Annotated in this window: 47 protein-coding genes and 1 tRNA gene (1 of these 48 running past the window's edge); 19 read left to right on the top strand and 29 right to left on the bottom strand. The window is 47.0% G+C overall.

Going from position 1 to position 57,671, the window contains the following annotated elements; all coding sequences use genetic code 11:
* Positions 1 to 674 carry the 3' end of a SulP family inorganic anion transporter gene (locus CLC91_RS14290; protein ID WP_095499228.1) on the top strand. The gene continues 883 nt to the left of window position 1, outside the view, so 674 of the gene's 1,557 nt are visible here — the last part of the coding sequence; its start codon lies beyond the left edge, outside the window; it ends in the stop codon at positions 672 to 674.
* Between the two features lie 88 nt (positions 675 to 762).
* Here the strand turns inward: CLC91_RS14290 and CLC91_RS14285 are convergent, their stop codons facing one another.
* The 3 genes from CLC91_RS14285 to CLC91_RS14275 all read right to left on the bottom strand — a co-directional run bounded on the left by CLC91_RS14285 (position 763) and on the right by CLC91_RS14275 (position 4,686).
* Positions 763 to 2,718: a BCCT family transporter gene (locus CLC91_RS14285; protein WP_095500581.1), complete on the bottom strand. Its 1,956-nt coding sequence runs from the start codon at positions 2,716 to 2,718 to the stop codon at positions 763 to 765.
* A gap of 105 nt (positions 2,719 to 2,823) precedes the next feature.
* Positions 2,824 to 3,756, bottom strand: coding sequence for a pyridoxal-phosphate dependent enzyme (locus CLC91_RS14280; RefSeq protein ID WP_095500580.1), 933 nt, complete (start codon positions 3,754 to 3,756; stop codon positions 2,824 to 2,826).
* A gap of 39 nt (positions 3,757 to 3,795) precedes the next feature.
* Positions 3,796 to 4,686 (bottom strand): bifunctional methionine sulfoxide reductase B/A protein, encoded by an 891-nt coding sequence (locus CLC91_RS14275; RefSeq protein ID WP_095499225.1) that lies wholly within the window; start codon positions 4,684 to 4,686, stop codon positions 3,796 to 3,798.
* Between the two features lie 98 nt (positions 4,687 to 4,784).
* Here CLC91_RS14275 and CLC91_RS14270 point away from each other — a divergent pair, with 98 nt between their 5' ends.
* From CLC91_RS14270 to CLC91_RS14260, 3 genes are read left to right on the top strand one after another with little or no spacing between them, the layout of a single operon-like run.
* The gene (locus tag CLC91_RS14270) at positions 4,785 to 5,624 is read left to right on the top strand and encodes a 2OG-Fe(II) oxygenase family protein (protein ID WP_095499224.1); all 840 of its coding nucleotides are present in this window, start codon (positions 4,785 to 4,787) and stop codon (positions 5,622 to 5,624) included.
* Between the two features lie 59 nt (positions 5,625 to 5,683).
* Positions 5,684 to 6,610 carry a ribosome biogenesis GTPase YlqF gene (gene ylqF, locus CLC91_RS14265; RefSeq protein WP_095499223.1) on the top strand — a complete coding sequence of 309 codons (927 nt, stop codon included), beginning with the start codon at positions 5,684 to 5,686 and terminating at the stop codon, positions 6,608 to 6,610.
* A gap of 11 nt (positions 6,611 to 6,621) precedes the next feature.
* A complete protein-coding gene (locus CLC91_RS14260) occupies positions 6,622 to 7,755 on the top strand; it encodes a DUF1624 domain-containing protein (protein ID WP_269844436.1) in 1,134 nt (377 codons plus the stop codon).
* Between the two features lie 306 nt (positions 7,756 to 8,061).
* On the opposite strand, the gene CLC91_RS14250 is transcribed toward CLC91_RS14260, so the two are convergent.
* The 6 genes from CLC91_RS14250 to pdsO all read right to left on the bottom strand — a co-directional run bounded on the left by CLC91_RS14250 (position 8,062) and on the right by pdsO (position 16,089).
* Positions 8,062 to 8,586, bottom strand: coding sequence for a hypothetical protein (locus CLC91_RS14250; protein WP_095500579.1), 525 nt, complete (start codon positions 8,584 to 8,586; stop codon positions 8,062 to 8,064).
* Complete coding sequence (locus CLC91_RS14245) at positions 8,586 to 9,896, bottom strand: hypothetical protein (RefSeq protein WP_095500578.1); 1,311 nt, start codon at positions 9,894 to 9,896, stop codon at positions 8,586 to 8,588. The genes CLC91_RS14250 and CLC91_RS14245 overlap by 1 nt, the downstream gene beginning before the upstream one ends.
* Before the next feature lie 193 nt (positions 9,897 to 10,089).
* On the bottom strand, positions 10,090 to 12,570 hold the full coding sequence (locus CLC91_RS14240; RefSeq protein ID WP_095500577.1) for an alpha/beta hydrolase family protein: 2,481 nt from the start codon (positions 12,568 to 12,570) through the stop codon (positions 10,090 to 10,092).
* A gap of 163 nt (positions 12,571 to 12,733) precedes the next feature.
* Positions 12,734 to 13,354: a class GN sortase gene (locus tag CLC91_RS14235; RefSeq protein ID WP_095499218.1), complete on the bottom strand. Its 621-nt coding sequence runs from the start codon at positions 13,352 to 13,354 to the stop codon at positions 12,734 to 12,736.
* Entirely contained in the window at positions 13,338 to 15,374 is a 2,037-nt protein-coding gene (locus tag CLC91_RS14230) for a marine proteobacterial sortase target protein (RefSeq protein ID WP_095500576.1), read from the bottom strand. Before CLC91_RS14230 ends, CLC91_RS14235 begins: the two co-directional genes overlap by 17 nt.
* Positions 15,375 to 15,384: 10 nt before the next feature.
* Positions 15,385 to 16,089 carry a sortase-associated OmpA-like protein PdsO gene (pdsO, locus tag CLC91_RS14225; protein ID WP_158220752.1) on the bottom strand — a complete coding sequence of 235 codons (705 nt, stop codon included), beginning with the start codon at positions 16,087 to 16,089 and terminating at the stop codon, positions 15,385 to 15,387.
* Positions 16,090 to 16,305: 216 nt separating this feature from the next.
* On the opposite strand from pdsO, the gene CLC91_RS14220 reads away from it, so the two are divergent.
* Entirely contained in the window at positions 16,306 to 16,998 is a 693-nt protein-coding gene (locus CLC91_RS14220) for a response regulator (protein WP_095500575.1), read from the top strand.
* A complete protein-coding gene (gene pdsS / locus CLC91_RS14215) occupies positions 16,999 to 19,179 on the top strand; it encodes a proteobacterial dedicated sortase system histidine kinase (RefSeq protein ID WP_095500574.1) in 2,181 nt (726 codons plus the stop codon).
* 19 nt (positions 19,180 to 19,198) lie between these two features.
* Here pdsS and CLC91_RS14210 read toward each other — a convergent pair whose 3' ends face one another.
* Entirely contained in the window at positions 19,199 to 19,543 is a 345-nt protein-coding gene (locus CLC91_RS14210) for a YajD family HNH nuclease (RefSeq protein ID WP_095499213.1), read from the bottom strand.
* 120 nt (positions 19,544 to 19,663) lie between these two features.
* The gene (locus tag CLC91_RS14205) at positions 19,664 to 21,079 is read right to left on the bottom strand and encodes a glutaredoxin family protein (RefSeq protein WP_095499212.1); all 1,416 of its coding nucleotides are present in this window, start codon (positions 21,077 to 21,079) and stop codon (positions 19,664 to 19,666) included.
* A gap of 184 nt (positions 21,080 to 21,263) precedes the next feature.
* Between CLC91_RS14205 and CLC91_RS14200 the strand changes: the two genes are divergently transcribed.
* From CLC91_RS14200 to CLC91_RS14185, 4 genes are all read left to right on the top strand, one after another.
* Positions 21,264 to 21,887 carry a LysE family translocator gene (locus CLC91_RS14200; RefSeq protein WP_233132637.1) on the top strand — a complete coding sequence of 208 codons (624 nt, stop codon included), beginning with the start codon at positions 21,264 to 21,266 and terminating at the stop codon, positions 21,885 to 21,887.
* A 205-nt stretch (positions 21,888 to 22,092) separates the two neighbouring features.
* Positions 22,093 to 23,811 (top strand): acetolactate synthase 3 large subunit, encoded by a 1,719-nt coding sequence (locus CLC91_RS14195; RefSeq protein WP_095500573.1) that lies wholly within the window; start codon positions 22,093 to 22,095, stop codon positions 23,809 to 23,811.
* Complete coding sequence (gene ilvN, locus CLC91_RS14190) at positions 23,811 to 24,308, top strand: acetolactate synthase small subunit (RefSeq protein ID WP_095500572.1); 498 nt, start codon at positions 23,811 to 23,813, stop codon at positions 24,306 to 24,308. Before CLC91_RS14195 ends, ilvN begins: the two co-directional genes overlap by 1 nt.
* 15 nt (positions 24,309 to 24,323) lie before the next feature.
* Complete coding sequence (locus tag CLC91_RS14185; protein WP_095499209.1) at positions 24,324 to 25,646, top strand: MFS transporter; 1,323 nt, start codon at positions 24,324 to 24,326, stop codon at positions 25,644 to 25,646.
* Here the strand turns inward: CLC91_RS14185 and CLC91_RS14180 are convergent.
* Complete coding sequence (locus CLC91_RS14180; protein ID WP_095499208.1) at positions 25,627 to 26,523, bottom strand: LysR family transcriptional regulator; 897 nt, start codon at positions 26,521 to 26,523, stop codon at positions 25,627 to 25,629. The two genes, CLC91_RS14185 and CLC91_RS14180, sit on opposite strands and share 20 nt — an antisense overlap.
* A gap of 115 nt (positions 26,524 to 26,638) precedes the next feature.
* Between CLC91_RS14180 and hppD the strand changes: the two genes are divergently transcribed.
* On the top strand, positions 26,639 to 27,670 hold the full coding sequence (gene hppD, locus CLC91_RS14175; RefSeq protein ID WP_095499207.1) for a 4-hydroxyphenylpyruvate dioxygenase: 1,032 nt from the start codon (positions 26,639 to 26,641) through the stop codon (positions 27,668 to 27,670).
* 188 nt (positions 27,671 to 27,858) lie between these two features.
* Positions 27,859 to 28,950, top strand: coding sequence for a ketoacyl-ACP synthase III (locus tag CLC91_RS14170; RefSeq protein ID WP_095499206.1), 1,092 nt, complete (start codon positions 27,859 to 27,861; stop codon positions 28,948 to 28,950).
* 40 nt (positions 28,951 to 28,990) lie between these two features.
* Here CLC91_RS14170 and CLC91_RS14165 read toward each other — a convergent pair whose 3' ends face one another.
* Together CLC91_RS14165 and CLC91_RS14160 are read right to left on the bottom strand one after the other, a co-directional pair.
* The gene (locus CLC91_RS14165) at positions 28,991 to 29,566 is read right to left on the bottom strand and encodes a C40 family peptidase (protein ID WP_095499205.1); all 576 of its coding nucleotides are present in this window, start codon (positions 29,564 to 29,566) and stop codon (positions 28,991 to 28,993) included.
* A gap of 85 nt (positions 29,567 to 29,651) precedes the next feature.
* Positions 29,652 to 31,673: an oxidoreductase gene (locus tag CLC91_RS14160; protein WP_095500571.1), complete on the bottom strand. Its 2,022-nt coding sequence runs from the start codon at positions 31,671 to 31,673 to the stop codon at positions 29,652 to 29,654.
* A 169-nt stretch (positions 31,674 to 31,842) separates the two neighbouring features.
* On the opposite strand from CLC91_RS14160, the gene sppA reads away from it, so the two are divergent.
* On the top strand, positions 31,843 to 33,690 hold the full coding sequence (gene sppA / locus CLC91_RS14155; protein WP_095499203.1) for a signal peptide peptidase SppA: 1,848 nt from the start codon (positions 31,843 to 31,845) through the stop codon (positions 33,688 to 33,690).
* A gap of 83 nt (positions 33,691 to 33,773) precedes the next feature.
* Entirely contained in the window at positions 33,774 to 34,787 is a 1,014-nt protein-coding gene (gene ansA / locus CLC91_RS14150; RefSeq protein ID WP_095499202.1) for an asparaginase, read from the top strand.
* 5 nt (positions 34,788 to 34,792) lie between these two features.
* Here ansA and CLC91_RS14145 read toward each other — a convergent pair whose 3' ends face one another.
* The 5 genes from CLC91_RS14145 to CLC91_RS14125 all read right to left on the bottom strand — a co-directional run bounded on the left by CLC91_RS14145 (position 34,793) and on the right by CLC91_RS14125 (position 40,003).
* The gene (locus CLC91_RS14145; protein ID WP_095499201.1) at positions 34,793 to 35,074 is read right to left on the bottom strand and encodes a YeaC family protein; all 282 of its coding nucleotides are present in this window, start codon (positions 35,072 to 35,074) and stop codon (positions 34,793 to 34,795) included.
* Entirely contained in the window at positions 35,071 to 35,397 is a 327-nt protein-coding gene (locus tag CLC91_RS14140; RefSeq protein WP_095500570.1) for a zinc ribbon domain-containing protein, read from the bottom strand. The genes CLC91_RS14145 and CLC91_RS14140 overlap by 4 nt, the downstream gene beginning before the upstream one ends.
* Positions 35,397 to 37,052: an alanine/glycine:cation symporter family protein gene (locus CLC91_RS14135; protein ID WP_095499199.1), complete on the bottom strand. Its 1,656-nt coding sequence runs from the start codon at positions 37,050 to 37,052 to the stop codon at positions 35,397 to 35,399. Before CLC91_RS14135 ends, CLC91_RS14140 begins: the two co-directional genes overlap by 1 nt.
* 158 nt (positions 37,053 to 37,210) lie before the next feature.
* Positions 37,211 to 38,356: a M14 family metallopeptidase gene (locus tag CLC91_RS14130; RefSeq protein WP_095499198.1), complete on the bottom strand. Its 1,146-nt coding sequence runs from the start codon at positions 38,354 to 38,356 to the stop codon at positions 37,211 to 37,213.
* A gap of 213 nt (positions 38,357 to 38,569) precedes the next feature.
* Positions 38,570 to 40,003: a glyceraldehyde-3-phosphate dehydrogenase gene (locus CLC91_RS14125; RefSeq protein ID WP_095500569.1), complete on the bottom strand. Its 1,434-nt coding sequence runs from the start codon at positions 40,001 to 40,003 to the stop codon at positions 38,570 to 38,572.
* Positions 40,004 to 40,505: 502 nt separating this feature from the next.
* On the opposite strand from CLC91_RS14125, the gene gap reads away from it, so the two are divergent.
* Complete coding sequence (gene gap / locus CLC91_RS14120) at positions 40,506 to 41,513, top strand: type I glyceraldehyde-3-phosphate dehydrogenase (protein ID WP_095499196.1); 1,008 nt, start codon at positions 40,506 to 40,508, stop codon at positions 41,511 to 41,513.
* 73 nt (positions 41,514 to 41,586) lie between these two features.
* Here the strand turns inward: gap and CLC91_RS14115 are convergent, their stop codons facing one another.
* The 6 genes from CLC91_RS14115 to zwf all read right to left on the bottom strand — a co-directional run bounded on the left by CLC91_RS14115 (position 41,587) and on the right by zwf (position 48,043).
* Entirely contained in the window at positions 41,587 to 42,054 is a 468-nt protein-coding gene (locus CLC91_RS14115) for an RDD family protein (RefSeq protein WP_179287574.1), read from the bottom strand.
* Positions 42,041 to 43,261, bottom strand: a complete 1,221-nt coding sequence (locus CLC91_RS14110) for an esterase/lipase family protein (protein WP_158220751.1) — start codon at positions 43,259 to 43,261, stop codon at positions 42,041 to 42,043. Before CLC91_RS14110 ends, CLC91_RS14115 begins: the two co-directional genes overlap by 14 nt.
* A 117-nt stretch (positions 43,262 to 43,378) precedes the next feature.
* The gene (locus CLC91_RS14105) at positions 43,379 to 44,017 is read right to left on the bottom strand and encodes a bifunctional 4-hydroxy-2-oxoglutarate aldolase/2-dehydro-3-deoxy-phosphogluconate aldolase (protein WP_408634236.1); all 639 of its coding nucleotides are present in this window, start codon (positions 44,015 to 44,017) and stop codon (positions 43,379 to 43,381) included.
* A gap of 8 nt (positions 44,018 to 44,025) precedes the next feature.
* Positions 44,026 to 45,864, bottom strand: a complete 1,839-nt coding sequence (edd, locus tag CLC91_RS14100; RefSeq protein ID WP_095499194.1) for a phosphogluconate dehydratase — start codon at positions 45,862 to 45,864, stop codon at positions 44,026 to 44,028.
* A gap of 1 nt (position 45,865) precedes the next feature.
* The gene (pgl, locus tag CLC91_RS14095) at positions 45,866 to 46,564 is read right to left on the bottom strand and encodes a 6-phosphogluconolactonase (protein WP_095499193.1); all 699 of its coding nucleotides are present in this window, start codon (positions 46,562 to 46,564) and stop codon (positions 45,866 to 45,868) included.
* Between the two features lie 9 nt (positions 46,565 to 46,573).
* A complete protein-coding gene (gene zwf, locus CLC91_RS14090) occupies positions 46,574 to 48,043 on the bottom strand; it encodes a glucose-6-phosphate dehydrogenase (protein ID WP_095500567.1) in 1,470 nt (489 codons plus the stop codon).
* 255 nt (positions 48,044 to 48,298) lie between these two features.
* On the opposite strand from zwf, the gene CLC91_RS14085 reads away from it, so the two are divergent.
* Both CLC91_RS14085 and pyk read left to right on the top strand, forming a co-directional pair.
* Positions 48,299 to 49,147: a MurR/RpiR family transcriptional regulator gene (locus CLC91_RS14085; RefSeq protein WP_095499191.1), complete on the top strand. Its 849-nt coding sequence runs from the start codon at positions 48,299 to 48,301 to the stop codon at positions 49,145 to 49,147.
* Positions 49,148 to 49,413: 266 nt separating this feature from the next.
* A complete protein-coding gene (pyk, locus tag CLC91_RS14080) occupies positions 49,414 to 50,850 on the top strand; it encodes a pyruvate kinase (RefSeq protein WP_095500566.1) in 1,437 nt (478 codons plus the stop codon).
* 83 nt (positions 50,851 to 50,933) lie between these two features.
* On the opposite strand, the gene CLC91_RS14075 is transcribed toward pyk, so the two are convergent.
* A complete protein-coding gene (locus tag CLC91_RS14075; protein WP_095500565.1) occupies positions 50,934 to 53,213 on the bottom strand; it encodes an acyl-CoA dehydrogenase in 2,280 nt (759 codons plus the stop codon).
* Between the two features lie 3 nt (positions 53,214 to 53,216).
* Positions 53,217 to 53,870, bottom strand: a complete 654-nt coding sequence (locus tag CLC91_RS14070) for a TetR/AcrR family transcriptional regulator (protein WP_095500564.1) — start codon at positions 53,868 to 53,870, stop codon at positions 53,217 to 53,219.
* Between the two features lie 144 nt (positions 53,871 to 54,014).
* Between CLC91_RS14070 and CLC91_RS14065 the strand changes: the two genes are divergently transcribed.
* Together CLC91_RS14065 and CLC91_RS14060 are read left to right on the top strand one after the other, a co-directional pair.
* Complete coding sequence (locus tag CLC91_RS14065; RefSeq protein ID WP_095499187.1) at positions 54,015 to 55,787, top strand: DEAD/DEAH box helicase; 1,773 nt, start codon at positions 54,015 to 54,017, stop codon at positions 55,785 to 55,787.
* Positions 55,788 to 55,871: 84 nt separating this feature from the next.
* The gene (locus tag CLC91_RS14060; RefSeq protein WP_095499186.1) at positions 55,872 to 56,135 is read left to right on the top strand and encodes a GrxA family glutaredoxin; all 264 of its coding nucleotides are present in this window, start codon (positions 55,872 to 55,874) and stop codon (positions 56,133 to 56,135) included.
* A 69-nt stretch (positions 56,136 to 56,204) separates the two neighbouring features.
* Here CLC91_RS14060 and CLC91_RS14055 read toward each other — a convergent pair whose 3' ends face one another.
* Both CLC91_RS14055 and CLC91_RS14050 read right to left on the bottom strand, forming a co-directional pair.
* Positions 56,205 to 57,353, bottom strand: coding sequence for a DcaP family trimeric outer membrane transporter (locus tag CLC91_RS14055; RefSeq protein ID WP_095500563.1), 1,149 nt, complete (start codon positions 57,351 to 57,353; stop codon positions 56,205 to 56,207).
* 242 nt (positions 57,354 to 57,595) lie between these two features.
* Positions 57,596 to 57,671, bottom strand: a tRNA-Lys gene (locus CLC91_RS14050).

Below are 57,671 nucleotides of genomic sequence, written 5' to 3'. Positions count from 1 at the left end.
GTGCCATGATCGGTCAATCCATGATCAACATTAATTCCGGTGGACGTGGCCGCTTGTCTGGCATTACCGCAGCCCTAGCCTTACTCGCCTTTATTCTGTTCGCAGCCCCCTTTATTGAGCTCATACCGCTTGCGGCGTTAGTGGGCGTTATGTTTATGGTGGTGTTGGGTACATTCGAGTGGGCTAGTTTTCGCATCATTAATAAAGTGCCGCGCCAAGACATGTTTGTCATCGTCTTGGTTACCGTAGTAACCGTATTTACGGATCTTGCCATTGCCGTGTTAGTGGGTGTTATTGTAAGCGCTGTCGTGTTTGCCTGGGAGCATGCAAAGCACATTGCAATCACCACAGACAAAACCGAAGAAGGTTGGAAGTTGTACCGTTTACACGGACCACTTTTCTTTGGATCAGTCGCTAACTTCCTAGAACTGTTTAATGCCGCAGACGATCCTGAGCATGTTGTCATCGACTTTGAAAATTCTCGAGTCGCTGATCACTCAGCACTTGAAGCGATTGACACCCTTGCCGAGCGCTACCTAAAAGAAGGCAAACAATTGCACTTGCGCCACCTCAGCCCCGAGTGCCGCAAGCTACTCACCAAAGCCGGCGATTTAGTGGAAGTCAACCTCATCGAAGATCCAAGCTACAAAGTCGCCACCGACAGGCTGGCCTAGTCAATAAAAACGGCAACTCCAGCGTATCTAAGATACAGAGTTGCCGTTACTTTTCACGCATTCAATGCGCTGTTTATACGCTTAAGAACTATTCCGATCGTATCAAGTGTAAAAAGTGCATGTGCTTTTTATACTGATCCACCACATCATTGATAATCGCCAGTTCCGACCAACCCATAACGTCATAGTCTTGACCGCCTTCGTTGAGGTGAACCTGAGCGCGGTAGTAACTGTCGTCGTTACTGCTACTCTCTTCTTGAATGAACTCTGGCTGCTGTAACTGCTCTTTGCGAACACCGTAGCTGAAGTCTTGCTCATTACCATGAAACACCATTAAGGTGATCCCTTGCTCCGATTTGCGGATCTCAGTCTCAATATTATTATCTTCAAACTGAGTCGCTAATTTTTTAAACGCCGGCCCCACTCGCAATCGAATGAATCGGTTTACGTTTTTCTTATCCGGGTGGGAAATGGTGTTGTCGAGCTTTTCGCGCCAATCTTCAGCGTTGTCGTAGTTAGTATGTGCGTTAGTCATCACCAAGCTTTCCGCTTTAGCGGCTTCCACTCGCAAGGCTTGCATTAAGCCATACATAGAAATCAACAACACAATCGCAAACGGAAGCGCAGCGGCGATAGTCATGGTTTGCAAAGCACTCAAGCCACCGGCTAACGACAAGCTCGCCGCCACCACACCAACACTACTAGCCCAAAATAAGCGCTGCCACAACGGCGTTTCGTTATTGCCATTGGAGCACAGCATATCAATGACCATAGCACCAGAGTCACAAGACGTCACAAAGAAAATCACGATCATAATGACCGCAAGACCGGTAAGTACTTCTTGCCACGGGAAGTTCGATAGGAATACGAATAACGCCACCGATGAGTTTTCAGAAACCATTTGGGCAATGTTTTCGGCGCCATTTTCAACGATAAGTGAAATGGCGCTGTTGCCAAAGATGGTCATCCACAACAAGGTAAACGCGGTAGGAACTAACATGACCCCTAATACGAATTCTCTAATGGTTCGTCCGCGTGAAATTCGAGCGATAAACAAACCAACGAACGGTGACCAAGCCAGCCACCAGCCCCAATAGAAAATGGTCCAACCGCCAATCCAATCTTTCTTCTCGTAGGCAAAAAGGTTGAAGGTGATGCGCACGATGTCCGACAGGTAGGTACCAACGTTTTGCACGTAGGCTTGCAATAAGAAGACGCTCGGCCCTAATACAAAAATAAGCAATAACAGCATTATGGCTAACAGCATGTTGGTTTGAGACAGAATCTTAATGCCCTTATCCAAACCGGTAGCTACCGATATTGAGGCCAACACAGTAATTGCTATCATGATCCAAATTTGGTTAACCGTCGACACGTCGAAGTCAAACAGGTAGTTAAGTCCTGAGTTCACTTGAGCAGCCCCCAAACCGAGCGAGGTTGCTACACCAAATACGGTACTAATGACCGCAAAAATGTCGATGGCATGGCCGCGCCAACCGTATATTTTGTCACCAATAATAGGAAACAGCGCCGAGCGTAGTGTCAGCGGCAATTTATGTCGGTAACAGAAATAAGCCAATATCAACGCCACGACCGCGTATATGGCCCAGGCATGCAAACCCCAATGGAAAAAGGTGATTTTCATGGCCTCTTTTGCCGCTTCTAGAGTTTGCGGATCGGCTGTCGGCGGGTTGAGGTAATGCATGACTGGCTCTGCAACCCCAAAGAACATCAGCCCAATTCCCATACCTGCTGCAAACAGCATCGACAACCAGGTGCCAAGGGTATAGTCCGGTTTGGCGTGATCCGGCCCCAGCTTGATTTCACTAAAACGAGACAGGCTTAGATACACCACGAACGACAAAATGATGGTCACCGTCAACACATAAAACCAACTGGCATTGGTTACTATGCTGTGCTGAGTCGATGAGAACACGCTGTTAGCGATCTCTGGGTTTAATACAGTGAGCAGCACTATGGCCACGATTAGCACAGCAGAGGTTATAAAAACCGGCTTATTGACGAACTTTAAATTTACAGACATTAGACCTTCAGTCAGGCGATTAAAAACACGATCGATAACCACTAACTATATCAGAAAGCAAGGGGCATTGCCGGAGTACAATGTTACCAACTTCATGTAAATGCATTATTTTTCAGTAAACTGTTGGCGCCAGCGCCACAACTGCTCAATATTTGCCCCCACGCCACCACACACCACCAACAAAACGTTGCTTTCAGGGGGCAGCGTTTTTGCACTGGCGACTAACGCGGCGACGCTGGCACCGCATGCGGGCTCGGTGACAACCCGATTCATCTCGAGCAAGTCAAAGCACCCCCTCAGCGCCGCTTCATCGGATACAGTAACTGGTCGAATCGGCAGCTGTTTGCTGTAGGCGAGCGCTTGTTGAGATACTTGTTTGGCTCCTAGAGAAGTGGCAATGGTATCAATCGCGTCTATAGTGAGCGCCTGATTTGCCTCGATGGCACGACAAAAAGATGCCGCACCTTGGGTTTCCGCGGCAAGAATTGAGCAGCGGTTTAAACCATGTTGCAATAACCCTTGCGCCACACCACACAGCAAGCCGCCACCACCAACAGAGAGCACCACCACCTCGGGTGTGAGTCCGTCTGCGATTACTTCGTCGATTAAGCTGGCATGTCCTTGCCAAAGCAGGGGGTCGTCAAATGGGTGTACATACGCGCATCGAGCGGTTTTAAGCGACAGCGCTTGGCGGTGAGCCTGATCCCAATTATCGCCGTGTATTATCACGCTCGCCTGTTGCTGTTCAATGAGCTTAATGGCTTGAGGCTTAGTCGTCTTTGGAACCACCACGGTCACCGGAACCCGCAATTGCCTGCCGGCATAAGCGACCGCTAAACCGGCGTTGCCGCCACTTGAGGCCAACAGGTGCTCAGCCCCGTTATCCACGTAATGTTGACAGGCATAACCCACACCTCGATTCTTAAAAGAGCCGCTGGGTTGTAGGGCCTCCATTTTAAGCCATACTTGAACCCCTAACTGTTCTGATAAAGCGCTGCTAAACAGCAGTGGCGTAGTAACGTGTAATGGTTGGCTCACCTATTCATCCTTGAAATGAAACGAATTAAGAAGGTTAGACTAGCACGAATCGTCGCTCACTAAATACTGCGCCATCTGCTGTCGAAACTTAGCCAGCTTTGGTGCTATCACGACTTGGCAGTATGCTTGTTCACTGTTGCGCCGAAAATAGTCTTTGTGTTTTGACTCGGCTGGGTAGAACCGACTCAAAGGCTCAATATCGGTTACAACTGGAGAATCAAACCAATCCTGAATGTTGGTAATAACGCTTAATGCGGTTGCGGCTTGTTGGTCCGACTGGGTTAATATAATGGAACGGTACTGGCTACCAACATCGTTACCTTGACGGTTAAGCGTGGTGGGATCATGGCTTGCAAAAAATAATCTCAATAAGGTTTGATAACTGATGATCGACGGATCAAATTCCACCATGACCACTTCAGCGTGACCGGTCTGTCCGCCGCATACCTGCTGGTAACTCGGGTTGTCACTTTCGCCACCAGCGTAGCCAGGCGTCACGCTTAACACGCCTTTGGCCTGTTGCAAGGTAGCTTCGATACACCAAAAGCATCCCCCCCCTAGCACGGCAGATTCAATCGGTTTGAAATCCAAAGACAGCGAATTGACGCAATGGCGGGTATTTTTGTCGGTGAGGCGTTCACCTTCGAACACATGCCCAAGATGCGCATCGCATTGATTGCACACAATCTCGGTACGACGACCATCGGCGTCCCTAAGTCGCTTAACCTGCCCAGGAATTTCATCGTCAAAGGCCGGCCAACCGCAACCGGCGTTAAACTTATCTTGGCCTAGATACAGCGGTGCATCACATCGACCACAGTGATAACGACCCGCCTGATAAAAATCGTCATATTCGCCACTAAACGGAGGCTCAGTACCTTTGTCTTCAATGATGTGCCGCTGTGCCTCTGTAAGCTTTTTATAGGGCATATCGTTTCCTCTGAACTTGCTCGATTAAGTTTAGCTTATTAAACTCTTTGCAAGTTAACATCGATCAATAATCAATAAAAACAAGTTAGGGTTAAGGCATGCAATTAGAAACCATAGATTTTCAAGCCAGCGACGCACCACAGCGCTTCACCCAGTCCCTACGAGATACCGGCTTCGGTGTTCTTAAAAACCATCCCATTAAGGCGGAAACCTTACAGGCCATATACCAACATTGGCAGCAGTTTTTCGATGGGAACGATAAATACAATTACCGTTACAACAGCGACACTCAAGATGGCTTTTTTGGTGCCGACGTGGCCGAGACGGCTAAAGGTTTTAGCCAAAAAGATTTAAAAGAGTACTACCACATCTACCCTTGGGGGCAGATTCCTAAAGAGTTGGCGGATGAAATATTAGCTTACTATAAGGCCACCAGCGACTTTGCTGCACAACTGTTAAGTTGGATTGAAGCGCACACGCCAACGGAAGTCGCGGAGCATTTTTCCATCCCGCTTGCGGATATGATACGTGATAGCCAGCAAACCCTGTTGCGAGTGCTGCATTACCCGCCCTTAACCGGCAATGAGCCTGCTGGAGCGGTAAGAGCCGCCGCCCATGAGGACATTAATCTAATTACCATTTTACCCGCCGCTACCGAAACCGGTTTGCAGGTGTTGAGTAAAGATAACCAATGGATCGACGTGCCCTGCGATTTTGGCAACCTGATCATCAACATTGGTGACATGCTACAAGAAGCGTCAAACGGTTACTATCCGTCCACCACTCACCGAGTCATCAATCCAAGCGGCCCTGCTCGTTTTCAATCCCGAATATCCTTACCCTTGTTTTTGCACCCTAACCCTGAAGTGGTGTTATCCAGTCGACATACTGCTTACAGCTACTTACAAGAAAGATTGAAAGAATTAGGGGTGATATAACCGGCCGCTATCCGTTAGAATAGCGCCCCACTGAACCTGATTTTAGCAACGAGACAACTATGGCAATTCAATGGTATCCAGGGCACATGCACAAAGCCCGCAAGCAGATCGAAGAGGTCATGCCTCAAGTAGACCTGGTCATCGAGGTGCTTGATGCCCGAATTCCTTATTCAAGCGAAAACCCAATGGTAGGCTCTCTGCGAGGTGATACGCCTTGTATAAAATTGCTTAACAAAGCAGATTTAGCGGATCCCGACATCACTCAACTGTGGCTTGAGCACCTTGATGCGCAGCAAGGGGTTAAGGCCATGGCCATTACCACCTCGGATATGTCACAGGTAAACAAGATCCCTGAGTTATGCCGTAAACTAAGCCCCCATCGCGACCAACCGGACAAAGCGATTCGAACCATGATAATGGGTATTCCCAATGTCGGGAAATCAACGCTCATTAATGCGTTGGCTGGGCGCATTATCGCCAAAACTGGAAACGAGCCGGCTGTGACCAAACGACAACAGCGCATTAGCTTGAAAAACGGCATTGTCTTGTCGGACACTCCAGGAATTTTGTGGCCCAAAGTGGAAAACGAACATTCGGGATACCGATTGGCGGTTACCGGGGCCATTCGCGATACGGCCATGGAATACGAAGACGTTGCCATGTATGCCGTAGAATACATGATGCAAGCTTATCCGCAGCGACTTGCAGAGCGTTACGACATCACCGACATGCCATCGCAACCCATCGAAATGCTAGAAGAAATTGGCAGGCGTCGAGGTGCATTAAGAGGCGGTGGACGCATCGACTTACACAAAGCTTCAGAAGTATTACTGCACGAAATTCGTGGTGGTAAACTGGGGTTGGTAACGTTAGAAACTCCCGACATGATAGCCGAAGAAGAAGTTCTGGTTGAGCAACAGCGTGAAGAAAAACGCATAAAAGACGAATTAAGAGCTGAGCAATATAAAAAGAAACGCCGTCGCTAAGAGGGGTTGAGTTGATAGCTAAACGAATACAAAGCATCGACATCATGCGCGGCATCGTGATGCTTATTATGCTGCTCGACCACGTCCGTGAACGATTTTATTACCATCAGCAAGTGTCTGATCCCATGGTCATAGAATCCACTAGCCCTGAGCTGTTCTTCAGTCGTTTTGCGGCGCATTTTTGTGCGCCTATTTTTGTTTTTCTCACCGGCGTTTCCGCGTGGTTATACTGTCATCCCGCCAATGGCCAAAACCGATCAGCCCAGGAATTTTTGCTAAAACGTGGCCTATTTCTGATTGCGCTTGAATGCACTTTGATTACCTTCCAATGGATGGGCAATTACAACACCATTTGGTTACAAGTAATTTGGGCCATAGGCGTTAGCATGTTGGCACTAGCTCTGCTGCTCAAATTACCTAAGTATTGGCTACTGAGCATTGGGTTAATCATAGTCTTTGGTCATAATTTATTAACCCCTATCGAGTTTGAACAAGGTCAATGGGGCTATACCTTGTGGGCTATTTTACACGACAGAGGCTACATTCTGCCTAATGATTTGGTAACCATTAGAGCCAGCTATCCAGTGCTTCCCTGGGTTGGAGTGATTTTGCTCGGCTATTGTCTCGGCCCCGTTTACGCCTCGTCTTACAAGGCTTGTAAACGCCAAAGCGTTTTACTTTGGTTAGGGGTTGCCGCCTTTCTAACCTTTGCGGTTTTGCGTGGTTTTAACATTTATGGCGAAACCCTCGACTGGCAGGTACAGCAATCGTTTACCCTCAGTCTTATGTCGCTACTAAACGTAACCAAATACCCGCCTTCGCTGGCTTTTTTGCTCATTACCCTTTCCGGTATGTTGGTTGGCCTAAGAGCCCTTGAATCGTTAAACCCAAGGTACGGTGCCCTATTGTCTACCTTTGGCTCAGCACCTATGTTTTTTTATATCTTACACTTGTACGTTTTACTGTTTATGTATCACGGTGCTTTGTGGTTGTTCGGGCCGAATTATGGCGACCTCTTTGGATTTACCAACATGGGATATGTATGGCTGGTGACCGTTTTATTAGCGGTGGGATTGTACTTTCCGACCCGAGCTTTTGCTCGCTACAAGCACAGTTCGAAAAGCGCTTGGATCAAATATTTTTAAGGGCTTCAATCGCTAGTTAATTGGCTTTTCAAAGCGTTTGAGTTTGCGGTAAAAGTGAACCACTAACCCAATAATTACGATGAGGAAAAGATAGCGAGCGCTGTTGGGAAACGCTTCATTGTTAGCTAATAGGGTTGCAAACACTATGATTTGCAGCCCGTGCCAAATGAAGGATTGTCTAATTGCATCAGTTGTTTTCAAAACCATTAATGTCCGTTTGCTGAGAAATGGGTAGCTTTCAATGTAGGCTTAAACCAGCAAGCCCGCAACTCAACCTTCTTTATTGCCCAACTTGACCATCTCCCCCTATGAAGGGTCTTCATGGTCACGCCACATACTATCGATATGCTCTAACAACTCGCGATACCCTTGCATATACGCTGATACGCGAACCGACTTCTTACCGTAGAAGCTCAACACATAATGATCGAAACAAGAATTGTGAGTAACATCGATTAAGTCTTCCCAGCGATAATATCGACGACCATGCCAGATGCTTTGAAAATAAAGCCCGCGTTCGTCAAACTCCCCTTTTGTACCGAAGTAATCGAGAATAAGTAACAGGCCTGCTAAACCAATGCACACCGCCAGTGCGAGTATGCTTATGGTTGGATAGTCATATTGCTCAAAACTGACTGCGTTAACTATCGTAAACGTTGCAGCAAAGCAGATGAATGCCAGTACCATGGACGAGAGCCCATAACGCAACTTGCCCTTGATCGTTTTTTGCCACACATGCACTGCGTAGCTTTTAACAAGAATGTACGACAGCCAACTCCCCATAACGCTGAACGTCACTTTAACAACCAGTGCAAATGATGTTTCGTCCACTAGTCCATTTTCTCAATACGGTGAATGCCTTTTCGGCTGGTAATAAGCCGGTATCTTAATAACATGACCTCATCGTCATCCGTTTTTATTTCAAAGATAAGATGCACCGGATAAACATGATGCACCTGAGAGCGTTGTATGTTGCCATCCACTTGGTGCCAGTGGCTTTGGTTGAGTTGAGGCAGAAGACGCAATCGACGACTAAAATTGACCGTTAGAATGTCTAAGATGTAACAATCTTTGGCGATGACGTCGGTGGCATTTAAATGAAACTGTCTATCTAATACAAACGCATTGGAATCGATACGACTGTCTTGATTGAGCAAATGGCTCGCCAGTTTATTGGCTTTAGTGCTTAGTTGCTCTGGTTTTGCTCGATAAATGGTGGACTTTATTTCACCGACAGGCTGTTTACTGGCGTGGTGCTCAAGTCGATAGTGATACTTAAAAAAGCGTTTAAAGTATCGTTTCATCAGAAAGTTTCGCCCAAGCTCTTTAATGCGATCTTTAAAGATGTAAGAAAGCACCAAGGAAATGAAGAAGGGGGTGGTGAAATTTCCAAACGCGCGCTGAGTAGCAAAGGCTACCCCAGTAGCAAAGGCCATTGCTAACGCCGCAGCGCCGCCAAAGATAACTTGTTCAGCCAACTTGCCGTCCGTTATTAAGGAACGATTAAGGCGATATGGCCGATTTATTAACCGCTTAGCTAACAATATTCTGGCCAGCAGTTTCTCTCGCCCAGCTTCATTTTTATGGGTTAAACGGTATTTGTACTGCTTTGCATAGGACTCAAGCTGCTCATGAATTTTTTTAAGCTCTGGGGTTTGCTTGGTTGTATTGGCTAAAACCGCTTGGTTTAAGCTGTATAAGAGCACGTGGTCCGCTAATCGATACAAGCGTCCTTGGGTCAATTCATCGTGATATTCGTGTACCCAATGAAACCAATCTAAGCGGTTTTTGAGCTTACCAAAGTCGATGATCTCGTGTTCAAGCGCCAATAAAAATTCGTTCACGAAATCCGCTAAAACGCGACGATAACGCTCCGATGTTTTATGGGCATTGGCATAAGCACTGTAACGCATGCTGGCCCAACGCCGTTTGACGCTATCGGTTGTCCGATGTGGCGGCCGTTCGACTAATTGCTTTTGCAAGAGGTTGCCATAAAAAACATCTGTCACCGCCGACGGATCGCTTTGAGTGAGTTTCTCTGGAAATAAAAAGTGGGTTTTAATATCAAACCGGCGCGCTTGCTTAGGCAGACGCACTTTAATGTCTAAATGATATCTATCCGCTTTTATTAGCTCTATCACAAACGCCCCTTAAACCTCGCTAACCTGCAGAAAATTAATAATTAGTCTTAACTTATTATTACAACATAATACGCCAAACCAGACAGACCTTCAGCCTCATTTAACTGCCCTTTCTCACACTATTAAGACAATTAAAACGAAAAAAGGCACCGCCATAGGTGCCTTTACAAGGTGTAACCAAAGGGAAACCGGGTTATTGGTCTTTCGCTTGCTCCGCTTTAGTCTCTGGATAGAGGTAGTTCCACCACTGAGGCTCATCTTTTAAATGCATATCAAACCATGCAAGCGTTGCATCCCACCAGTCGAAACGCGCTTGACGCCCATTAATGTGGTGATCTTGACCATTAAACTCAATCAGCTCAACCGGCTTGCCCAGTAACTTAAGCGCTGTATACATGTAGTGGCTTTCGCCAACCGGTACATTGGTGTCGGCATTGCCATGCAATAACAACAACGGCTTGGTTACTTTGTCAGCGTGGTACATAGGACTGTGCTCGACGTATAGCTGCTTGTTGTTCCAAGGGAAACTGCCGCGACTGGCCACACCCGAATAACCATAACCCCACCAGCCATGGCCCCAATAGGCAGACAAATTACTGATACCCGCATGGGACATAGACGCAGCAAAAATATCCGTTTTAGTGGATAAATACATGGTCATAAAGCCGCCGTAGGAGGCACCCATGTTACCCACTCGTTCAGGATCTACATAATCATGAGCTTGTAAGAACTTTTGCGTACCTTCGATGATGTCATCGGCGCTGAACTCACCCCAGGCATTAACGTGACGGCCACTAAATTCTTGCCCGTAACCGGTAGCGCCATTAGGTTGAAGCACATACACAACATAGCCTTGAGCCGCCCACAGGTTAAACGGCCAACGTCCGGTAAAGTTACGCCCTACGGGTGAAGTGCCACCGTAGTAATACACCAGCGCCGGATACTTTTTATTGCTATCAAAATCCGTCGGTAAGTAAACGCGCCCGTCAATGTTGTGGCCGTGTTTGTTGGTAAAGTCAAAGTCTTCTATTTTGCCAAGTTTACGGTCACTGTATGAGCGGTTACGGCTATCAAACAACGACTTCTTTTGCGACTTTAGATTCATTGAATACGCTTGTTGCGGTTCGGTGGCTGAGGTACCCGCATAAACAAGGGTGGTATTGGACTTGCCGCTGGCTACGCTGAATACATTGGTGACGTCTAGGCCGGTGTTGAGTCGATTAAACTTGGCTTTGCTTTTATCGTACCAATACAGGTTAGTGCGATCTTGCTCGCCAACCTGCAAAATCAAATCACCATTAGGCAGTTTCTTAGCATTACCAATGGATGGGTCAAAGTCTTTAGACAGTGCGGTTACCTTACCGTTAGCATCGCGCCAATAAAGCTGGGTATCATAGTCGTTCACGATTAAATCGCTTTTTTGCTTGCCAAGTCCGTTCATGAAGTTCGGTCCGGCTAGCATGTACATGCCACCCTCGGCATACAGTGCACTGGCGAAAGTGCGGTAGCTTCCAATTTCAGTTTCTTTGAGATCGGCCAAGTTAAGCTCAATCAGATGGCTAATGCCGTGGGCAGGCTCTTTATAATCCACAGGGTGACGGCTAAGCAGTATAGTTTCGCCGTTCTCGCTCACATCAATTAAGTTACTGCTTATGGCGTTCTCGGTAAGCTGGCGGATAAAGCCACTGTTACTGTCAATTTGGTAGATTTGAGCATTGTTGCGCCAATAGCTCCAGCGATCTTGCAGTGCCTGAAAACGTTTGTTGGTGGCTTTCTCATCGGCCTTGAAAGGCTTTTCCCAACTGAAAATAAGGCTGTCATTTACCCAGGTTAAGCCTGAAACATTTTTCATGTCATCGGCGAGCGTGGTTAAAGAAAGATCGGCAAGCGTCAGCGTTTGAATTTTTCCATCATAAACAAAGGCCAACTGTTTACTGTTGGCTGACCAAGTTACCGAACTTGGACGCTTATCGCTCCAACGGTAAAGCAGTTGTTGATTGTCGCGTTTTACCAATTCGGTCACTCGAATGGCGCTATCGCCTTTGCTGGCATCGTAGTGTGTTTTGGTTTGCAGCATATAATCGCCATCTGGCGACAACGACAACTGATTGACGACTTCTGAGTCAAATAACAGCTCGGCACTTACCCGTTTGTTAGCTGGTTTGCTCAGTGTCAGCGTATCTACATCAGCATCACCCTGCCAATCTATCGATAAGGCTTCGTCTTTTGATTGACCATCAGCCAGAATCAATAAGTTGTAATCGCCGTTTCGCAACGTAATGGCTATTTCATCACCCGAACCCACCCGTTCTCCGGCAATGTACAGTTGTGGATTTTCCAGTCCTGCGATGGTTAACTTACCTTGAGTGAAACGTTGCGTGGTGACTTGAGTTTGTAGTGCTAACCACGCGCCATCTGGATTGTTTTTGCTAACCTTTTGCCAACGATAATCTTGGCCAAACATCGCCACTTTAGAGTCCAGCGCACTGTCGTTTAAATGGCGGGCAATATTATTGCGTAAAGCGTCGGCTTTTGGGCTTGCTGAAAGTGGCATGGCGCTGGTTGCGGTCACCGGTCCAAGTTGCTGCATTTTACTGTAATCCAACTCAGCGGCTACGGCGGTTCCCGATAGCGCTAAACTCAGACCTAAATACAGGCAAGACAATCTGCTCATGTTGATTCCTTGTTGTGCTTTTCGTTATTTGGGCAACAGTTTGGCAAAACAAGGTAAAAAATGCACTCGCTTTTGAGCTTCTGTGGGATAAAAAGTGCAAAGGAGTGTGTATTAAAAAAGCGGTCGGTAAAAGACATGGACCGACCGCTGACACAACAAAAGGTTAGAATCGAATGGATGGCCGTTTCAGCTCGGCCAAATCAATGCTCGCAACCGCTGGGTAGACGCGAGTTGCTTGCACCAGATAGCGCTTATCTCCTCCTATAATTTGACTGTTAAACGGATAGCATGTGACCAGGCTTAACACCTCCTGATTGGGATTAACCAACAAATGGGTATCGTCTTCACTCACAACTTTGCGTTCGGTTACTTGGTAGTCCAACACTTGCTTGTCCGCCGTTACCAAGCGAATGTCATCGCCTAATTTCAAGTTTTTAAGCGCGGCAAAATGAGTATCTTTGTGACCGAATATCACCTTATTAGGCACTGGGTATTGACGCTCACTGGAAACCATTCCCGGACCAAAGGCTAAGGTGCTCATGTCTGCGCCTTGCAACACCATAATCGGCTTATCATTGTTCGCTAGCGTTAATTTTGCGAGCGGATGGGTGTCGGCCCAAGGCCACGGTTTTACTGGCTTTCCCGTATCAAGTTGCTGCTGCCAAGCGTGTTCAATCAACACTTGAGCAAGTTGAGCTTTGGCTTGAATGTAGCCACCTTGACTCAACAGCCCAGCCCCTAACAAACCAAGGCTAATGAACGAGACTTTAATGAACTGGCGCATGCTGCTCTCCTTGACGACGACGCTGTGACCATAATCCAAGTAGCGACATAAGCAACAATATGCTTCCTAAGGTCATCAGAAGTTGGCTGGCTGTGCCGGTTTGTGGCATACGCCCCATGTCCCATCCCTCTGGCATATTGAGCGCAATTTGTTGTTCAAGCGCTTGAGCGACATTACGCGGGGTTTTGTCCACCGCAATTAAACTGGTATAGCGACTTACCAACTGGTAATCCAAAGCCAGTTTTACAATGCTGGATTGCTTTTCTGTGGCACTAAAATCGTCTCTAAGCTCTATACTCCGGATTTGTTGAGCGGCCCAAAGCTTATCCAGTCCGGCATTACTTTGTTGACTGTGATCCAGGGTAATTAGGGTTTGCCAACGTTTATTGGCCCGTTTGCCATCAATTTGTAACTGGGGCGTTTTCCCATGGAATTTAAAGCTCACCAACAGAGGTTGACCTTGATACAGATCCGGCAGTGGATTCGGCCAATAATCCATGGGGGTGCCGTCGGCCCATTGCAGACGAATATCGCGCAATGCCGGGTTCGCCAACTTGTCGAACAACTCACGCATGCGCTCGTTAACTTCGTTAATATCACCGATATAGCTGTAGCTGCCTCGGCCCAATTGCGCGGCTTTGCTCATGAAATAACCGTTAGGTGCTGAGCCAATGCCAACCGTAAACAACCGAGAACTGCCTAACCCTTGCTCAATCTTCTTTAGCAGCTTGTCTTCATAGGATACAGAGCCATCGGTTAAGAACATTAATTGACGCAGTTTGTTGGGTTGGGCGCTCATGTGCATGGCCGCATCCAGCGCCAAGTGCATGTTGGTGCCGCCCCCAGCTTGCAGGTTATTAACAAAGGTACGAGCGCGCCATAGGTTGTTAGCTGTGGCTGGCAGTGCCCGATCGCTAAACAACTTTACACCGGTACTAAAAGCAATAATGGTAAAGCTGTCCTGTGGCTGAAGTCGGGTAAGACCATAGTTAAGGGCTTGTTTTGCCTGCACCATACTACTTCCTTGCATAGAGCCCGATACATCAATGATAAAAACCATTTCCCGATCGAGGCGCTCATGAGAGGCGTGCTTATCATCACTGGGCAGCAACATCATTAACCCAAAATCGCCATTCGCTGTGGTTTGCTTTAGCACACTGGCTTGGGGCAAGGCACCCAGTTTTGGTTGCCACTGCAAAACAAAGTCCTTATTAGCCCACACTTGCTCCGCTAAACCAATGTGGTAACGACCGTCACTACCCATTTTGGTATCAATCCTGTGATACAAGCTGGTCAAGCTGGCCAGTTCAAATCCTGGTGCCAGGTCGATGGTGAGGTTAATGGGCAATTTTGGCGTGTTAACGGGATGGCGCGAGGACGGTTTAGCGATATCACTCATTCTCAATTCACTGCCATTAAGTGGTCCAGCCGGATTTTGATAACGGGGAGCCACCACGGTTGGTAGGCGCAGTTCAAAGTGCCCAGAGTCGAACCGAGCCAGCTCTTGGTACTCAATGGTGATACTAACCACTTCCCCAGGCGCAATGTGAGCCACCTGTGTTTCAAAGACATTAGCACGATGCTGGCTCACCAAGCTGGCACTTTTTCCCTGTGCTTTAGCTCGTTCAAAGTTGGCCTTGGCTTGTTGCTTTTCTTGAATCTCTCCAACAATGCGGCGCTGACCTATTTGCAATGTCATGCTATCCACCGCGCTGTTTTCTGGCAGTGGGAACAAATAGTTACCGTGCACCCACTCATCGCTGTCATTTTTAAAGCGTTGGGTAACCTTAACTCGGTTAATCATGCCGCTCACGGTCATGTTGACATCGGTCGTCAAGGTTAATGCTTGCGCAGAGGCAACAGCGCTGCCTTGCTGGTATCCACTGAGCCATAAGCCCGTTTTTACATCACTTGAGGAGCTGGGGCTTGCAAAGGCTGACGGGATCCAGCCAGCCATAATAAGCCCTAGTAGGTAAACCAGCACCGCAAGTGACGCCAGTTTCTTATAAAATGACGTCATCAGTCTTTCCTTAGCGTAGGTTGGCAGTAGCGGTGTTAGAAATTACAGTTGAAATCGCAACCCGACGTTCGAAGTTATTGGACTCGTAATTTGGGTTGTCCACCAGTGGCAAGTTCGCGCCATAGCCCTGGCTATGTAGCCGCCCCTCACTGATACCTTGTGCCAATAAAAACGCTTTTACTGAGTCCGCTCGTTTGTGTGATAACGCCATGTTGAACTCTTGCGCTCCAGTGGGATCGGAATAACCAGCAAGATTGAGTTTCAACTCTGGAATTTGGTGCATTAGTTCAGCCAATTCCATGAGTTGTTGCTGAAAATGCGGCTCAATTTTAGAAGAGCCACTTCTAAACTGAATGTTCATGGCCAGCGATAACGCCTTCATTTGATTCAACTCGGCATTGAGCTTGGCAATTTTTAGCTCGCTGGCGTTATAGCGTTGGGCCGTTTCCATTAACTGCTCGTTGTCGCGATTTAACTGGGTAATGGTTTCATTCTGAGTTTCAATGAACTCTTCATGGGCGATGCTTTTCCCTATCATTCCACCGGTAAGTGCGCCAATAAAAATGCCCACAGGGCCACCCACTAAACCGCCTAGAACCATACCAGAGCCAACGCCCACTAATTCAGGCTTGGTATCCACCTCTTGGCTGTTGTTAGCAAAGGCAGGTTGCGTTAATGCTAAACCGACGGTTAGCGCGATAAGTTGCTTTTTCATAATGTTATCCCTTAGATAATGTGTCATGTTTGTAGAACTGTGTTGTTGGGACTCATTACAACAAGCAGAATGGGCATTCTTGAGGCAGGTTTAGGGCAATGTTGTGGCCAAATGTGGCGAAATTATGGCAATCGCTCTTAGGTCGCTTTTTTTATGAAAAATTTCGGTATGATAGAGCCACTGAAGCAACCTGTTAGACTCTAGTGGAGCGGATTAATGACTCGAATCGCCATCGTTGAAGATGAAGACGCCCTTCGTGAAAATTATGCAGAAAAATTAACCAAGTTAGGCTACCAAGTCAGCAGTTACAGCAACCGCCGCTCCGCAGAGGAAGCCTTTTCCGTGCAATTGCCCGACTTAGCTATTATTGATATCGGTTTAGAGGACGAAATCGACGGCGGCTTTGATTTATGTCAATGGCTTAGAGCTAAGAGCGATAAACTCCCTATTATTTTCTTAACCGCCCGAGATGACGAGTTCGACTTAACTACAGGGTTTGCTAAAGGGGGCAACGACTATCTTTCCAAAAGCGCTCCGTTTCACCAATTAAGGCTGCGTATTCAATCGCTTATTTCACTAGCTCAAGCTAATCAACAACCGGACGTCACTGAGCAAGCCATTGAGGCTGGATTGGTTTCCATCAAAGAAGGTCAGAAACTGGTGACTTATAACAGCCAAGAAATAGATCTGACACTGACTGAGTTTTGGATTGTGTTAGCGTTGGTTAGAAGACCCGGCCAAGTGAAATCAAGAGATCAACTTATGGAGGCGGCTAATTTAACTGTCGACCCCAATAGCATTAACTCCCACATTAAACGAATTCGCAAGAAATTCAGTGGCATAGACAGTGATTTTGATTCACTGAAAACGGTTCATGGTATGGGCTATCGCTGGGTGGTTACTGAATAAATGCGGTTACCTAGGGTCGGCCTTATTCCCAAGATTCTGTTGTTATCCAGCAGTTTGTTATTATTGCCCTGGTTGGGCTATCAATTCATTGATGAAATGGAGCACTACCTTCAAACTGGCCAAGAAAACACCTTAATCGGCACCACGCAGGCGTTAGCCACCGCGCTGCACGAGCGACCCGCGCTGTTTAATCAGCATGCCAGTTTCTTAAAGCAAGTTAAAAAAGGCCGTGATTTATACGCTTATCCCCTCGACGACGCCATTAACCTCGATGGCTTTTTGGATGATTGGCAGCAATACAAACATCGCTTTTTGCACTATGGCGAAAACAAGGTGCTTTACCAGCGCAACCCTAATCAAAAAGTCGCTTTGAGTTTTAGCAACATGGTGGGGAAACACGGCAACTACTTATATGCCATGTTTTCAGTGACGGATCCCAATCCAATAAAACGCGCTACCAACGCTTTGAGAATCGATCAAAATGACATGTTGATAATGGCCTTAGAAACACCCGAAGGCGAGTATAAACGCTATGGCGTAGCGGTTACTCGAGACGGTTGGTTTAATGCGTTTACCGTTCCAGTAAGCCTGTCAGCGGTGTCAGGGATAGAAGTAGAGCCAAGCATTCAAGGTCATTGGCGCACCACATCGAAAGGCTATGACATCGAGTTACGCCTGCCCTTAGACATGCTCGGCAGCAAGCTCTCTTTTGCTTTTCAAGACGTCAATAACACAGGGTCCCGTCGAGTCGATGCCGTTGTCGCTACCGCACCGTACCGACAAAGTGACAAAATGGGCAGCGTACTGGTACCCTCACCTGAAATTGAGCGCATCATTAAAGGCATGCAACACAACCCTTCACGCATTTGGGTTGTGGATAGACACCAGCGAGTATTAGCTCGCTCAGGCGACATTCACAGCTCCGGTGGCCTGTGGAATCAAAATGACAAAACCGTTGAACATCAGGAAGGCTGGTGGAATACCCTTTATTATGCCCGTATCGCTCCCCTTTTAGATGCTTGGCTAAACCGCCCTAGTAATGATTTCGTTGACACCCTAAACGACTCAACACAGCTCAACAGCGATTACATTGAAAAAGCCCTTTTGGGAGCATCTCAAACCCATTGGCGCTTTACCAGTGATCAAAAAGCAGTGATTCTCTCCGCTGCAAGCCCCATTTTTGTTGACGGAAAAGTCATGGGTGCGGTAGTAGCCGAGCAAACCACCAATGGCATTCGCAGCCTCAGAAATACCGCCATGCAAACCTTGTTTCAAACATTGTCGTTAATCATTGCTGCAGTAGTGGTGTTATTGCTGGCCTTTACCGCGGGGATTTCTTGGCGCATTAGAGGGCTTCGAAACCAAACCGAATCCGCCATTGATGACAAAGGCAAGGTAAATCACCTCATTGAACCCTCTACTCGGCGGGATGAAATTGGCGATCTATCCCGCAGTTTCTCATTAGTCCTTGAGCGCTTAGCCGGCTACAACCAATATTTAGAGAAGCTCAGCTCGCGCTTATCCCATGAACTAAGAACGCCGGTGGCTGTGGTTCGCTCATCGTTAGAAAACATGAGCGACGATGCCCCGCTTAGCCCACACCAGCAAAAAGCCTTTGCCCGCGCTCAAGAAGGCATTAATCGTCTCAATCTCATTCTCAATTCCATGACAGAAGCCAGCCGCATTGAGCAAAGTCTTAAAAGTATGGAACTAGAGCCGATTGTTTTGCAGGAATTGCTCGACGGTTATCACCAGAGTTACGCGCTCATATATCCCAACCACCGCTTTACACTGAGCATGGATGAGCAACCGGCGACGCTAGAGGGTGTTCCTGAATATTTAGGGCAACTACTGGATAAACTGGTGGGCAACGCCGTTGATTTTAGTGAGCCCAATGAACCAATCAAAATAACTCTGAGTCATCAAAAACAGCAAGCCACCATCACCTTGGCCAACAAAGGGCCGCTGCTCCCCGAAGAAATGAAAGAGCAAGTGTTTGACTCCATGGTGTCCCTTAGAACTAAGAAAAGCGATAAGCCCCATTTAGGCTTAGGGCTCTATATTGCTAAGTTAATAGCCCACTATCACAACGGTCGAATTAGCATCCAAAATCAAGCCAGCCAAGACGGTGTGATAGTAACCCTGGTGCTGCCGTTAACATCATCCCATCAGGCTGATTAATAGCCCTGTGCCGCTACGGTTACTTCAACAAGTCTTTTAAGTTGGCAAAGGGGTTGTGAGTGGCCTGGGTTTGATTGGTGTCCCCTGCTTTCACTTCACTGCCATAGGCTTGATGGTCTGTGTATTTAGAATGCTCGTGATCATGGCAATAAAGGCATAACAACTCCCAATTACTGCCATCACTGGGGTTATTGGTGTGGTCATGGTCAATATGATGCACCGTAAGTTCGCGTATATTGCTGTACACAAATTCTCGGGCACAACGACCACAAACCCAAGGGTACAGCTTCAGTGCTTGATCTCGATATTCGCTTTCCATGCGACGGTAATTGGCGCTGGCTCCGGTTTTATCAGCGTGATTCATAGCGTTACTCTAAAGCTAAAATTGCGGATTACCATTGTAATCAACGTCGCGGCTTTAGCAACGGGCATTAGCCACAAAAAAGGCGCCTAAGGCGCCTTTTTTAAGCAAGCTTGCGGTTGGCTACTTGCTTTGCACAGAGCGCTTAATCTTAGTGATCACAAAGGTGGCAATAATCGAGAATAAGATTAGTCCCACCGAGAACACCACATTTTGCAAAGCGTTTGGATCAAACACCAGCATTGAGCCTAAGCCAAGCATCATAATGCCCGACATGAGTTTCAATACTTCACCTTCTTTCTCGGTTAGTTTACGTTTACCCAGTGTGGCTGAGAAGACAATGACAATTGCCGCCAATGGAATCACGTAAATAACGTTATAAGCAATCAAGTACATATAACGCTCGGCAACGTCAAGGTTCGACATGGATAACACTGAGGTAAAGATCATTGGGAATCCAGCCGTACACAACAGCTCGTAAGCGTTCGCCAAAATCGCCAAGACCGTGGTACCGACTATCATAGTGGCCAGTGAACTGGCCTTAGAGAGCTTACCCATGCGTTTAATTAATCCACCCCGGTTTTCCACCGACATGGATAAACTCACATCCCCCCGACCATAAAAGAAATCTTTTATGTTAATCGCCGCCGCAACCAGCGCCAGTAAACCGGCGGCGGTGATGATCCAGCCGCCATTGTCATCGCCAAGGAACATGAACAAGTTCAGCCATGCCGTCATGAAAATGAAGTAAATGAAGCCCGAGAAGAAAACAAAGATTCCCCCTACCAGTAACATCCGTCCACGACTGCCTGCATTCACCATAATACTCAGTAAAAACAACAATACGAAAAATGCACATGGGTTAAAGGCATCAACCCCAGCTAGAACCAAAGTTAATACTGGCAATGACATTTTTTCTGGATGCACCGCACCAATCAGTGGAATATCTACTGGTTGCACGCTGGGCGTTAACGCAACGTCAGTATGTTCGTCCAAATCAAGACCACAGCCTGCGCCACCGCTTTCTTCCGTTTCAGAGCTGCAGGTGGCAAACAGTCCAGCGTCTTGGCCAGCGTTATCAGCACTTGTATCCGCAGGCGCTTTCGCCGCACCTTGTTCTGGGTTGCCGCCCAGCGCTTTGTAACAAGCTTTCAAGCGGTCAACGATGTATTGTCCAGTCACTTCATGGCTGTTGTAGCCAGCTACCGCTTCTCCGCATACCGCAAAATAAGGCACCGAGCGCGGTTGCATGTTGGTCATGCCACCCACTTCCATGAGCTTTTCGCGAGTGCCTTGGTCAGCAATAGAATAGGATTTTAGATTAACCCAAGGATATTGATTCGGAAGATCATCAATAAACGGATGGGCTTCTTTACAATGAGGACAGGTTGGCGACCAAAAGAAATACAAATTGACTTGAGTTTGTTCGGTTTTGGCGTCGGTTTGATACCAGGTATGGTTTGGATTTTCGAACGCTTGGGAGGGCAAGCTGATAAGGCTTGTGACTAACACCAAAGCGCTAACAAGGATTCTAAACATAGAGGCTTCCTAGGTACGGTAATCTTCTTCCTGCTATGATACGCCTATGACCAAATAGTTTAATTGAATGAGTCAATTACGTGGGCAAGCTCTCACTTTTTTTATCGCCTGTTAAGCAAATTGAGTGACTTCTGAAAAAGAGCTGGTTATTCTGGCTGCGTTTTGTCACTACAGAGTAATCAAAGTGTGGGTTGAAGCCTCCGTTTTAGCGATTTTTATTCCAACCTTTTTGTTTGTATCCGCCACCCCTGGCATGTGCATGACCCTAGCCATGACGCTCGGCATGACCATAGGTGTTAAACGAACCTTATGGATGATGATCGGCGAGCTGGCGGGCGTGGCCCTGGTCGCCATTGCAGCGGTAGCCGGCATTGCCACCATGATGTTGCAATTCCCGCAACTCTTTAGTGTCTTCAAATACGCTGGCGGTGCCTACCTACTGTACTTGGGCATACAAATGTGGCGCTCTCGTGGGCGCATGGCCATTAGTGACGACCCTAAACAACCCCAAGTCACTGGCCGGCAACTCATGTTGCAGGGCTTTGTAACTGCAGTGGCCAACCCTAAAGGTTGGGCATTTATGATTTCTTTGTTGCCTCCTTTTCTTGATCCCAGCCGCCCAATCAGCGGCCAAATGATGGTGCTACTAAGCATTATCATGATGACCGAATTAAGCTGTATGTTAATGTACGCCAGCGGCGGCAAAGGGCTGAGATTGTTTTTAAGCCAAAGTGCTAATGTGCGCTTAATGAATCGAATCGCAGGCAGTTTAATGATGGTTGTTGGTGTATGGTTGGCCGTCGGCTAACACCCCCTTTATTCAAAGACAAAGTGCTGTGTTAAGTCCTTTTCACGCTCGCTTATATCAAAAGCCTTTCTTTTATAACTAAAAATCTTCAACTTAGTCGAAAATATGCTCGATAAATGTTGTTTTTTCCTTATGATGAAACAAGAGCTAAAAATAACATCGACTCACTTATCCAATAAAAGCAAGCAGTAGAAGGTAGCAGACCATGGAACAACTTTCCGGTGCCGAAATGGTAGTACGCTCACTCATTGATGAAGGGGTGAAAACCCTATTTGGTTATCCCGGCGGCTCTGTGCTGGATATTTACGATGCTCTGCATCAAAAAAGTGAGATTGACCATATTCTGGTGCGCCACGAACAAGCGGCGGTGCACATGGCCGATGGCTACGCTAGAGCTACCGGCGAAGTGGGTGTTGTTTTGGTAACCTCGGGCCCCGGCGCCACCAATGCCATAACAGGCATTGCCACCGCTTACATGGATTCCATTCCGTTAGTGGTGTTATCAGGGCAGGTTCCATCGAACCTCATTGGAAATGACGCTTTTCAAGAATGCGATATGGTGGGCATCAGTCGCCCCGTTGTCAAACACAGTTTTTTGGTAAAAGACTCTGAACAAATTCCTCAGATTCTAAAAAAAGCATTTTACTTGGCCAGCTCCGGTCGCCCGGGCCCTGTGGTGGTGGATTTGCCAAAAGACATGCTCAATCCAGCCAATCGTTTTAACTATGAATACCCACAATCGATAAAACTGCGCAGCTACAACCCCACCTTGCAAGGCCATAAGGGCCAAATTAAACGGGGTCTCTCAGCCTTGCTGGACGCCAAGCAACCGGTACTTTACGTGGGCGGCGGCGCTATTATGGGCGAAGCTTCAGAGCCGCTAATTAAACTCGCAGAGCTGTTGAATGTGCCGGTGGTCAACACCTTAATGGGGTTGGGCGCTTTTCCCGGCACACACCAACAAAACTTGGGCATGCTAGGCATGCACGGCACCTATGAAGCAAACTTGGCCATGCACAACGCGGATTTAATCTTTGGTATTGGCGTTCGTTTCGATGACCGGACCACCAATAACCTTGAAAAGTATTGCCCTAATGCCACCATTTTGCACATCGACGTTGATCCCTCTTCCATATCGAAAACCGTCAACGCGGATATTCCAATTGTTGGCTGTGCCCGAAACGTACTTTCAAGCATGCTAGAGCAGCTCATTGAAAATGGCGGCAGCAACGATGAACAAGCCATAACGCAATGGTGGAGTAAGATCGAGCAATGGCGTAAACGCGACAGCCTCGCGTATGACAGCAGTGGCGATCGCATCAAACCGCAGGCGGTTATTCAGCAACTGCACAAACTGACTAACGGGGATGCTTATGTTGCTTCTGATGTGGGGCAACACCAAATGTTTGCGGCGCTTTATTATCCGTTTGACAAACCCAGACGTTGGATTAACTCCGGTGGTCTTGGCACCATGGGGTTTGGCTTGCCGGCGGCGATGGGAGTAAAGATGGCCTTCCCAGATGAAACCGTGGTGTGCGTAACCGGTGACGGCTCCATTCAAATGAATATTCAAGAGTTGTCCACCGCTTTGCAATACGACACCCCGGTGGTCATTATCAATTTGAATAATCGCTTCCTTGGTATGGTGAAGCAATGGCAAGACATGATTTATCAAGGAAGACACAGCCAAAGTTACATGGATTCGGTGCCTAACTTTGTCAAAATTGCTGAAGCATACGGCCATGTTGGTATCAACATTAATACACCAGACGAATTAGAAGCCGGTTTGACCAAGGCGCTCGCCATAAAAGACAAACTCGTGTTTGTTGACATCAGCGTTGACGAGTCGGAACACGTCTACCCTATGCAAATCCGTGGTGGTTCCATGAACGACATGTGGTTAAGTAAAACGGAGCGTACCTAATGAAACGAATTGTCTCACTATTAATGGAAAACCAACCCGGCGCGCTATCTCGGGTTATCGGCTTGTTCTCGCAACGGGGCTACAATATTGAATCCTTGAGCGTGAGTGCCACTGAAGATCCAACCCTATCGCGCCTAAACATTACCACGAACGTCGACGAACAAGCGTTGGAGCAAATTGATAAGCAGCTGAACAAGCTCATTGACGTTCTCAAAGTGATGGACATTACCGAGACCGAACACATTGAGCGGGAAATTGCCTTAATTAAAGTGAAAGCGAACACCGCCAGTTTAAAAGATGAAGTACAACGCTTAACCGATATTTATCGCGGACAAATAGTAGATACCACCACCCAGCTATATACGGTTCAATTGGCCGGCAGAACCCGTAAGCTCGACGCTTTTATTCAAGCGATAACCGGTGTTTGCGATGTTGTAGAAGTCTCTAGAAGTGGTATTGTAGGGCTATGTCGGGGTGAACGCTCGTTACGAGCATAAAGGTTAAGGGCTGGCGTGAACAACCAATTTTCTTTGCTAAAGCAGCAACGCTTTCTGCCTTTTTTTGTCACTCAAGCTTTAGGCGCATTCAACGACAATATATTTAAGAATGCGCTGTTGCTATTTATAGCCTTTACCTTGGCCAACAACCCTCAAAAATCGGCGCTGCTTAACAACCTCGCAGCGGGTTTGTTTATCCTGCCCTTTTTCTTTTTCTCGGCCTTGGCCGGTCAAGTGGCCGACAAATACCCAAAGCATCGTCTAATTCAATTGTTAAAAGTAACCGAATTGGTCATCGCAATCGCAGCCTGCTGGGCGTTTCACCAGCAAAACCTTTGGGCGTTATTGCTGTTGTTATTTCTGATGGGCAGTCAATCAGCGTTTTTTGGTCCGGTTAAATTCTCGATACTGCCCCAACAACTTAAGCCCAGTGAATTACTCGCTGGAAATGCGCTGGTAGAAATGGGTACCTTTGTCGCTATTTTGGGGGGCACGATTTTAGCGGCCATCATCTTTGGTGCAAATCAGGTTGTTTTTTGGATCAGCCTATCGTTAGTGGTGTTTGCATTGTTTGGGCTTATGGCCAGCTTTTTTATACCTTATGCTCAAGCAGACCACCCTCAGCACAGGTTGCAATTTCATCCTATTCGAGCCTTTAAAACCAACATAGCCCTAGCCAAAACGAACCCGTCCATTACCTTGGCCATCATTGCCATCAGTTGGTTTTGGTTTATCGGCGCAACGATATTGACCCAAATTCCCGTCATTTCGCAGCAGTACGTGAGCGAGCATCCTCAGTGGGTCAGCGTATTGCTGGCAAGCTTTGTAGTGGGCATAGCGTTAGGCTCGCTGTGTTGTCATTGGTTGCTAAACGGTGCGATTACACCAAAACTGGTGTTGCCAAGCGGCGTGGCCATTAGCATCATCCTTATGGATGCCGTAAGAGTACTCTCCACTATGCCTGCGCTTGCAAAGTCACCAACCTTATCTATGCTCGACACCTTAAGCCAATGGCCGCAACTCAACCTAATTATCGATTTAACCGCGTTAGCATTTTTTGCGGGCTTGTTTGTGGTGCCGCTGCAAGCCATGCTGCAACATCACTCGCCCGTGCATTTACGCGCTCAAATTATTGGCTGTAATAACGTCTTTAATGCCTTGTTTATGGTGATGTCCGCCGTCATTGCAATGGTTGTACTGGGGGTATTAGGCTTGGCGACCCCGGTTCTTTTAGGCATGACGGCCATCATTAACTTAGTGGTGTTACTTTGGTGTTTTGCCTCCATTAAACGCCGTCAAACCATAGCAAATGAAGGCGTTAACTCAAGCTCGCAGTAAATTCATCTAACAACAATTGTCGCAACAATTGACCGGCTTTCCCTAGCGGTTTGTTTGGGTTTTGAACCAATTTGGGAGTAAATGCATAACTTGACCTGCTGGCATAATCTAACTTTACTAAACTGCCGTCTGCTAATTCGTCCTCAATCAAATATAAGGGCAGCCAGCCATAGCCGAGCCCCATTACCAGTGCTCGCTTTTTGTCGTCAAACCCAGACAAGTAAAACACCCGTTCTGAGTCAAACTGGAGAGGGTCTACTCTGGCGTCACCGCCCTTGGCACTGTCGAGAATAGTGAGCTCAAGGTGACGTTGTAAGTCGCTTAATGTTAAGTTGGATTGGTTGGCCAACGGGTGCTGACGACTGGCCACTAATAGGCTGGTAATTTCGGGTAACGATAAAGTTTGATAATCTGGGTGTGGTTGATAATCCAACACCAACATAAGATCAGCATTCGCTTGTTCAAAACGTTGCTGAACTCCTGACAAAAACTCCATTTTTAGTTGAACACGAGTGGTTAACTGTTGCTCTGAAAGTACTTTAATGGCCCTCATTACTGGAGCTGTAGGCAGCGCACCGTCAATAATAACCTCTAAATTAGCTTCCCAACCTTGGCTAAAGCGAAACGCCATTTCTTCAATGTGCTTGGCTTGTTGCAATAACCGTTGCCCCTCCGCAAGAACCGCCTGCCCTTGCTCAGTCAGCACCGCCCGGTAATGGCTGCGATCAAACAACACTAGATTGAGCTGGCTCTCCAGTTTTTTAACTTGGTAGCTTACCGCAGACTGCGCCTTATGCAGACGTTCCGCCGCTTTAGCAAAGCTCCCTTCTTCTACTAATACCTGTAATACGACAAAGGCTTCCAGATCGAGACGCATAACACCATCTAAATATTCGATTAAGATGAGCTAAAGTTTATTCTTTAATTTGTTCGAAAGCCATCCTAAATTAGATCCAGATCAAATAATTATACAAACATGTAGGATATAACCCATGGCAGATGCTCAAAACCCCGTTGGTTTACTTGGAATCGAATTCACCGAATTTGCCAGCCCAGATTCCGATTTTATGCACCAAACCTTTATCGATTTTGGTTTTTCAATGACTCACAAAGCCAAAGGCAGTGACATCTTTTATTACAACCAAAACGACATTCACTTTCTCTTAAACCGCAAGCACGATGGCTTTGGATTGCAGTTTGCAAAAGACCACGGTCCAAGCATTTGCTCCATGGGTTGGCGCGTTGAGAATGCCGAATTCGCCTTTAACGAAGCGGTACGTCGCGGTGCAAAAGCCGCTGATCCAACCCAAACGGATCTGCCCTACCCAGCCATTTACGGCATTGGTGATAGCCTGATTTACTTTATTGAGCCAAGCACGCAAATGCTGAAAAATGAGTTTGACGCCTTAGCGGAACCTTTGTTAGTTCAAGAAAAAGGATTCATGGAAGTGGATCACCTTACCAATAACGTCTACAAAGGCACCATGGCACATTGGGCTGATTTTTATAAGAACATCTTTGGTTTCACTGAAGTGCGTTATTTCGACATTAATGGCGCTAAAACCGGCCTTCAGTCTTACGCACTGCGTTCACCGGATGGCAGTTTTTGCATCCCAATTAACGAAGGCAAAGACGACGATAAAAATCAGATTGACGAGTATTTACAAGAATATAAAGGGCCCGGTGTGCAACACCTGGCTTTCCGATCCCGCGATATTTTGGATTCGCTTGATGCAATGGAAGGCACAGCCATTAAAACCTTAGACATTATTGACAGCTATTACGAAGAAGTGTTCGATCGGGTTCCTGGTATCACTGAAGATCCAAAACGCATCAAACACCATCAGGTGTTAGTGGATGGCGATGATTCCGGTTATTTATTACAAATTTTCACACGTAATTTGTTCGGTCCTATTTTTATCGAAATTATCCAACGTAAAAATAATCTCGGATTCGGTGAAGGTAACTTCCAGGCACTGTTTGAGAGCATCGAGCTGGATCAACAACGTCGCGGTGTTTTGTAGTCAACTGGGTTAACTAGCACAGTTTTATTACAAAGCTGTGAACTTTAGAGGGTTGAGTATTTACTCAACCCTTTTCTTATGGGGCAATTAGCGGTACGCTACGAGGATCAATTATCTGACGCCATGGTCTACTCTAAAAGAAGACCAATTCGTGACGTCTTAAGGCGAACCTGTAGAGAATTTTTATTATGCCGAATGCAATGATCACTGGCTGGGGCAAGTGTGTACCACCTTCTGTGCTAACCAACGATGACTTAGCCACATTTATGCCTACCAGCGACGAGTGGATTTTTTCTCGTACCGGCATCAAGCAACGACACATCTCGCATTTACCTACCTCAGAGATGGCCGTTGTTGCGGCCAAAAAAGCGTTAGCTGCCGCGGGTAAGAGCGGTGCTGACTTAGACATGATAATTCTAGCCACCTGCTCTCCAGATACCTTAATTCCAAACATTGCCGCTACTGTGCAAGCGGAAGTGGGTGCCAATTGCCCGGCCTTTGACATTAATGCGGCCTGCTCTGGCTTTTTGTTTGGGTTAGGCATGGCCACCGCTCAAATCGAAAACGGGCAATGTAAAAACGTATTGGTTATTGGTGCTGAAAAGCTAAGTTTCTATATTGATTGGTCCCGTCGTGAAACCGCCGTACTGTTTGGTGATGGTGCTGGAGCGGCACTATTTGAAGCCACTGATAGCGATGCCGGTGTGCAAGCCTATGCATTAAATAACGATCCCGCAGGGCGAGAAATTCTCAAAGCCAGTTTCGGTGCCGGTATCGACAAAATGGACACCGAATCGTTAAATTTCCATCTACAGTTTGAAGGTCGAGAGATTTTCAAGCGAGCCATTGCCGGCATGGGCGGCTTAAGCCATCAGGTCATGACCAAACTCGGCTTATCGCAAGATGACATCGACCTCGTCATTCCTCATCAAGCCAATGAGCGCATCATTGATACGTTAATCGGTAAAATGAAAGTGGATCCAAGCAAGGCGTTTAAAAACATTGCTAACTACGGTAATACGTCGGCTGCCACCATTCCTATCGCGATATGCGACGCACTGGAACAAGGCCGCATCAAGCCCGGGCAAAATGTGCTCAGCTGTGCCTTTGGTGCTGGATTAACCTCAGCGGCTACCGTGATTAAATGGGGCGATAGAGTAACACCGATCGCCGAGTCGGACGCACAGTTGTCACCCTGTGAGCAAACGCCGTTAGAATTGATTGAAAAGGCAGTAGCTCATTACTACAAGCTTAATCCTTTGCCGGATGAGGCCAAGTAGCCATTAAACTACCCATGCCGCGACTTGTTCGCGGCATTTTTTATGGGCGCTGGCATAGGTCCCAAAACAGCGGTTGTTTCGCTTTGGCACTGACCAGGCAGTTGAGCTGGCTAAAATCTCGTACTTTTCTGTTTTCGCCGGTTAAAGCCCAGTAAACGTAACGATGACAGTTATTTTCAAACAAGTGATAGTCTTTCACCTGATACAGCGTGCTACTGGCTCTTGTTACCGTATCCTCGCTCAGTCGGATGGGTTGATGATAGCGATTACAGCACACAAAAATGCGCTTACCGCTGCGTTGACTTAAAAAGCGCTGTTCGCTAACGCCTCGAATGAGGCCACTGCCGTGTAACTCGGCAATATGCCCTTCTCCGAGCCAAATTCCGGTATGCTCCACCACACCATAGACATGACAAGCCACCAAACTGCCTGGCTCAGGCGCTACCTGACTCAGTCCCGAATGCCACTCTGACGGCAACGTCAACGCGGTTTGCTTGCGATCAAGATTTTCATCCCAACGGCGTCGTTGTTCAAGCTGTCGCCGTTGAGCTTGCGAATCTGCTACGAACGCGGCTCCCAACAACCCAGCTCCTAACCAAACAATCGGAAGTGCCATGCAAACGTCTCCACAAAAAAGCCTAGCTTAACCATAATCAAGCTAGGCTCGTTTTGCCAAAACGGCTTTGTAACTAAGTTTTAATTTATATCGTCATCGCAAGCGTCGCAGCTTGTCGGATAGCGCGCTTAGCATCCACTTCTGCCGCCACATCAACCCCACCAATTAAATGCACGGGTAGGCCCGTTTGTTCCATAGCCTGTTGCAAGTCTCGATTGGACTCTTGACCTGCACACAGCACCACATTGTCGACTTCTAGCAATTGCTCTGTACCGTCGATGGATATATGCAAACCGTTATCGTCAAACTTATGGTAGCTGACCCCAACGTGCGCCTTAACACCATGTTGTTTTACGACACTGCGATGAATCCAACCTGTGGTTTTTCCTAAGCCTTTACCCGGCTTGCTGGTTTTACGTTGCAATAAGTGAACTTGTCTTTGCCCGTGGGGTGCTGGCTCTGGCTCAATTAGCCCGCCACGCTCGCTAATGGTAGCGTCTATGCCCCATTGTTTGCGCCACCGCTCTAGATTGAGCGAGGATGACTGCCCTTGTTCACACAAGAAATGAGCCATATCGAACCCAATACCACCGGCACCAATGAGCGCAATGCGATCACCAAGCTCCGCCTCGCCCTGCAATACTTGTTGATAGCTATATACTTTATCGCTATCAAAACCCTCAACCTCAACTTTGCGAGGCAACACCCCGGTCGCCATAATGATTTCGTCAAACGTCTCCTGAGCCAGCACCTCTGGCGTGAGCGCTGTATTGAGTCGCAATTCAACACCAGTAGCCTTAATTTGCTCGGTAAAGTAGCGAATAGTTTCGTCAAACTCTTCTTTTCCAGGGATTTTTCGAGCGAGGTTAAACTGCCCTCCCACTTCCGCTTTAGCTTCAAACAAGACCACTTCATGGCCTCGCTCTCTGGCGTATAAGCTAAAGGCCATGCCCGCAGGCCCCGCCCCCATAACCGCTAAGCGTTTCGGAGTGTCGCTTTTTACAAAATTAATTTCAGTTTCATAGCACGCTCGCGGATTCACAAGACAAGTGCTGCGCTTTTGCGAAAAGACATGATCCAAACACGCCTGATTACAACCAATGCAGGTATTAATCAGCTGGCTTTGATCAGCTTGGGCCTTGTTCACAAATTCAGGATCGGCGAGAAACGGTCGCGCCATGGACACCATGTCCGCTTGCCCCGAGGCAATGACTTGCTCTGCAACCTCGGGCGTATTAATGCGATTGGTGGCCACTAACGGCACCGACACCTCGCCTTTTAGGCGCTCGGTTACCCAACTGAACGCGGCTCTCGGTACAGAGGTGGCGATGGTGGGAATTCGAGCTTCGTGCCAGCCAATACCGGTATTAATGATGGTAACACCAGCCGCCTCAAGCCATTTGGCCAATTGCACCACTTCGTCCCAGTTCGAGCCTTTATCAACCAAGTCCAGCATTGATAAACGAAAGATAATAATAAAATCTTTGCCCACTTTTTCGCGAATGGCTTTAACGATGCTCAAAGGGAACTGACAGCGTTTCTCGAAGTTCCCGCCCCAAGCATCCGCACGGTTATTGGTGCGAGCACAAATGAATTGATTAATTAAATACCCTTCTGAGCCCATGATTTCAACGCCATCATAGCCCGCTTTTTTCGATAGCGCCGAGCTGTTAGCGTAATCCTTAATGGTCGCTTTAACTTGACGATCGGACATAGCGGACGGTGTGAAAGGGTTTATTGGCGCTTTAATTTTACTTGGTGCTTGGTTAAACGGGTGATAACCGTAGCGGCCGGCGTGCAGTATTTGCATGCAAATCTTGGTGTCGTATTTATGCACCGCCGCGGTTACTTGCTTGTGCTTTTTTACTTGCCAAGGAAAACTGAGTTGGCAACCGTTGGGTGCCAATCGGCCACGAAAGTTTGGGGAAATGCCTCCGGTTACAATAAGACCCACACCGCCTTTAGCCCGTTCTTCATAAAACGCCGCTAATTTCTCAAAGCCATTTTTCTCTTCTTCTAAACCGGTGTGCATAGAGCCCATTAATACTCGGTTCGATAGTTGAGTAAGGCCTAAGTCCAACGGGCTTAACAATTTCTCAAAGGCCATAACTTCCTCTGCCAATTCTATTTATTATTAGGTGAGCATACCGACACTTGTCTGACCACTCAAGTATTAACAATTGAACAACGTTAAAAAGTGCTTACAAATTCTCATAAGCATTTTTTCTTGTTTCTTGTACCATAAACTAAGGAAAACCTTATTTGGACATTGCTTTATGGATCGTAAACCCTCTGTGGTCGTTAACGTATTTAAGTTTCTGTGGAACTTGATCAATACCACCCGAAAATTGATTTTAAACCTCATATTTTTCGGCATACTGGCTGTCATATTAGTTGCTGCTGGCTCAGGTGAAGACAAGTTGCAACTTAAAGACAGTCAAGCCTTGGTGTTAAACCTTAATGGCTCCCTTGTAGAACAAAAGCGCTATCAAGACCCATTTGAAGCAATTTTGGCACAGAGCAATGGCGATGGCGTAGAAAATGAAATATTGATCAGTGAATTGGTTTACGCCATTAACAACGCCGCAGTTGACGATCGCATCACCGCGTTAGTTATTGCACCAGGTTTGATGCACTCCACCGGATTAAGTAAACTCCATCAAGTTGGTTTAGCCATTGAAGCCTTCAAAGAAAGCGGCAAACCGGTAATTGCGGCTTCGAAGTGGTATAGCCAAGCTCAATATTATCTGGCCTCCTATGCCGACGAAATATATTTAAACCCAATGGGCGCCATTGGGTTGGAAGGCTTTGGCGTTTATCGCATGTACTACAAAGAAGCCCTAGAAAAGCTCAAAGTAAATGCGCATGTATTCCGTGTCGGAACCTATAAATCGGCCATCGAACCCTACATTCGCAACGACATGTCCGAACCAGCAAGAGAAGCTAACCAACAATGGTTAGACGAGCTTTGGGGACATTATTTAGATACGGTTGCAGCTAATCGCTCAGTAGAGGTAAGCGCATTTCCTACTGCCGAGCCTGAGCTGCTTAAAGCACTCAACGAAGCCGGCGGCGACACAGCGCTCATGGCAAAGAACCTAGGTTGGGTCGACGAACTGATGGTGACTCAGCAATTTAGAGATAAAATGATTGAGCTTGTTGGTGAAGATGATGACCACTCTTATGAACGGGTTGGGTTTCAGGCCTATTATGATCTGGTAAAACCGACTGAAAACCCGGTCAGCAACGTTGATGAAATTGGCTTAGTGGTTGCCAAAGGTACCATTCAAAATGGCAAGAAACCTGCAGGACAAATTGGTGGCGAGAGCACCGCAGCCCTGCTTCGCAAAGCCCGCTTTGACGATAACATTAAAGCGGTAGTGCTGCGGGTAGATAGCCCTGGTGGCAGCGCCTTCGCCTCGGAAGTCATTCGCCAAGAAGTACTGGCTCTTAAAGCCGCCGGTAAGCCGGTGGTTGCGAGCATGAGCTCTGTAGCAGCATCTGGTGGTTATTGGATTTCAGCAAGCTCAGATTATATATTCGCGAACCCAACAACCATTACCGGATCCATTGGCATTTTTGGGTTCATCCCCACCTTTGAAGATTCTTTGACACACATTGGTGTACATACCGACGGCGTTGGTACCACTGACTTTGTCGGTTCAGGCCCCGCTACCGGCTTAAGTGATGCCATGAAAACCAACATTCAAATTCAAATTGAAAAAGGGTATCGCAACTTCTTAGAAATCGTAGCCGAAGGGCGAAATATGACTCCGGTGGAGGTGGATAAAATTGCTCAAGGGCGCGTGTGGACCGGCAGCAAAGCCTTGGAGTTAGGCTTAGTCGACGAGCTCGGTGATATTGACCAAGCCCTAGCCAAAGCGGCGTCTTTGGCTGACTTGGAACAGTATGACACTAAGCTGATTGAAAAAGAGCTCACCAAAGAGCAAAAGCTGGTACAGCAATTTTTCGCCGGCGCGCAAGCATACTTGCCTCAAACACAGCCGTCGCAAAGCGTAGCTAAGAAAATGTTAGCGCAAGTTGAACAGCAATTTGAACGCCTGCAGCAGTTTGATGATCCAAGCCATGCATACGTTCTATGCGAGGCTTGTATCAACGATTAATCTATCGTTAATCTCGTATCGCTAAGCCGAGTATTTGTCAGTATAATTCACACATCTACTCGGCTTTTTAGTATCAAACCTTTATGACTCAAGCATCCATTTACGTCGCTTACACCGGTGGTACGATAGGCATGCAGAAAACCCCTCAAGGCTACGCGCCCGTGGCTGGTTTTTTGACTCAGTGCATCAAAGACATGCCAGAGTTCTATCATCCAGATATGCCCAGTTTTACCATTTCTGAGTATGCGCCATTGATTGACTCGTCGGATATGTCGCCACAAGACTGGCAGCGCATTGCCGACGATATAAAAGCCAATTATGACCACTACGACGGGTTTGTGATTCTTCACGGTACCGACACAATGGCCTTCACTGCCTCGGCGTTATCTTTTATGTTGGAAGGATTAACTAAGCCCGTGATTGTGACCGGCTCTCAAATACCGCTGGCTCAACTTCGTTCTGACGGTCAAACCAATCTACTGAATGCGCTTTATATTGCGGCACAGTATCCCATTGCTGAAACCTGCTTATTCTTCAACAACAAGTTGTTTCGAGGGAATCGCACCACCAAAGTGCATGCTGATGGCTTTAACGCTTTTGGCAGCCCGAATTATCCGGAACTGCTGGAGGCGGGTATTCAAATTCAGCTAAAGGCCGGCGAATTAAGCCAGCAATCCCAAGACAATCAACTGACAGTGCAAACCATCAAACCGCAACCCATTGGCGTGGTTACTCTGTATCCTGGAATATCGGCTCAAGTCATCGACAATATACTACAACAACCAGTTAAAGCCTTGATATTACAAAGCTATGGCGTTGGTAATGCGCCACAAGATAAAAACTTATTGAGCCTGTTAAAACAAGCCTGTGAGCGCGGCATTGTCATCATAAACCTGACGCAATGTCTGCAAGGTAAAGTTAATATGGAAGGTTACGCTACCGGCAATGCCTTAGCCGCTGCCGGAGTGCTCAGTGGCTTTGACATGACCACAGAAGCGGCGTTGGCTAAATTGCATTATTTGCTCTCCAAAGACTTGCCTGTGGCAAGTATTAGAGCGCAAATGCAGCGCAGTTTGCGCGGTGAATTAACGCCCTAATCAACTTACAAATCTTTTTCTTGAAAATTAGCGATGCTGTCGGGGCTAAATTGCTCCTTCAGTTGCGCCTTAGATTTGTGATTAAGCTGTCCGTCTTTGCCGACCATAAGGTGGTCGGTTTGTTGCAAGCGGGTGGCTTGGTACAAAATGATGGCTTGCATGCTCGATTCTTTCTGAGCCTCGGTTAACAGGCTTCCATCTGGCCACTTACCCAGTTCTACCGCTTGCTTAAGATTGAGGTACACCTCATGGGGCATGTTCTCAATGACTTTATTCAGTTCGCTCACGCGCCACCTCGCTTACTTAAAAACAAACGAACTCTGGAGACCACATACCAGACGCTTCCGACAAACCCTAGGCTGTAGGCGGTCATTTGCCGCTCTGGGCTCGGGGTTTCAAGCCCCCAAAAATAAACGGTTATCGCAGCGACCACCATAGTAAGCGCTGCGAAGCTGTGGGTGGTTAGGCTCGCTTGTTTTTTAATTTTCGCGATGCGTTTTTGTCTCGCTAACGCCTCTTGATCGCCATCAAAAGGCGTGTTGCAGTGTTGACAGGCTTTGGCTTTGTCTGAATTGCGTTTATCGCAAATAGGACAATGAATCAGTGCCATTATTTGTCCTTCATTTTTTCCCAGTACTTATTCACCTCTTGCTTCATTTCCTTTGACAGCATGAGTAATCCAAATAAGTTGGGTAAAGTCATAATTACAATCGCCACCGCCGCTAAGTTCCACACCATGGTGGTATCTGAGATGGCAGCGGTAAAGAATCCTGCGACATAAAATACTCGAAACGGCATTACTCCCCTAATACCGACAAGATAAATCATGGCACGGTCGCCATAATAACACCAAGCAATGGCTGTTGAGAACGCAAATAACAACAAACCAATGGACACAATGTACTTACCACTTTCACCGAAGAAGCCGTGAGTAAATGCTTCCGTCGTTAATTTTGTAGAGTGGATTAGACTCTTGCCGTCCACCATAATTCGAGGATCGGTGAGCTTACCTTCACGAATATTAATCACGCCCGTATAAGGATGATCGTTAATCGAAAAACGAATGTCTTCAGCAATAGAGCGCGCCGCGATTAAGGTGAACTCAGGAGATTGAGCGACACCGTCGACCAATTCAACCATACCGCTGTAGGGCGTTACCTGGCTTTTTTGCAGCGTTAAGTGCTTGAACAGTTGCTCGCGATCAGCATCATTGTCGTCACTGTAGATGCCCTGAATAAACTGCATGTCAGCCCGTTGGAATACGTTTTCGTGTTTTTGAGTCCATACCCCTGATGACAGGATCACCATGCCGGTTAACGTACAAATAATGATGGTATCAATGAAAGGTTCAAGAATGGATACCATACCTTCTGCTACCGGCTCATCGGTTTTTGCCGATGCGTGAGCTATGGGTGCCGAACCCTGCCCCGCTTCGTTTGAAAATAAGCCGCGATTCACACCTCGGTTAAAGGCGTAAGCAAAGGTTGCCCCTAAGAAACCGCCAGCCGCCGCAGAGCCGGTGAAGGCATCTTGCCAAACGCTTAAAAACGCCGGGACTAGGTTATCAATGTTATATAAAATCACCCCCAACGCGCCAATCACATAGATCACCGACATGGTTGGGACTAAAGCGGAAGTTACTTTGGCAATGCGCTTAATACCGCCTAACACCACCAAAGCCAACAAAATGGAGAGTACCCCGCCGGTAATGAAAGGATCGATTCCAAAGGTGTCTTCAAGGCCCACGGCAATGTTATTGGATTGCGGCATGCTGCCTGTACCAAAGGCAGAAGCAACAGTTGCTATGGCAAACAACACCCCAAGCCACTTCATGTTCAAGCCTTTGTCCATGAAATACATTGGGCCACCCGCCATGGTGCCATCTGCTGTTTTTTCACGGTATTTGTGAGACAAGGTTACTTCGACAAATTTGGTGGTCATCCCCAAAAACGCCGTCATCCACATCCAAAAAAGCGCCGCCGGTCCGCCTAGGAAAATAGCAAAGGCAACCCCACCAATATTCCCCGTGCCAACGGTACCTGATAACGCGGTACTTAGCGCTTGAAAATGACTGGTATCGCCCTCGACACCTGGCTTTTTAAACTTACCAGTGACCACTCGCCAAGCGTGCTTGAAAAAGCGAATTTGAGGAAATCGAAGATAGATGGTGAAAAATAGGCCGACGCCTAACAATACAAATGGGAAGTATGCCGCCGAGCCTAAAAAGCCATCGAGAGTCAGCAACAAATGATTGATCATTTCCACGAAGAGAATCCTTGTTGGTTATTATTATTTAATAAACGCTCACCCTAGGCTTTTGCGAAATGAGCGAAAGCCTAAACAATGGCTTAGGTTATCACATTAATAACCTTTCTTTAACATTTTATGGCTCAGATTGAGTTAACCTGAGCCGTCTGCCGTCGTTATGATTTTGCTTGCAAAAACAGACTAATGGCATTGGCGCAATCTTCGCCAAGTTGTTGCGAACGCTCTAAAGACCAGCCGCTCGCCGAGTCAGGCAAATTGGCGTTATCCTTAAATGGCATTTCTAAGGTGTTGGCCAAACAATTGAAATGATTACCCACCCAGTTCGATGCTACGGTTAGGTTGGCTTCACCAGGTTTGTCTTTTGGGTAGCCTTCTTTGGTTTGAAACTCACCACTGGACAGCGACAGCATATCAAGGAAGCAGGCCTGCTCTTTTGCCATGTCATTGTTCCAAGCCGGTATGCCTTCACCACCGGCAATAAAGACGTAAGGCAGACCTTCATCGCCGTGGACATCCAAGTAGAAATCAACCCCAACCTGCTTCATTTTCTCTATGGTTAAAAACACCTCAGGGCTTAAAGCCATGGACGGCGTTTGCCATTCGCGGTTCAAATTAACCCCTTTGGCGTTGGTTCTTAAATGGCCTCTATGACTGCCATCTGGGTTCATGTTTGCCACTAGGTAGACGTCGGCGCGCTCAAGCAACTGACGAGAACGAGCGCAGTCAGGATCCAGCAGTTTTTGCAGGAAGCCTTCAACCCACCACTGTGCCATGGTTTCACCTGGATGTTGGCGCGCGGTTACCCAAACCTTGGTCTTATTGGTGACTTTGTCATCGCTGCTAATTTTCATTAAAGAAAAGTCTCGACCGTCCAGAGTTTGTCCTAAAGTCTCTAAGGTAACGTATGGATGGCTTTGACATTCGGCTAACAAATCAAAATGGCGCTCCAAAGAATACGGCGCGAAATAAGCGATTTGAATTTGCGGCGCTTGCAGATCCAAATCAATCAACAGCTCGCCATTGTGGTAGCGGGTAGGAAGACGAAACCACTCCTGCCTATCGTAACTGGCAACCGCTTGGTAGTCGTGCCAACCGTCAACGTATGACGCTTTAGCGGCATTGGTAATACGCAGTTGGTGCAACGCTCCCGGTTCACCGGACAGTTTAAAATTGAACCATTGAAAGAATTCGCCACCTTCGTCGGGCCGAATCGCCAGTTGTATGTTGTTGCGATCGCTGCTGTCGATAACCTCGATGTTACCGCCGTCAAATTGACTATTGATAGTGACTGAATCACTCATAAAGAAGGCTCCATTTTTGCTCGTTATTGCTTAAGTATAAAGTGCATAGTCCATAGTGCGTTTGAGTTTATAGAAACCGCTTTGGTTGCACAATAGACGCCAGCACCAGTCCCTCCTTGGTTCGCCAAAAAAAATGCCGCTCTCTAATAAGGAGCGGCATCGATAGCCCTTGGGCTTATTGACTTACTGTCGCGTTAACGACATTCCAGTCAATTACTTAGGGAAGTAGCTAAGCTCTACATTAAGCATGCGACGCATGACGCTAATCACCTGACAGCTGTATCCAAACTCGTTGTCGTACCATACGTACAATACACAGCGGTTGTCATCGGCAATGGTCGCTTGAGAATCAACAATACCCGCGTAACGTGAACCTACAAGGTCGGTCGATACAATCTCTGTTGATTCGGTGTAATCGATTTGATTGCGTAAATCCGAGTATAGAGACGTGTTGCGTAAGTAATCATTGAGGGTATCGCGATCAACCGCTTTGTCTAAGTTTAGATTCATGATAGCCATCGACACGTTTGGTGTCGGCACGCGAATTGCGTTACCAGTAAGCTTGCCTTTAAGCTCTGGGAAGGCTTTAGCTACTGCTTTAGCAGCACCTGTCGAGGTAATAACCATGTTTAATGGTGCGCTACGACCACGACGATCGGCTTTATGATAGTTGTCGATCAAGTTTTGATCGTTGGTATAAGAGTGAACCGTTTCAACGTGACCGCTGCTAATGCCGTACTCATCATGAACCGCTTTTAATACCGGCGTAATGGCGTTGGTCGTGCAGCTTGCCGCCGACATGATTTTGTCTTCATCAAGAATGTCGTTGTGGTTAACACCGTATACAACGTTCTTAATATCACCGCCAGCCGGTGCGGTTAGTAGTACTTTAGAAACGCCTTTGGATTTTAGGTGCAATCCCAGACCGGCTTCGTCTTTCCAGATACCCGTGTTATCGACAATCAATGCGTTGTTGATCCCGTACTCGGTGTAATCAATTTCATCGGGTGAGTTGGCATAGATAACTTGAATGAATTGACCGTTGGCGACAATCGCGTTGTTTTCTTCGTCCAAGTACACTGAGCCGTTAAATGGGCCATGAATTGAATCACGGCGCAGTAAGCTTGCACGCTTTTCTAGATCGCCTTCACGACCACCACGTACCACAATCGCTTTCAAACGCATTTTGTTGTTCGAGCCGGTGCGCTCAATAAGCAAACGCGCTAATAAGCGACCGATACGGCCGAAACCATACAGCACAACATCGCGAGCTTCAGTTTCATCTTGCTCTGAAATGCACGACGCAAGCTCTTGCTTTAAGTAGCTTTCGATTTCGCTGGCATCACGACCACTGGTCCAAAATGCATGGGCCACTTTACCAATATCAATGCGAGCGTTACGAACTTCTAAGCGACTTAACGCCTCAATGAAAGGGAACGACTCGCGCAATCTTAGTTTTTCACCAGTATGACGACGAACCAAGCGGTGAGATTTAATGATGTCGATGGTAGAGGCGTTTAATAGTGCACGGCCAAATACACTTAGCTCAACGCTTTGATTGCGGTACAGTTTACCAATAATGGGCTGCATGGCTTCTGCCAATTCGAAACGTTCTTGCCAACTTTGTAAGTGCTTATCAGCGGTCATGTAGAGTGTCCTATCTTTCATGAGGATGCATGTGGTACCAGGTCAAACGACTCGCTATAACTCCAGAGTACGCATGAGTGACCCAGCAAAATTCGGCGACATTGTAATGAAAATATCAGCTCGACTCCAGCGACCAAAAAAAGCGAGAGATGTAACAATAGCAACAGTTTCAGCCCATTCTAGCTAGCAAATGCTTGGTATTTTGCTTTAATTACGAGATTCTTGGTATTTCGCCGCATCGATGGTGGGAATGAGCTCACTTAACTGGAATAAACTAACGAATTATTTAGGATAAAAAGTTGCAGTAATTGTGAACAACAACAGTGAACAGCAACAACGCCTCCCAACCCCGTTACAATTTTACAAACCGTTGCACTTGAAAGTTTATTTCAAAACTTTACAACCAATCAGCGAGTGATCGCGGTTTTACTCTTGACATATCCCCTCTATATTGTAAATTTACAACAAACTAGAAAGAATCGTGCAATAAAAGGTATATAAAATGACAATCAAGGTAGCGATCAACGGTTTTGGGCGCATCGGCCGCAATATTCTTAGAGCTTTGTACGAAAGCGATCAAAATTATCCCATCAAAGTGGTTGCGATTAACGACCTTGGTGATACCGCAATTAATGCTCACCTGCTTAAGTTTGATTCAGTACACGGTCGCTTTGGCGCCAGTGTTGAACAAGCGGACTCTGCCATTTTTGTTAACGGCGACAAAATTAACACCTACAGTCAAATGGATCCTGCGAAACTACCTTGGCACGAACTTGACGTCGACATCGTCATGGAGTGCACCGGTATGTTCACCAGTAAAGAAGCGGTACAACCTCACCTTGATGCAGGAGCTAAGAAAGTCTTAATCTCAGCCCCAGGTAAAAACGTTGATGCAACCGTAGTGTATGGGGTTAACCAAGACGAGCTTAGCGCCGATATGACTGTGGTTTCTAATGCCTCTTGCACCACCAATTGCCTGGCTCCGGTAGCGAAAATTTTAAATGATGCCATTGGTATTGAGTCTGGCCTTATGACCACCATTCATGCGTATACCAATGACCAACGCCTATCCGATGTATACCACACGGATTTACGCCGCGCTCGAGCGGCTGCGCTGTCGATGATCCCTACTCGCACTGGAGCTGCCGCAGCGGTTGGATTAGTTGTTCCTGAATTACAAGGAAAATTCGATGGAATGGCAGTGCGTGTTCCCACCGCCAACGTATCATTGGTGGATTTGAACTTTGTAGCCAGTCGAGACACCACTGCCGAAGAAGTTAATGAGCTTATCAAAAACGCCTGTAACCAAGCGCCTTTGAATCAAGTGTTAGAAGTAAACGAAGCACCGCTGGTATCCATCGACTTCAACCACAGCCCCTACTCTTCCAGTTTTGATGCCACTCAAACTCGAGTAAAAGGACGCTTAGTTAAAGTGATGTCATGGTACGACAACGAGTGGGGTTTTAGTAATCGTATGCTCGATAACGCGGTTGCTATGATGAACGCCTAACCCTTTGCCTTAACGGTGTGAATTGGTCTCCTTCCCATCACACCGATTTTAAAACTGCGAATATGCAGGCCGGTTAATCTTGATTAACCGGTCTTTTTTTGTGGGTACGTACGACGAGAGTACTGGCCAGTTTGTCGTGAAAGCCTTGCTTACGTTGGTCAAGCCCAACCCAAATAAGTCCTGCAAACAAAGGCAGCATTGACACATAGTACCCCAGATAACGGATAAACAACTGTGTAGGCGACGGTCGCTCTCCAGAGTACGCATCAACAATAATGAGCCCTAACCAGATTTTACCTGGGGTTGCGCTGCGATATAGCCAAAACAACACAATGACCATGGCAGGCAACGCGTAGTTTATGAGCGTGTCGAGCATTCCGTAACTGCCTTGGCTGGTCAGTGAAAAATACTGTGGACCAAAAAACGCATATAACAATGGCAGCACTAAGAAGGCTAATAAAATAGTATCAATTAAGGAAGCGGCTACTCGTATCCAAAAGCCCGCATACTCCAGCTCTTCAGTTCGGCTAATCGGGTTCATTATCTCTCCAAAACGTCAACATTTGTTCATACAACATTTCACTATCAAGCACGTTCACATGCCCCAATGGCAACCCTAACATGCGAGTGGCCAGTAATTGAGCTCTGCTGTCTAACTGACTTGAAAGCGCGATTACACCATCACTGCTCTCGCTGTTGATGATGCCCGTTAATTGGTAACTAAACACCAACAGATGCGGCGTTTTTGAAGTAACAGAATAAAGCTGCTTAATAAATTCGCTGCTCGGCTGCAGATCCTGCCAAGCAGGGACGACAACCGGCGCATAGGCGACGCCCGCCTCGGCACTTTTCACCCCCTGAAATGGGGTCGAAACGCTCGTAAAACTGGTAACTTCGATGCAATTTGGAGCCACTTCACACCGATTTAAAAAGGCTTTGCTTATTAAGCCGCCCATACTATGGGCAACCAAATGTATTCGTTTTACCGCGTATTTGTGTTGAGCCACCGCTAAGCTTTCAAATAATCCATCGGAAATGGTGTCCAACGACAGACCGCTTGGGTAGTAATACACCAATACTTGGTAACCTTCGGCTTGCACCTTACGAATAATGGATTGGAAGTTCCGTGGGGAGCCTTTCATACCATGCACAAACAACACCATGGGTTTATGAGCGTTATATTCATCAACAAAATAAAGGCCGGTAATGCCACTTTTTACCTGCTCCATGGGTTGCCAAAGCCCTAAGTCGGCTTGAGATAAATCAAACCGTACGTCATCGATGCTGGCTAAAGCGCCAATACGAAACTGACGCATGATGGGGTCGTCACTCAAGGTGAGATCGCGCCCATTTAAACCGCTAAGCACTTGAGTTCGGTTAAATTTTGACGGCGCTATCGTTATCGTACTGGTGGCCTTGAATGGTATGAGCTGATAAGGCTCATCTTGTTGTCTTTTAAAGTCACCGTTGTCATCAAAGAAGGCCAACAAATACTGAGTCGATTTTGCAATCAACATCCGGTTAGCATTGTGTTTATCCACCAACCAAAGATTGCTAATTTCTTTACCGTTAGCGTCGTTTAAGGCCACTAATAGCAATGGTGCTTCGTTATCAGAAGGCTCTACTTGTATGTCTACCGTTTGATATGTGTTTTCCAGTTCATCCAAATTCGATCTGAGCTGATTAAAACTCGAGCAAGCGCTCAGTAAAAATACAATCATCAAACCAATGGCAACACGCACACCCATGTGACTCTCCTGTAGAGTGAATACCTTTACTTTACGATAAAGCGATGCCACATCAAACAAAAAACGGCAACGCATCAATGCATTGCCGTTTTTTGTTTGCTTAAAAGCCGTAACCTATTAGGCTAATGTTTGCTGACAAATATCGGTAATTTGTTGCCATTGTCCTTGATTAACCAAATCCGCAGGTGCCATCCAACTGCCACCAACACAGGCTACGTTTTTAAGCGCCAAATAGTCTTTATAGTTATGGACGCCGATACCACCGGTTGGACAGAACACCACGCCATTTAACGGCCCAGAAAACGCTTTTAAAGCAGCTACACCGCCAGACGCTTCTGCTGGAAAGAACTTAAACTCTGTGTAGCCCAATTCTAAGCCTTTCATTACCTCAGAAATGCTGGCAACTCCCGGAATGAGCGGAATGCTTGACTCTTTGCCGGCAATGAGCAAATCCCGAGAAGCACCTGGGCTGATGGCAAACTTAGCACCTGCCGCTTCCACTTCCGCCAGTTGTTTGCGATTCATGACCGTACCCGCACCGACAAGCGCCTCTGGCACCTCCCGAGCGATGGCAGCGATGGCCTCAAGTGCACAATCGGTGCGCAAAGTGACCTCTAAAACCTTAATACCACCGGCAACCAGTGCCTTGGCTAATGGTACGGCATCCTGAATGTTTTCAATTACCATCACCGGAACCAGTTTACTGGACTGAAATACATCCGTTGGCTGCAACTTCCATTGTGTTGTCATCGTCATTATGGCTCCTAATTACCTGTATTGTAGCCTTGGTCTAATGCCAAAGTGCTACCTGCGCCAGCTTCTGGGTGGCCTAAAGCCCCCCGTAACGCGTAAAACATTTCGCGACCCATACCGTATTGATGGGCGTTATCTTTGGCTTTAAAAGCAGGTCTTTGCGCCAATGTTTGCTCATCCACCAATACTTCTAAAGTACCTTGACTCGCATCGAGACGGACCATATCGCCACTTTGTACTTTACCTATGACACCACCGTGCGCCGCTTCCGGATACACGTGAATCGCCGCGGGCACTTTGCCAGAGGCCCCAGACATACGGCCATCGGTCACTAATGCCACCTTGTAGCCTTTATCCTGTAACGTGCCCAAATACGGTGTAAGCTTGTGCAATTCGGGCATGCCATTGGATTTCGGTCCTTGCCCCTGCACCACCACAACGCAATCTTTGTTCAGTTCACCGGCATCAAATAAGGGTTTTAGTTGATTTTGATCGGTTAGGACGACCGCAGGCGCCTCGACCACTCGAAACGCCTCCGCCACTGCAGACACTTTAATAACGCCTCGCCCTAGGTTGCCTTTTAACAAAGACAAACCGCCATTTTTTTGAAACGGCGACGACGCATTGGCCAACACGTTTTCATCCAGCGAGCGTTTAGGACCATCAACAAACTGCAGCTCACCATTAATTAATCTTGGCTCCAGGGTGTACTTTTCAATCCCGACACCAGCGACGGTGTTAACGTCTTTGTGCAGCAAGTCCAATTCCAGCAATTGATTAACCAAAGCCGCCATGCCACCGGCCGCGTGAAAATGATTAATATCAGCCTCTCCGTTTGGGTAAACCCGGGCTAATAACGGAACTTCTTTAGAGAGTTCAGAGAAATCGTCCCAATCAACAATAATGCCTGCGGCTCTTGCGATGGCAACAATGTGCATAGTCAAATTGGTAGATCCCCCCGTCGCCAGCAAACCAACAATGCCGTTAACAACGGCTTTCTCGTCGACAATGCGACCGATGGGGTTATACTGACCCGAATTCGTGGTTTGCCGACACACTTGTTGCGCTGCTTTTTCAGTAAGCGCCGTTCGCAGCGGATCGTGTGGGTGCACAAAAGAAGAGCCCGGCAACTGCAGCCCCATCATTTCCATCACCAACTGATTAGAATTCGCGGTGCCATAAAAGGTACAGGTCCCGGCAGAATGGTAGCTGGCAGATTCCGCTTCAAGTAACTCGTCACGCCCTACTTTCCCTTGAGCGAATAACTGGCGTACGCGTGCTTTTTGTTTGTTTGGAATACCGGACGCCATAGGTCCAGCAGGAACAAACATAATAGGAAGGTGACCAAAGCTCAGCGCGCCTATCAAGAGTCCCGGTACAATTTTGTCGCACACTCCGAGCAATAAGGCGCCATCGAACATATTGTGGCTCAAGCCAATTGCCGTCGACATGGCAATGACTTCTCGGCTTAATAAGCTTAGTTCCATACCGGGTTGGCCTTGAGTCACGCCATCACACATGGCCGGCACTCCGGCGGCGACTTGGGCGACACTGCCTACAGCATTACAGGCCGCTTTTATCACATCAGGATAGCTTTGATACGGTTGGTGGGCAGACAACATATCGTTATAAGCCGTGACAATGCCGATATTGGACTTGTTAAACGCGCTTAACGCTTGTTTGTCGGTTTGGCCACAGGCGGCAAAACCATGGGCTAGGTTACCGCAAGAAAGCGTCTTTCTAGAAACCCCTGATTGCGCAGCCGCTTCGATTGCCTTTAAATAATCGCGTCTTGAATCTTGACTGCGCTTAATGATTCGTTCGGTTACCCGTGATACTGCCGGATTCATATTACTTGCTCCAATATACGTCGTAGGCCAGTGCTTTATTTTGCAGTATGTAACGAATTGGCATGCTATAAACGTCGTCCCCTGCAAGCGCTTTATTCAAGGTTTCAAGCTTGTCGTCACCGTGTAAATGCAAATAGACCTGCTTTGCGCTGGCAATGGCGTTACCACTAAAACTTATTCTGGCATTCGGTGCCGAAGTGGGATTCACAGCCAGTAACAGCTTGTCGCTCGACAGAGCGCTTTCAATTTCTTTCGAACATGGAAACCAGCTGGCGGTATGGCCGTCATTACCCATGCCCAGAATCACAACGTCAAACGGTTGTTGCATGTGAGCGATGGCTTCAATGGCCATCGCAACCCCTTCTTCCGGTGTCTCATACATGTTTTTAAGGCCGTGAAAATTGGCTGAGGCTGCCCGGTTTTTCAATAGATATTTGCGAACCAAGCGCTCATTGCTATCGGGGTGAGTTGGGCTAACCCAGCGCTCGTCTACTAAGCTTACCGCCACTTTACGCCATTCAATCGCTTCTTCACTCAAGGCAGCAAACAGAGCTAAGGGAGTGCTTCCCCCCGAAACCAACAGCGAGGCTTTGCCGCTCGTGTCAATCGATGACTGCAGTTGATTAGCGATTTTATGGGCAAGCGCCTTTGCTAACTGTTGCCGCTCATCAAACGATTTAAATACCGGTACGTTAACCATTGTGTTCTCCTACTCGTCCCAACTGCGGCCGTCTTTGGTAATCAAGGCTATTGAAGCTACCGGGCCCCAACTGCCTGCAGGGTAAGGTTTAGGGCGTTCATCACTTTCGTTCCATGCGTTGATGATGCCATCGCACCATTTCCAAGCTTCTTCGACTTCGTCTCTGCGCACAAACAAGGCCTGATTACCCAGCATGGCTTCGTACAATAAACGCTCATAGGCGTCTGCAATGCGCTGATCTTTAAAGGTATCAGAGAAGCTCAAGTCAAGCTTTGTGGTTTGCAAACGTGTACTTTGCCCCAACCCTGGAACCTTATTCATCATTTGAATATCAACGCCTTCATGAGGCTGTAAGCGTATGGTGAGCTTGTTTGGCGGCAAATCGCGATAGCTTTCGCGGTATAAGTTATGGGGCGGGTTCTTGAAGTGAACGACAATCTCCGAACTCTTTGCTGGCATTCGCTTGCCTGAACGCAAATAGAACGGCACGCCTGCCCAGCGCCAATTGTCTATGTCAACCCGTAAAGCGACAAAGGTTTCGCTATTACTGGCCTGATTAGCACCCTCTTCCTCTAGGTAACCGGGCACTTCGTTCCCTTGCAAGAACCCCTTGGTGTATTGTCCGCGAACGGTTTTGTCGTGAATGTTGTTTTCGTTGATGCGGCGCAACGACTTAAGTACTTTTACCTTCTCATCACGAATAGAGTCAGCATCAAGGTTGACCGGTGGATCCATGGCCACTAACGTCAACACTTGTAACAAGTGGTTTTGAATCATATCTCGCATTTGACCGGCTTTATCGAAATAGCCCCAACGCCCTTCAATCCCCACTTCTTCGGCAACCGAAATTTGGACATGGTCAATGGTTCGGTTGTCCCACTTTGATGCAAATAGCGAGTTAGCGAATCGCAGAGCGACTAGGTTTTGAACCGTTTCCTTACCTAAGTAATGGTCAATGCGATAGATTTGATTCTCATTGAAAAACTTAGCAACAACATCGTTAATGACTTTCGAGCTGAGCAAATCAAATCCAATGGGTTTTTCGAGCACCACACGGGTGGTCTCTGTTATAAGACCGTTACTGGCTAAGCCTTCGCAAATATCGCCAAACAGGGCTGGAGGCGTTGAGAAGTAATTGACGGTAATGCGCTCATCCGAAAGTACGCCTTTAAAACGAGCGTAGTCGCCCACTTCGGTTAACCCCACCTGCACATAGTCACATCGTTCGAAAAAACGGGCTAACGTTTCTTGGCAAAGATCTTCTTTTACGAACTCATTAAGTGCGTTTTCTACAAGTGTTTGGAACTCCTCACGAGAAAGAGGATTTCGAGCGACTCCTATAATGCGACTGTCGCTGTTAAGCAGACCGGACTTATCCAGTTGGTAAAGAGACGGCAACAGTTTACGACGCGCAAGGTCGCCCTTGGTTCCGAATAAGATAAAATCACACGCCTGAGTGACGGCTACGCTATTGCCCATTTTTGGCATCTCCATCCATTATGTTGTTATTGCTATTTAACTATGATTGAGCCGGTTGTGTTGTAATATAACAACACAATTTTCAAAAATCACTGTTTTTATGAGAGGAATTCAACAGAATTCAGCCGTTAACTTGCAGTGTAAGCCTTGATTCATAACATATTTCGGTAGTTTAATAACTGTAATGAAAAAATATAAAATAAATCTATGGCGATTTCGCTGCAAAATGTGCACGCCATTATATGGATGATATGAATGAATACGTTAGAAAAAATCCAAAACAACTTAACTCAATTCAGTAAGTCGGAACGAAAAGTAGCGGAAGCCATTTTAGCCTCACCGCAAACAGCCATTCATTCAAGCATAGCGTCTTTGGCTAAAATTGCAGACGTCAGTGAGCCAACGGTGAATCGCTTTTGCCGCCGTCTCGATACCAAAGGCTTTCCAGATTTTAAATTGCATTTGGCCCAGAGTTTGGCAAACGGCACGCCTTACGTTTCTCGTCACGTAGAAGAGGACGACAACTCTGATTCTTACACCACCAAGATTTTCGAATCGTCCATGGCGTCTCTAGACACTGCTCGTCAAAGCTTAGATACCAATGCCATCAACAAAGCAGTGGACATTCTCACTCAAGCAAAAACCATCAGCTTTTTTGGTCTAGGGGCCAGTGCTGCCGTCGCTCATGATGCCCAAAATAAGTTTTTTAGATTTAACGTTCCTGTCAGCTGTTTTGACGATGTTTTGATGCAAAAAATGAGCTGCATCAATTGCGATGAAGGAACGGTAGTGGTTCTTATAAGTCATACAGGGCGAACAAAGTCCATGATCGATATTGCTCGCCTAGCCCGAGAAAATGGTGCTGCAGTGCTCGCTCTAACCGCTCGTAATTCACCCCTTAGTCAAGAATGCACCTTAGCCGTCACCATGGAAGTCCCAGAAGATACCGACATGTACTTGCCAATGGCTTCTCGCTTGGCGCAACTGGTCGTAATTGACGTCTTGGCAACGGGCTTTACTTTACGTCGAGGCCCTCGTTTTCGCGATAATCTGAAACGAGTGAAAGAGGTACTGAAAGAATCTCGAATTAATAAAGAAGCCTAATCGATTTTCATTTCGTTAAGGTCGTACGCTTTCAAAACTGAAAGTTACGACCTTTTTTAATGGCACAGAAAAAGGCTAAGAAAAGCCGCCCGGCCTTGTTGAAGTGCAATTTAATGGGGGTTGATCACATTTTTAGGTCAATCAAGCGTCATACGCTGATTAATTTTATCCGCTGTGAAAAATTTACATAAGGGTAATTTGATCGTAATATTCCTACAAAATAATGAGAACCGGCTTCACTCATACTCATCTACATGGAGAACCGCATGTTTCGTAGAACCAAAATCGTTTCAACTTTAGGACCGGCTACCGATGATCCTGCGGTGTTAGAACAACTGCTCAGCGCGGGCGTTAACGTTGTTCGTTTAAACTTCTCTCATGGACAGCCTCAAGATCACATCGCGCGCGCTAACTCGGTGCGAGAAATCGCTCACAAGCTAAAGCTCCATGTTGCCATTTTAGGCGACCTTCAAGGGCCAAAAATCCGAGTATCGACTTTTAAAGAAGGTAAAGTCACCTTAGTTCCTGAGCAGGATTTTATATTGGATGCACAGCTTGGTGCTGGCTTAGGCGACAATGAGCAGGTTGGCATCGATTACAAGCAATTGCCGCAAGACTTAGTAAGCGGAGACTGGTTAATGCTTGATGACGGACGCGTACAGCTTGAAGTCATTAGAGTTGAAGAGCATCGCATTCATACCAAAGTGAAAGTGGCCGGGCCATTGTCAAACAACAAAGGCATCAATAAACGTGGCGGAGGCTTATCAGCACCGGCACTGACCGACAAAGACAAGAACGACATTTTGACCGCTGCAGAAATCCAAGTGGATTTTTTGGCAGTATCCTTCCCTCGCAATGGTGATGACTTACGCTATGCCCGCGATTTAGCGCTTCAGGCGGGATTAGACGCCATGGTGGTATCTAAAGTTGAGCGAGCAGAAACCGTCACCAACCTTGATACCATGGACGATATTATTCTCGCGTCAGACGCGGTAATGGTTGCCCGGGGCGATTTAGGCGTAGAAATCGGTGACCCAGAGTTGATTGGTGTCCAGAAAAAACTTATCAGCCGTTGCCGACAGTTAGACCGCCCGGTGATCACTGCTACGCAAATGATGGAAAGCATGATTGATAGCCCGATGCCAACTAGAGCGGAGGTCATGGATGTGGCCAACGCCGTACTCGATGGCACCGATGCCGTTATGCTTTCTGCTGAAACAGCCGCTGGTAAGTACCCGGTAGAAACCGTCGCCTCTATGTCTCAAGTATGTCGAGGAGCTGAGCGCCACCCAACGGTTCAAGTGTCGAAGCATCGCATGACCGAGATGTTTAAGACGGTAGAAGAAACCATCGCATTTTCGACCATGTACGCGGCAAACCACATGCCTGAGGTCAAAGCCATCGTGGCACTGACCGAATCTGGTAGTACCGCATTGTTAATGTCGAGAATTACCTCGAAACTGCCTATTTTTGCGTTATCTCGTCATCAAAAGACCTTGAAGAAAATGGCCTTGTACCGTGGTGTTAAACCAATGCATTTTGACACCACCATCATTGCCGCTGATGAACTTGCCAAAGTAGCCTCGCAAACCTTAAAAGAATCCGGCTATTTGAAAAGCGGTGATACCGTGATCATGACTAAGGGGGATGCCATGGAAACCATTGGCGGAACCAATACCATGAAAATCGTAAAAGTCGCGTAATCGCCACCAAAAAAAGGGGGCCAGGCCCCTTTTTCTAAAAGCTAAAAAAAGGGGGCCTGGCCCCTTTTTCTGGCCCCCTTTTTTTAAAGAGCGGTGAACTCGTTCACCTGAATCGCTTCACTGCGAAGCTTGTCAGCGTGTAATAGCGCGTCTGCTTCTTCTTTAGTGATGATTTCTTGCTTCAAAGCCTGACCGATTCGAATTGCAATCGGCAGCTTAGCCGCGATTTTGCCGGCTTTAATCGCCTGCTTGATCTTAGCTTCCAGCTTTTGGCAATCCCATGCAGCAAGATAAGCATGCTCGACTTCTGCGATGCCCGATTGATCGTCTTGCAAAATAGGGCACAAGTGGGTGATTCGCTCGCGCACGCCGCCTGGGCGGCTTACCGTTTTACACACATCAATAGCCAGTTGGTCACTTGGCAGCTTAAAGCGATTGCCAAGGGGAAACACCACCAACTTCATTAGCCAACGCATCGCGGTGGCTGGGAAGTTATCCTGTGCGCCTTGCAAAGCTTTAGCACAGCGATGCAAACGGGTTTGCATGGTGAAATGTACAATCGGCAGTTCATCATGTTGATGACCGTTATCTGCAAACAATTTCAAGGTTGCTGAGGCCAAATACAATTCACTTAACGCATCACCTAGTCGAGCCGACAGCATTTCTTTGCGCTTCAGGTCGCCGCCTAAGGTCAGCATGGACAAATCGGTCATAAAAGATAACGCCGACGACAGGCGTTGCATATCTTTGTAATAACCCGCAACCTCACCTGCAATTGGCGAGTCGTTAAAACGACTGCCGGTTAACGCTGATGTAAAGGAGGTAAAGGCGTTATAGAAAGCGTAAGCCATGTGGGAGACCAACAAGCCATCGAAACGACTCAGGCCAACCTTCTCATCTTCGTGTGCCGCCGCTTCCATTTCTGCCAACACATAAGGGTGACAACGCGTTGCCCCTTGACCAAAAATCATCAAGCTGCGAGTCAAAATGTTAGCCCCTTCCACGGTAATGGAAATGGGGTTGGCGATGTAAGCGCTGGCCAGATAGTTTTTCGGCCCCAGCTGAATGCCCTTACCCGATTGAATGTCCATTGCATCGTTAATCACTTCTCGACCCAACTCGGTCATGTGATACTTTGCAATCGCTGTTACCACCGACGGTTTAACCTTCATATCGATGCCAGTGGTGGTGAGCTTTCTTGCCGCTTCCAGCTGGTAGGTATTAGCTACGATTCGAGCCAAGGCCTCTTGAACTCCTTCAAACTGGCTAATGCTCAAACCAAATTGTTTGCGAATGAAACCATAGGCAGTGGTGGTGCGCGTGGCCATATGGCCAGTTGCTGTCGCCAGCGCTGGCAATGAAATACCACGACCAGCAGATAAGCACTCCACCAACATACGCCAGCCTCGACCGGCATAATCCGCCCCACCGATGATCCAATCCATAGGAATGAACACGTCTTTACCTGTGGTTGTGCCGTTCATAAACGCCATTCCCAATGGGTTGTGACGATTGCCCAAGTTTACACCTGGATGACTGCCAGGGATTAAGGCACAAGTGATGCCAAGATCTTCACTGCCCCCTAACAGGCCTTCAGGGTCACGCAGTTGGAATGCCAAGCCTAATACCGTCGCCACAGGCGCTAAAGTAATATAACGTTTATTCCAAGTTAAACTGATACCCAACACTTCTTCGCCTTCAAACTCTTGGCGACACACAATGCCTAAATCAGGAATAGCGCCAGCATCAGAGCCCGCCTCTGGACCGGTTAGAGCGAAACATGGAATCTCTTCGCCTTTTGCGAGCGCTGGCAACCATTTGTCTTTTTGCTCTTGAGTTCCGTAGTGACTGAGTAATTCACCTGGCCCCAAAGAGTTGGGCACCATTACCGTCACCGCCGTGGAAATACTGCGGCTTGCGATTTTGCTGACAATGGTGGAGTTTGCGTAAGCAGAAAACTCGCGCCCACCGTATTGCTTTGGAATGATCAGACTGAAGAATCCTTCTTTCTTCAAATACGCCCAAATCTCCGGCGGCAGATCTTTGCGATTAACCGTGATGTCATAATCATCAATTAAACTTAAAACGTGGTTTACCTGCACGTCGACAAAGCTTTGCTCTTCTTCTGTCAGTTGCCCGGCATGGTAACCATGTAAGGTCGACCAATTGGGTTTACCTCGGAACAATTCCCCTTCCCACCAAATATCGCCAGCTTCCATTGCTTCCCGCTCGGTTTGCGATAACGGTGGCAAGGCTTTTTTGATGAATTTATAGGCCGGAGCACTTATCAACTTTATTCGCAGGCTTTTCACGAATAAAACCAGCGCAATCAATACTACGATTATTAGTAAAACAGACCACATAACTTATTGTCCTTGGGAAGAAAGAAAAGGTTGTTGCGCTACTCCAGCGGCAACGTAAGGAATAACCCGTAAAATGACATCTTCAATGGAGATGTCCTCATTAAAATCATTTTCAGCAATGCTGATCAAAGCCTCCGATGAGGCCATGGTGAACACCACGGTCCCTAGCGTGAAGTGCAGTCTCCAAAACATTTCATCTCGTGGGATACTGGGTTCGGCGATCGCTACGCTCTTAACGAATGCGTCCAGTCCGTGGCTGTAATTGTTGGTGATAAACCAGCGAAGATGGCCCTGATTTTCAATGAAACCACGACTAAGCAGTTGTAAAAAGTTACGTGTTCCGCCTGTTTTCAGCTGTTCAAGCTCCAACAAGGGCTCGACTAAAGCAAAAAACACTTGCTGTAAGCTGGGGTGTTCAAAATCACGGTGAAGTTGTTCTAATGAGCTAATAACCCGAGGAATAAATTCATCAAGGTAACGAGCGATTACCGCTCGAATGAGCTCTTTTTTAGAACCGTAATGGTAATTGACCGATGCCAGATTAACATCAGCCTTAGTAGTTATAGCGCGCAATGACGTTTCCGCGAAGCCTCGCTCCGCAAATAAACGTTCTGCTGCGTCTAGGATTTTGTTTTTCGTATCTGCCTTCGCTAACATCGGCAATCCTTTATTGTTGATCCTGAATACTGCAATTAAAACGCCTGTTTAAAATAGGCGTTTGTAACAGCTTTGTCAAACTTTACAAGTCAGTTACAGAGCAATTGTTAAACAGATGATTTTTACAGCCACCTCCGTATAATTATGGCGGCTTATCAAGGAGATTTTGTGAAGTTAAGACCGTATCAACAGCAGTCGGTAGACGCCGTCATTCAGCACTTTAGAGGCAGTAAGGAACCCGCAGTTGTCGTGCTTCCAACTGGTGCGGGCAAGAGCATTGTAATTGCTGAACTGGCACGCTTGGCTCGCAAAAAAATTTTGGTGGTCACTCACGTTAAAGAATTGGTTGAGCAAAATGCGGAAAAAATTCGCCTTTTCGATATTGAAACCGGCGTTTATTCAGCAGGACTTAACGTAAAACAAACTCACCAGCCAGTTATCGTGGCGGGCATCCAATCCGCCGCAAGAAACCTAGAAGACTTTGCCCTTGAGTTTTCCCTGATAATCGTGGATGAATGTCATCGAATCAGCGACGATGAGCAATCTCAATACCAACGCTTAATCGCTCATCTGAAACACCATAACCCTAACCTGTGCATATTGGGATTAACCGCTACGCCCTACCGTCTCGATTCTGGTTGGATTTATCAGCGTCACTACCATGGCATGGTTCGCAGCCTTAATCAAAAACCGTTTGGTCCCTGCATTTTTGAATTGCCAATGCGTCAGTTAATTAAACAAGGGTTTCTAACCGAACCCAAGCTGTACGACGGTGTTACCATTCAATACGACTTTGATGACTTAGTCGCGACAACGACGGCCGATTATTCAACGGAACAAATCGAACGGATACTTAAGCAAAGTTCTCGGGCTACGACCCAAATTATAGAGCAAGTGATTGCCCTTAGCCGTGATCGCCAAGGGGTCCTTATTTTTGCCGCTAATGTGCGTCACGCTAAAGAAATCACCCGATTATTGCCAATCGATGACTGCGCATTAATTACCGCAGAAACCCCGGTGACAAATCGTAATAGCATTATTCATCAATTCAAACACAAGCAGATCAAATATTTGGTTAATGTTTCGGTGTTAACCACCGGCTTTGACGCTCCCCATGTCGATTTGATCGCTATTTTACGGCCAACCGCATCCATCAGTTTATACCAACAAATGGTCGGTCGAGGCTTGCGGCTCTCCGCCAATAAGAACGACTGTTTAGTGGTGGACTACGCGGCTAATGGTTTCGATTTGTTTCTACCCGAAATTGGTGAGCCACGCCCTAACCCCAATACAACACCGGTACAAGTACCTTGCCCAGAGTGTGGTTATAACAACTTATTCTGGGGCAAAACCGACAGCGATGGAGACATTGTTGAGCATTATGGTCGCCGCTGCCAGTCACTCATAAGCGATAACCCCATACAACAATGCTCGTTTCGCTTTAGAAGCCGAATTTGCCCAGATTGTGGCAGCGAAAACGATATTGCCGCGCGCCAATGTCAGCAATGTACGAGCATTCTGGTGGATCCTGACAAACACTTGTCGCAAGTGCTGAAGCTTAAGCATCACCACATCTTTCGTTGCACCTCCATAACCCTTGATGCCATCACCGACAGTAAAGGCCGACCTGCGCTACAAATCACCTATCGCGACGACATGGCAAATGACTATCAACATCAGTTTGTACTGACAACTAAAGCGCAGCGATTAGCCTGTTTGCATAAGTTTATTCGCCCGCACCAAAAGGCCCCTGGCAGTCAATTTGAGTTCAAAGATGCTCAATCAATCGTGTCGCAAGCTCATCGGCTAAGACACCCGAAATTATTGATTCTAAAAAAAGAAAAATACGGTTGGAAAATCATTCGCAGCCTGTTTGATTATCAAGGCCGATTTAGCGTGGCCGATGACGCCAGTTAGCGTGCTCGCCATTATTGCTTCAAAGCTAGTCTTTAGCCCATAGCTGTGATATATATTCGGGCAATATTAATTTGAGGAAAAACTATGTTCGTTGTAATTTTCGGTCGCCCAGCTTGTCCATATTGTGTACGTGCGAAGCAAGTAGCTGAACAACTTCAAGAAAACCTAGAAGGTTTTAAGTACCGTTACGTAGACATTCATGCGGAAGGCATTAGCAAAGCCGATCTAGAGAAAACCGTTGGTAAGCCAGTTGAGACGGTTCCGCAAATTTTTGTGGATCAAACCCACATTGGTGGCTTTACCGAATTCGACGCCTACGTTAAAGAGCACAATCTACTCAGCGCTTAATGTACGCCATTAAGTCAATAAAAAAGGAGACCGTGAGTCTCCTTTTTTGTGCTCGCTAACAATCGAACCTTAGATGGCGTACTTCACCGAGAAGATAACGCGCGTTAAATCGCCATCAGTACCGTTCTCTCTTTCGTTCTTCGCATAAAACAATTCCGCCCCGACAGTCAAAGGCTTAATTGGCGAATACAACAAGTTAACGTTACCACTCATGGATTTCTTGTTGGCATTAGCAATGCCGGTATCATCGGCTTCGAAGGCTGAAAGAGTAATATTAGAACGCCACTGCTCGTTCCACATGTGACGATAGCTAACAAATTCTGACACCGATTTAATGCTCTTAAGCTTACCGTCAGTGGTTTGATACGCGCCGTTTGCGTAGTTAAGCGCAATATAACGTCCTGCACCGTCACCGTAGTTAACACCAAATTTAAGAGTATCATTACGAATTTGAATCACACCGGTAGCCGATACCGCATAACCGAATACGCTTTCGTCCATGGTGCTGGTTTTGTAGCTTAGCTGGCGAGCCAAACCGGCAAAGGTAAACTTGGTAATACCAGCTTCTAGGTTATAACGAGCAACAAAGTCTGGCATGTAGCTGCCGGTACCACTGACTTTACGACTGCCATCTTGAGCGGTAATGGTTGCTTCTGGGTTTTCGACTGCGAATTGGAAACCACCATTGGTGTAGCGAATTTGGGTTTGGCGTACAAACGGCGTACCCTCAGCGGCACCAACGAAATCTAACGCTTCTGGCAATGCGCCTGGATTTTGGAAGGTAGACCAAGTTTGACCCACTAACCAATTGTCAACGCTCACAAACATATGGCGTAAACGTGGTGCGTAGCTGTTTGAAACCCGCTCATTACCGTCGGACGTGGTTAAAAAGTCCATTTCTACTAGAGTCTTGATTTCATGGCCGTCAACGTTGGTAGATGTACCAAAGTTAAAGCGGCTTTCACGAACGTTCATATCAATGGCTTCTTTAGCGTTTCCATCTACACCATAAATTGTGCCCGGAACGTAGAAGTTACGAGACAAATTGCCGGAGTCGGGTGCACCGTTGCCGTAGTTACTAAACATAAGGTCTGCTTTCACGTAACCACCAAAGGTGAACTTAGTGTCTTGCAGATCATTAATGGTCAAGGCCGATGCCGATGTTGATGCCATCGCCAGTGCGAGTGCTGATAGTGATAAAACCGTTTTGTTACTCATGAGTAGTTCCTCATTATTATTCTCCCTCGTCCATAATGGACTATCGCCACCAGTTGTTACATTAGCGAAAAGTCTATTAAGACCACTGGTAACAACAAGGTTAAGCTCATGTTATAGCGCAGAATAGAGAAGAAACACTCAATACACCCCAAAGGGTGAGCAATGTCACACAAAAGCTAGGGCTTTTACGTCGAAAGCGGTTTTACTCGGTATTAAGGGGATATTTAAGGTGCTTTAGAAGGTGGTGGGTCGTGAAGGATTCGAACCTTCGACCAATTGGTTAAAAGCCAACTGCTCTACCAACTGAGCTAACGACCC

Origin of the sequence: Paraferrimonas haliotis (assembly GCF_002282895.1) — a bacterium.
GTDB lineage: Bacteria > Pseudomonadota > Gammaproteobacteria > Enterobacterales > Shewanellaceae > Paraferrimonas > Paraferrimonas haliotis.
This window is presented reverse-complemented; position numbering and strand designations above follow the sequence as displayed.

Bases quoted from the DNA above. Each gene is read 5' to 3' on its own strand.
- pgl (WP_095499193.1), bottom strand. From the start codon at position 46,564: ATGGTTAACGTACCGGTATTTAAATCGTTTGATGAGCGGCAACAGTTA.
- CLC91_RS14110 (WP_158220751.1), bottom strand. From the start codon at position 43,261: ATGGGTGTGCGTGTTGCCATTGGTTTGATGATTGTATTTTTACTGAGC.
- edd (WP_095499194.1), bottom strand. From the start codon at position 45,864: ATGAATCCGGCAGTATCACGGGTAACCGAACGAATCATTAAGCGCAGT.
- CLC91_RS14210 (WP_095499213.1), bottom strand. From the start codon at position 19,543: ATGAATCACGCTGATAAAACCGGAGCCAGCGCCAATTACCGTCGCATG.
- CLC91_RS14170 (WP_095499206.1), top strand. From the start codon at position 27,859: ATGCCGAATGCAATGATCACTGGCTGGGGCAAGTGTGTACCACCTTCT.
- ansA (WP_095499202.1), top strand. From the start codon at position 33,774: ATGACTCAAGCATCCATTTACGTCGCTTACACCGGTGGTACGATAGGC.
- CLC91_RS14065 (WP_095499187.1), top strand. From the start codon at position 54,015: ATGGCGGCTTATCAAGGAGATTTTGTGAAGTTAAGACCGTATCAACAG.
- CLC91_RS14180 (WP_095499208.1), bottom strand. From the start codon at position 26,523: ATGCGTCTCGATCTGGAAGCCTTTGTCGTATTACAGGTATTAGTAGAA.
- zwf (WP_095500567.1), bottom strand. From the start codon at position 48,043: ATGGGCAATAGCGTAGCCGTCACTCAGGCGTGTGATTTTATCTTATTC.
- CLC91_RS14230 (WP_095500576.1), bottom strand. From the start codon at position 15,374: ATGACGTCATTTTATAAGAAACTGGCGTCACTTGCGGTGCTGGTTTAC.
- gap (WP_095499196.1), top strand. From the start codon at position 40,506: ATGACAATCAAGGTAGCGATCAACGGTTTTGGGCGCATCGGCCGCAAT.
- pdsS (WP_095500574.1), top strand. From the start codon at position 16,999: ATGCGGTTACCTAGGGTCGGCCTTATTCCCAAGATTCTGTTGTTATCC.
- CLC91_RS14205 (WP_095499212.1), bottom strand. From the start codon at position 21,079: ATGTTTAGAATCCTTGTTAGCGCTTTGGTGTTAGTCACAAGCCTTATC.
- CLC91_RS14105 (WP_408634236.1), bottom strand. From the start codon at position 44,017: ATGACGATGACAACACAATGGAAGTTGCAGCCAACGGATGTATTTCAG.
- CLC91_RS14070 (WP_095500564.1), bottom strand. From the start codon at position 53,870: ATGTTAGCGAAGGCAGATACGAAAAACAAAATCCTAGACGCAGCAGAA.
- pdsO (WP_158220752.1), bottom strand. From the start codon at position 16,089: ATGAAAAAGCAACTTATCGCGCTAACCGTCGGTTTAGCATTAACGCAA.
- CLC91_RS14220 (WP_095500575.1), top strand. From the start codon at position 16,306: ATGACTCGAATCGCCATCGTTGAAGATGAAGACGCCCTTCGTGAAAAT.
- CLC91_RS14140 (WP_095500570.1), bottom strand. From the start codon at position 35,397: ATGGCACTGATTCATTGTCCTATTTGCGATAAACGCAATTCAGACAAA.
- CLC91_RS14165 (WP_095499205.1), bottom strand. From the start codon at position 29,566: ATGGCACTTCCGATTGTTTGGTTAGGAGCTGGGTTGTTGGGAGCCGCG.
- CLC91_RS14270 (WP_095499224.1), top strand. From the start codon at position 4,785: ATGCAATTAGAAACCATAGATTTTCAAGCCAGCGACGCACCACAGCGC.
- CLC91_RS14060 (WP_095499186.1), top strand. From the start codon at position 55,872: ATGTTCGTTGTAATTTTCGGTCGCCCAGCTTGTCCATATTGTGTACGT.
- CLC91_RS14130 (WP_095499198.1), bottom strand. From the start codon at position 38,356: ATGAGTGATTCAGTCACTATCAATAGTCAATTTGACGGCGGTAACATC.
- CLC91_RS14075 (WP_095500565.1), bottom strand. From the start codon at position 53,213: ATGTGGTCTGTTTTACTAATAATCGTAGTATTGATTGCGCTGGTTTTA.
- CLC91_RS14275 (WP_095499225.1), bottom strand. From the start codon at position 4,686: ATGCCCTATAAAAAGCTTACAGAGGCACAGCGGCACATCATTGAAGAC.
- CLC91_RS14115 (WP_179287574.1), bottom strand. From the start codon at position 42,054: ATGAACCCGATTAGCCGAACTGAAGAGCTGGAGTATGCGGGCTTTTGG.
- sppA (WP_095499203.1), top strand. From the start codon at position 31,843: ATGGATCGTAAACCCTCTGTGGTCGTTAACGTATTTAAGTTTCTGTGG.
- ilvN (WP_095500572.1), top strand. From the start codon at position 23,811: ATGAAACGAATTGTCTCACTATTAATGGAAAACCAACCCGGCGCGCTA.
- CLC91_RS14085 (WP_095499191.1), top strand. From the start codon at position 48,299: ATGAATACGTTAGAAAAAATCCAAAACAACTTAACTCAATTCAGTAAG.
- ylqF (WP_095499223.1), top strand. From the start codon at position 5,684: ATGGCAATTCAATGGTATCCAGGGCACATGCACAAAGCCCGCAAGCAG.
- CLC91_RS14125 (WP_095500569.1), bottom strand. From the start codon at position 40,003: ATGACCGCTGATAAGCACTTACAAAGTTGGCAAGAACGTTTCGAATTG.
- CLC91_RS14055 (WP_095500563.1), bottom strand. From the start codon at position 57,353: ATGAGTAACAAAACGGTTTTATCACTATCAGCACTCGCACTGGCGATG.
- CLC91_RS14160 (WP_095500571.1), bottom strand. From the start codon at position 31,673: ATGGCCTTTGAGAAATTGTTAAGCCCGTTGGACTTAGGCCTTACTCAA.
- pyk (WP_095500566.1), top strand. From the start codon at position 49,414: ATGTTTCGTAGAACCAAAATCGTTTCAACTTTAGGACCGGCTACCGAT.
- hppD (WP_095499207.1), top strand. From the start codon at position 26,639: ATGGCAGATGCTCAAAACCCCGTTGGTTTACTTGGAATCGAATTCACC.
- CLC91_RS14285 (WP_095500581.1), bottom strand. From the start codon at position 2,718: ATGTCTGTAAATTTAAAGTTCGTCAATAAGCCGGTTTTTATAACCTCT.
- CLC91_RS14195 (WP_095500573.1), top strand. From the start codon at position 22,093: ATGGAACAACTTTCCGGTGCCGAAATGGTAGTACGCTCACTCATTGAT.
- CLC91_RS14235 (WP_095499218.1), bottom strand. From the start codon at position 13,354: ATGCGCCAGTTCATTAAAGTCTCGTTCATTAGCCTTGGTTTGTTAGGG.
- CLC91_RS14240 (WP_095500577.1), bottom strand. From the start codon at position 12,570: ATGAGCAGATTGTCTTGCCTGTATTTAGGTCTGAGTTTAGCGCTATCG.